This is a genomic window from Streptomyces sp. CBMA156 (assembly GCF_014596515.1).
GTDB lineage: Bacteria > Actinomycetota > Actinomycetes > Streptomycetales > Streptomycetaceae > Kitasatospora.
In genome coordinates this window covers 1-40,748 of sequence record NZ_MSJQ01000265.1, presented here as the reverse complement: position 1 = coordinate 40,748, position 40,748 = coordinate 1, and the positions used below count along the sequence as shown (strand labels likewise).

The following is a 40,748-nucleotide window of genomic DNA, read 5'->3' as shown; positions in this document are numbered from 1 at the left end:
TCAGGACGTAGTTCTCGTCGAAGAGTTGCAGGGTGCCGATGGTGGAGGTGATGACGCAGAACAGCACCACCGGGCGCAGCTGGGGCAGGATCACGCTGGTGTAGGTGCGGACGGTGCCGGCGCCGTCCAGGGCGGCGGCCAGCCGGACGACCTCGACGGGCGGGCGCAGGACCGCGAGTTCGTTCAGCAGGAGGGTGGCGAGCGCGGGCGGCAGGCCGGTCGCGAGGTCGGCGAGGTCGGGGGTGGAGCGGCCGGCGGCCTGGCGCAGCAGGGTCCGGACGTCGCCGGCCCGGCCGTGCTGCTGGAGGCAGGCGGCGAGGGAGGTCAGCTCGGTCACCGGCGCCGAGCCCCACTCCCAGAGCAGCGTCGCGCTGTCGGCGGCCAGCCCGGCCCGCTCCAGCGCGGAGAGCAGGCCGGGGACGGAGGCGGCCGGGTGGCTCCAGAAGGCGTGGAACACCTCGGCGGCCTCCTCGGCCAGGCCCAGTTCGCGCAGCTCGGCGAGCACGGCGACGGAGTGCTCGGGCGCGGACCCGGCGATGCCGCGGGCGAGTTGGAGGGAGGCGCCGGCCGGGCCGTACCGGGACAGCATCCCGACCAGCAGCGCGGCGTCGGCGGGGGTGAGGCGGGCGGCGGCCGCGTCGATCACCTCGGTGGCCTCGGCGAGGGAGCCGGACCGGTGGAGGGCGGTGATCCGCTCGGTGAGGGCGCCGATGTCGGGGCGGACGGGCGGCGGCGCGGCCTGCTGCCGGTGTTGCCGTGGTGGTGGTGGCGGTGGCGGCTGGTGCTGCTGCGCCGGCGGCTGCGGGTGCTGCTGCGGTGACGGCTGTTGCTGAGGTGATGGCGGCTGCTGCTGCCGTTGCCTGATCCGGCTCTCCAACTCCTCCAGCTGGTCGCTGAGTTGGAGGCAGCGGGCGCTCAGGCCCTCGCGCAGGGTGCGGGCCTGGGCGAGCTGCCGCAACAGCTCGTCGTCCGGCCGCTGGCGGCCGGGGGCGGCCCGGACGGCCTCGTCCAGTCGTCGTTCGCGCTGACTCGCGTAGCGGCTCGCACGGAGTAACTCGTCCAGTTCTGCGCGGAGTTCGGCGACCTGTTGCTCGCCCTCCGGCTGTCGGCCCGCGGGTTGTGCCGTCGGCCGCATGCGCATGATCGCCCCAACCTGTCCATCCAGACCCTGACTGCGTGACATCCTGGCGTCAGTATGTGGCTGGGGAGTTAAGAGTGCACGACCAGTCGTGTCCGAGTGGTGTCAAGGAGCGCGCAGAGGGCGGTCGTTGCGAGAAGTGCGCCGGTCGCGCTCCGGAGGAGGGTGGCCTCGTAGTAGGGGCCCGGAGCGAGGGTCGCGACGGCCCATCCGGCGGCGGCTCCGGCGAGGGCCGGGAGCAGGAGCGGCGACGCGTCCCTGCGGACCGCCGCGCCGACCACCAGGAGCCCTGCCAGGGCGGCGAGTTCGGGCGTGCCGAAGGTCTGCGCGTACCGGATCGCCAGCGCGGGGACGAGGAACAGCGCGAGGGCCCGGCCGATCGTGCCGGCGAGTGCGGCGGTGTGCGGGCCGGGCGGCCGCGGGGCCCGGGCCGGGACGGCACGGGTGGCGACGAGCACCGCCAGCGCGGCCGCGGCGGACGGGAGACGGTCGCCGATCCGGGCGAGGTTGTAGAGCAGCACGGTGTCGTACAGCACCAGCATCAGCTGGCCGTACGCCCACAGGTCGAGCGCGAAGCGGAACAGGCTGCGGGCGGGCTCGCCGTCGGCTCCGGGTTGTCCGTCGGCTCCGGGCTCGCCGCCGGTCCCGGGCTCGCTCCGGGCCAGCCGGGCGATGAGCGGGGGCGTGAGGCAGGCCGCGAGCCCGCGCAGGACGAGGTCGTCCACGGTGTACGGATTCCGCAGGTGCCACTCCACCGCGCCGAACGCCACCGTGTAGGCGACGGCGGCGAGCGGGATCAGCGGCGAGCGGGCCAGCCGGACGTACAGCGCGCGGTCCAGCCGCCGGACGACGGCGGTGAACGCCAGCAGCACCAGCGGCAGTTCGAGGAAGGCCTGGACCCGGAGCACGGACGGGGCCAGCAGCTCCGGGGCGGGGAAGCGGGCGGCGAGCGGGCCCAGACGCGGGACGTCGAACCACCCGGGCGGCAGGTGGCGGGTGATGAAGGAGACGTCGCCGCCGTGCACCCGGTCCACGTAGACCGCGACGAGGACCTGGTTGAGGAAGACCAGCGCGACGACGGCCGCCAACACCGGCTCCGGGCCGAACACGCGGCCGAACACGCGGCCGGGCCGCCGGGCCGGGGCCTCGCGGCGTAGCACCCTCGGCGCCAGGACCAGGGCGACGGCGGCCGAGGCCACCACCGTCCCGTCCAGCAGCGCGGCGACCGTACTCACGCGGCCAGCCGGGCCCTGGCCTCCATCAGCGCGAAGCCGAGCAGGTTCGACCCGCGCCACTCGGTGGGCTGCTGGGACCGGATGTCGTCGGCGGCGAGCCCGATGCCCCAGATCCGGTCCAGCGGGCTGGCCTCGACCAGGACCCGGTCGCCGGTGCCCAGCAGGTAGCCGCGCAGTGCCTCGTCCTGGCCGAACTTGGCGACGTTGCCCGCCACCACCAGCTCGAAGCGGCCGGCCACCCAGGTCTCGTCGTCGAAGCCCTGGACCAGCCGGCCCAGCTTCTTCGCCTCGGCGGGCGTCCGGGCCGCCAGCACCCGCCGCACGATCTCCTCGTCACCGAACATCCGGGCCTTGCCGGCCATCATCCAGTGCTCGGCGGAGGCGTACGTGACCCCGTCGACGGTGAACTCGCCCGGCCACCACTGGCTCAGGCACTCCTGCCTGGTCCCGCCGCCCTTGCGCTCGGTGTGCCCCCAGAACATCACCCACTTCGGACGCGCCCCGTCGGCCATCGCCGCGGCCAGCTCCTCGCGGCTGCGGACGGCGGCCAGGTCCCCCACGTGCATCTCGCTCATATCGTCATCCTGACACAAAGGGTTCGGGGGCCGCCAACCGTTTGGCGGCCGCCCGGCGGGTCGCTCCGGGGCCGGCCGGCCCTTCGCGGCCGGCTGTCCTCGGTCAGCCCTTCGCGGCCAGTTCCAGGAAGCGGAGGCCGACCCCGGTCACCTCGTCGGCGGTCCAGGAGCGGGCCTGCTCGCCGAGGCTGACCTCGGCCATCGCGAGGCCGGGGGCGGCGTCCTCCCAGTGGGAGACGAACCAGATCCCCTCCTGCTCGGCGAGCGCCAGGTGGGCGGCGTTCAGGGCCTCGGCGGGGTGGGGGAGCCAGAGCTGGAACTCGTGGGTGGGCGGGACCGCCGGGTGGAGGCGGGCACCGGGAAGCGCGGCCAGCGCCGGGGCGAGGGTGGTCGCGGCGTGGCGGACGCAGTCGGGCAGGAGGGGCAGCACGGTGTCCAGGCCGTGGAGGGCGGCGAGGGCGGCCGGCCACTGCTGGAAGAGCTTGCCGCCGTAGCGGTGGCGCCAGGTGCGGGCGTACGCGGTGAGGGCGGCGTCGCCCGCGAGAGCGGCCCCGCTGATGCCGCCGAGGTCCTTGTAGTAGGAGACGTAGACGCTGTCGGCGAGGGCGGCGATCTCGTCGAGCCGCCGGTCGAAGTGGACGGTGGTGTTCCAGAGCCGGGCGCCGTCGAAGTGCACCCGGGCGCCGGCCTCGCGGGCGGCGGCGACGAGGGCGGTCAGCTCCTCCCAGGTGGGGAGGAGGTAGCCGGGGTCGCGCAGCGGGAGTTCGACCGTCAGGGTGCCGAACGGCTCGCCCAGCGCGTGGAGTTCCGCCGGGGTGGGCTGGCGCTGCTCGGTGGTGGGCCACAGGCCGCGCAGGCCGGTGAGCTGGGTGTGGGCGTGCCGCTCGTGCCGCTCGATGTGGCTGAGCGGGTGGAGGGCCACGGCCGGGTTGCCGGTGCGCTCGGCGTGGTGGCGCAGGGCGACCTGCTGGGCCATCGTCCCGGTCGGGAAGAAGACCGCGTCCTCCTTGCCGAGCAGTGCGGCGGTCCGTTCCTCCAGCTGTCGCACCGGCCCGTCGTCGCCGTAGATGTCGGGGACGGCGTCCAGGCCGTCCAGGGCGGCGAGCTGGGTGAGGCGCTCGCGGATGCTGAGGACGCGGTCGCCGGAGAGGAAGCGGGTGGCGGACCTGCGGGCCGCACGGCGTCGGTGGGGCAGGCTCTGATCGTCGGTCATCCGACGATTGTCGAACTCGTGGCGTGCCTGGGCCAACTGCTTTCCGGCCCGGCTGCCGCCCGATCCCGGCTGCCGCCCGGCGGCCCCGGCTCCGGGCCGACTCCTCCGGGTCCTCCGGGTCTCCGACTCCTCCGGGTCCGCCCCGGGCCGTCAGCGGGACCGGTAGTAGGCCTCGACGGGGGTCCGGGCCTCTTCGTACAGGGCCGGGCCCTCCTGCGCCACCACCGGCCAGGCGCCGGACTCCGGGTTGAGCGCGACGAGTTGCTCCGTCGACAGCGCGTACACGACCCGGCCGATGCCGGAGCGGACGATGCCGCCGCCGCACATCCCGCACGGCCGGCAGCTGGTGTACATCGTGGTGCGTGCGGCCGCGTCGGGGTCGAGTTCGCGGGCGGCCCAGCGGGCGAGCTTCAGCTCGGGGTGGGCCGTGATGTCGTCGTCGCGGCGCACGGTGTTGTGGGCCTCGGCGAGGACCCCGCCGTCCGGGCCGGCCAGCAGGGAGCCGTACGGGGCGTCTCCCAGGACGACCGCGCGGGCGGCGATGGCGATGGCGCGGCGCAGCAGGGCCTCGTCGGCTTCGGTGATCATGCGGTCCTCCAGTGGGTGGTCAGGGTGGTGAGTGCCTGCCAGGCCTCCCGCGGCCGCCGGGTGTCCTCCGGATTCCCGTGGTAGGGGTCGAACACGACGGTCCCGGCGCCGAGTTCGCGCAGCTGGTGGAGGTCGTCGAGGACCTGGTCGAGGGTGCCGACTCCGGCGGGCCGGTCGGGGCCTTCGACCGGTGCGGTCGTCAGCCGCAGGGCGATGCGGGGGGCGAACCCCGGCATCGGGTGCTCGCCGAGGACCGACCGCATCCGGGCGAGCGGGAGCCGCAGCGGGTGCCAGGCGTCGCCGAACCGGACCGCCCGCCGGAGTGCCGCCGCGCTGTGGCCGCCGACCCAGACCGGTACCGTCCGGCGGTCGGGCTCACCGGCCCAGACGTCCCGCAGGGTGCCCAGGTACTCGTCGGTCAGCCTGCCGCGCGCGCCGAACGGCACGCCGAGGGCGTCGAACTCCTGGCGTGCCCAGCCGACCCCCACTCCGAGGACGAACCGGCCGTCGCTGAGCCGGCCGAGGGTGCTCGCCATCCGCGCCACCAGCAGCGGGTTCCGGTAGGGCAGGACGAGCACGGTCGTGCCCAGCCGCAGGCCGGGGGCGATCCCGGCCAGCCAGGAGAGCGTGGTGAACGGCTCGTAGAACGGCTCCGGGTACCGCTCGGCCACGTCCGGGGTCACCGCCACGTGGTCCGACACCATGAGGAGGTCGAAGCCGAGGCCCTCCGCGGTCCGGGCCCACTCGCGCAGCACGCCGGGGTCGGTCCCCGGGCCGAAGTTCGGTACGTTGACGCCAAGTTGCATGCTGCGAGGCTATCCCCGCGATCATGGCGGACGGAATGGGATCTTCCCCGTCCTGGCCGTTGACCGCCGTGGTTCTCCCGGTAGATTCGTGCCATGGCCGTGAATCTCGACGACATCGACTGGGCGATCATCGAGCAGCTGCAACGGGAGGCCCGCATCTCCCTCAGCGAGCTGGGGCGGCGGGTCTCCCTCAGCCCGTCGGCGACGACGGAGCGGGTGCGGAACCTGGAGTCGTTGGGCGTCATCACCGGCTACCACGCGGTGGTGGACCTGGCGAAGGTCGGCTATCCGGTGCTCGCCGTCGTCCGGCTGAAGTACCCCGGCAACCGTCACGAGCCGCTGCGCCGGCTGCTCGCCGAGCGGCGGGAGATCCTGGAGTGCCTGCGCACCACCGGCGACGACTGCTACGCCCTGAAGGTGGCGGCCGCCTCCATGGAGCACCTGGAGACCCTGGTGGACGAGTTGGCGGGCTTCGGCAGCACCACCACCAGCGTCGTCTACAGCCGGACGCTGCCGCTGCGCGGGCCCGGCCGGCCCTGATGTGCGTGGGCGAAGGTGCTCCCTCGATCGGGGGAGGCCGGCCGCTCTCCGCGCGACCAGACTGGCGGGCGTGACCAGGGAGATTCCTTGCTCCCCACGTTCCCAACGGAGTTGAACCGTGCGCCGTCCGAAGATCCGCCACATGGCACTCGCCCTCTCGCTCTCGACCGCCGCGGCCGTCGGGGCCGGCGGGGCGCTGACACCGTCCACCGCATCGGCCGCGGCCTCACCGGACGTGGTGCAGCAGGGGCTGAACGCGCTGGTGCGGACGGACGGGGTGCCCGCCGCGCTCGCGACCGTCCGGGACGGGCGGGGCCGGACCCGTGAGTACACCGCAGGGGTCGGGGACCTGGCCACCCGCGCCGCGGTCCCCGCCGACGGACAGGTGCGGATCGGCAGCAACACCAAGACCTTCACCGCCGTCGTCGTGCTCCAGCTGGTGGGGGAGGGGAAGATCGACCTCGACGCCTCGGTCGACACCTACCTCCCCGGGCTGGTCCGCGGGGAGGGCATCGACGGGCACGGCATCACCGTCCGGCAGCTCCTCCAGCACACCAGCGGACTGCCCGACTACGAGGGGCTGCTGGACGAAGCCTCCCTGCGCCAGCGGTACTTCGAGCCCCGGGAGCTGCTGGACATGACCCTCGGGGGGAAGCCGGTCTTCGCCCCCGGCGAGAAGTTCGGCTACAGCAGCACCAACTACGTGCTGGCGGGCCTGATCGTCCAGCGGGTCACCGGGCGGCCGCTCGCCGAGGAGATCGACCGGCGGATCGTCCGGCGCATCGGGCTGCGGCACACCTACTTCCCGGCCGCGGGGGACCGGACCATCCGGGAGGCCCATCCCAAGGGCTACCGCAAGGACTCCGCCGACGGGCCGCTGACCGACTTCACGGAGATGGACCCCTCGGCGGGCTGGGCGGCCGGACAGATGATCTCCACCAACGCGGACCTCAACCGCTTCTTCACCGAACTGCTGACCCCGGGCCGCCTGCTGCCGGAGGCCCAACTCGCCCAGATGCGCACCACCGTGCCGATCGGGGACAGCGGCGCCGGCTCCGGACTGGGCATCCTCAGCCGGCCGCTGACCTGCGGCGGGGTCTACTGGGGGCACGGCGGCGACATCCCGGGCTACGAGACCCGGGGCGGCGTCACCGAGGACGGGCGGGCGGTCAACATCACGGTGACCACCATTCCGACCGACTACGCCGTCACCGAGCGGCTCGAAGGAGTCGTGGACGCCGCCCTGTGCCGCTGACCGGGCCGCTGACCGGACGTCCGGCCGTGGGCTGACCGGACCGCTGGTCGGTGCGTTGATCGGTGCGTTGGTCGGTGCGCTGATCGTCGGCCGCTTCGCTGGACCGGGTGGTCAGGAGCGGCGGCTGTTCCCCTCGTCACCCATGACGGCGTTCCCGTGGTGGACGGAGATGCTGGAGTACGTCGCCCGCATGCGCGCGGCGTGGGCGGTGCGCTGCTGCTCGATCAGGATTCCCTCGGCGTCGTCGAACTGGTGCCGCCGCGCCCGTTCCCGGAGCACCAGGTAGGTGGTGGCGCCGATGACGGTGCCGACGAGTACGAGCAGGAACACCGTGACGAGAACCATGACGTCACCCTTCCCCCGGTTCGAGTGCGTCCCCCTCTTATCTCACAGTTGCTCTGTGATGTCACCAGCTCGCTGAGGGCCGACGGGTCGGTGGTCCTCGGGGCGTCGCGGGCACACCGGGCGTCGCGGGCATGACTTTCGACAGATCCGGTGCGCCGGCGGTCCTCGTAGGGTCGTGGGCATGCGGATGAGTGGGGTGGCGCTGCCGGTGGCGGCGTCCGTGTGTGTCGGGCTGGGTGTCACGAGCCTGTGGTGGGCTCTGCCGGCGATCGGGTTCTCCTTCCTGGCCGGGCTGCGGACGGACCGGGTGCGGCCGGCAGCGGTGGTGTTCGCCGTCCTGGTCGGGGGCGGGGTGCTGGTGGTCGGGTCGGTGCCCTCCTGGATCGTCCTCGGCCTGCGGTTCGTCGCGCTCGCCGTGAGCGCCGGGATGGGCCCGTGGCTGCTGGGCCGGTTCTGGTGGCAGTCGCAGGAACTCGTCCGTGCCGGGTGGGAGCGGGCCGAGCGGCTGGAGCGCGAGCAGCAACTGGTTGCCGAGCAGGCCCGGCTGCGGGAACGGGCCCGGATCGCCCAGGACATGCACGACGCCCTCGGCCACGACCTCAGCCTGATCGCGCTGCGTGCCGGGGCACTCAAGCTCGCCCCCGACCTGGCCCCGCCCCACCGCGAGGCCGTCCAGGAGATCAGGGCGGGTGCGGCCGCCGCCGTCGAGCGGCTCGGCGAGGTGATCGGCATACTGCGTGACGGGGACGAGAGCGGCAGCGCCCGCGGGGCCCACGGGCCGGCGGACTCGGACATCCCGCAGCTGCTCGCCGAGGCGGCCGCCGCCGGCCTGGACGTCCGCTCGGAGATCCTCGGAGAGCCGGGCGGGCTGCCGCGCGCCACCGAGCACGCCGCGTACCGGGTGGTGCAGGAGGCGCTGACCAACGCAGCGAAGCACGCCCCGCGGGCTCCCGTCACCGTGGAGGTGACGTACTCGGCCGAGGGCGCTCGGGCCAGGGTGGCCAACGGCCCCGCGCCTGTGTCCGCATCCGTGTCCGCATCCGTGTCCGTGCTTCGGCCCACGCCCGCCGGCCCCGGCGCGGCGCCGTCGGCACCGGCGTCAACCCCGCGCGGCGCAACGCCCACCGGAACGTTCACCGGCAGCTCCACGTCGGCCGCCGGAGCGCCCACCCCCACGTCTGCCGCACCGTCCGTCGGCGGTCGCGGTCTGGTCGGGCTGACCGAGCGGGTCCGGCTCGCGGGCGGCACCTTCACCCACGGGGCCCGCCCGGACGGCGGGTTCGAGGTCACGGCGGACCTGCCACGCCGCGCCGCCGGGCCTGTCCCGCCGCCGCCCGCCGCCCCGCCGTCGCCGGTGCGCGAGCTGCGCCGGGCACGGCGGAAGGTGGGCCGGACGCTGGCCGCCGTGGTGCTCGTCCCGCTGACGACGGCCGTGCTGCTGACCGTGGCGCTGCGAGTATGGACGTTCTACGTGGTCGGCCTGTCGGTGCTGGACCCGGAGGTCTACGCCTCCCTCCAGGTCGGGCAGGACCAGGCCTCGGTCGAGCGCCTGCTGCCGGGCCACCGGTTGCCGTACCGTCCGCCGAGCGGGCCGTCGACGCCCGCGCCGCCGTCGGGGGAGGGGATCTCGTGCACCCACTACGCCATCACCGCCGAGCTCTTCGTGGACCGGGCCGGCGACGCCTACCGGCTCTGCTTCCGGGACGCCCGGCTGCTCTCGCGTGATGTGCTCCGGTCCTGACGGGCCGGCACTCCCCGCCTCCGCCCTCACCTCAGCCCTCACCTCAGCCCGTACCTCCGTACCGGGCGACCGACAGGAGCCGCCGATGACCACCGCACCGATCCGGGTACTGCTCGCCGACGACGAGCCCATGATCCGCGCGGGCCTGCGCGCGGTGCTCGCGACCGACCCCGGCATCGAGATCGTCGCCGAGACCGGGGACGGCCGGGAGGCCGTCGAGCTGGTCCGGCGCCACCGGCCGGACGTCGCCGTGCTGGACATCCGGATGCCCGGGACGGACGGCATCACGGCCGCCGCCGAGATCCGCCGGACCGGCCTGGCCACCGGAGTACTCATGCTGACCACCTTCGGTGAGGACGACTACATCCTGCGCGCGCTCAGCGGCGGCGCGAACGGGTTCCTGATCAAGTCCGGCGAGCCCGAGGAACTGCTCGCCGGGGTGCACGCGGTGGCGGGAGGGGCGGCCTACCTCTCACCCAAGGTGGCCGCCCGGGTGGTCGCCCACCTGGCCGCCACCGGCGCCGGTGGCCCCGCCGGCCGGCGTGCCGGTGCCAGGGAACAGGTGGCCGCCCTGACCGCCAGGGAGCGGGACGTACTGACCCTGATCGCCGCAGGGCTGTCCAACGGCCAGATCGCCCGCCGACTGGGGGTGGTGGAAGGCACCGTGAAGGCCCATGTGAGCTCCGTCCTGGCGCGGCTCGGCGTGGCCAACCGGGCGGCCGCCGCCGTTCTCGCCCACGAGGCCGGGCTGACCCTCGGCGCGACCTGCGCGGGCGGCCCACGGGACTGAGACGGCCGGGGGCGTGGTCGTCTGCGGGGCCGTGGTCACGCCGGAGCCCCCGCCCGAGCCCGGAGCCGGGGCCCCGCCCGAGCCCGAGCCCGAGCCCGAGCCCGAGCCCGAGCCCGAGCCCGGGGCCGACGGTATCGGTGGTGCCGACAACAGCTTCCCGAGCACGGGCGCCCCGGTCAGGGCCGTCACGGCGCCGGTGGCCACCGGCCGCAGGGTGAGGACCACGGCCGCCGTGACGGTGCCGCCGAGCGCGGCGCCGGCCAGCACGTCGTGCGGGTAGTGCACCCCGGCCGCCACCCGCAGCGCCGCCGTGGCACCGCCGACGAGTACGGCCGGCAGCGCCCAGCGCGGGCGCAGCAGCACCAGCCCCGTCGCCAGCGCGACGGCCAGGGTGGCGTGGTTGCTGGGGAACGACCAGTCGCCCGGCGGCGGGCACTCGGCGGTGGCCGTGGCCGGCAGCCCGGTCAGGGCCCGGCAGGGTCGCTCCTCGTCGAGGACCACCTTCAGCACCTCGCTCGCCCCGTAGGCCAGCACGGTGCCGAGCCCGACCAACGCCACCCCCGCGACCACCCCGGCGGCCCGCCGGGCCCGGGCCGTCCACCAGCAGAGCACCAGCAGGAGCCCCAGCACCAGCAGCCCGACCTCGGTGGCCGGCTCCAGCAGCGAGGCCATCGCGTCCGGAGCGTCGCCGACGGCCTCCGCCACCCGCCGGTAGCCGTCGGCCGACCACCCGGACAGCACGCGGACCGGCCCCGCCCCGCCCCCGCCACCCCGCTCCGGCGCCAGCCAGGCCACCACCCCGGCCCCCGCGTAGAGCAGGGCCACGGCGAGGGCGGGCCTGCCCCTGCCCGACGCCCCGCTCGCCCCGGTCGTTCCGGCCGCTCTCCCGGGCCCGGTGGCATCGCTCGGGCGGGCCGTCCTGGAATTCCTGTCCGTGTACGTCATGGTCTGGACGGTAGAAGCCGAGGAGCCCTTTCCACCCGACCCGAAAGTCAGGTAACGACCATGACGATGGTCAGGGTTGACACGGCGACACAGGCCGCGCGGGTACCCTGCGCCCATGTCCGCCCGCAACGCGCTGACCTTTCCCACCCGCCACTCCGGCGACCCCGGCCGGGTCGCCCTGATCGTCCCCGGCACCGGCTACTCGCCCGCCAGGCCGCTGCTGCACTTCGCCCGGTCCGTCCTCCTCGGGCACGGCTGGACGGTCCAGGAACTGTGGTGGCAACTCCCCGAAGAATTCGTCGAGTTCGCGATGGGCGACCGGATCGCCTGGGTCGAGCGGCAGGTTACCGGGGCCGTCGACGCCGAGCGCGGCGCGTGCCGCCTGCTCGTCGGCAAGTCCCTCGCCTCCTTCGCGAGCGCCGTCACCGCGGACCGGAACCTCCCGGCGGCCTGGCTGACCCCGGTCCTGACCGTCGACCACGTGGCCCGCGCCCTCCACCGCACCGAGGCCCCGACCCTCCTGGTCGGCGGCGGCGCCGACCGGCTGTGGGACCGCCCGACCGCCCACGCGACCGGCCACGAGGTCCTCGAACTGCCCGGTGCCGACCACGGCCTCGAACATCCCGGCGACCCCCTCGGCTCGGTCGACGCGCTGCGGCAGGTCGTCGCCCGGCTGGACGGCTTCGTCGCCTCCCTGGCCGCCCACCGGGTCGGCCCCTTCGGCGCCGAGGTGCCACCGCCCGACGGGCGGCGACCCGGGTACCTGCCCGGGCGGTAGTCCTCGGAGGCCCTCCGAGGTCTTCGGCGGTCGTGAGGCCCCGCTCGGCTGTGGTCCGGCCGACCCGCCCCCGACCGGCCACGCAGCTCGTGTCCGCCTACCGGAAGCCGGTCGGCAGGTCGGTCGGCGATCCGGGCATGACCACCGGCAGGTCCCGCCCTTCCGCGGCGCCGGCCAGGCGCTCGTCACACGGGTGGATCAGCGGTCCTCCTCGCCCCGCATGGCGAGCAGGGCGTCGGCGGCAGGCCCGAGCCCGGCCGCGGCCCCGGGGAGCGTCCAGTCGGCCAGGCCGGTCGCGGTGGCGGCGTTCTCCGGGGCGATGGTGCCGTCACGGAGGAGGTCCTCCGATACCCGCTGTTCGGTGTCTGTCAACTCGCGGGTGTGCCGCTGGAGTTGGCGGAAGTGGGTGCCGGCTGTCATGCGACGCACGGTAGGGCGGGCCGTGCGGCGATGACGAGGAACGTGCGCCGATTTCACACGAAGGAGTACTGCCCGGCCCTCACTCCCGCCCCGGGAACCCGTGCCGCCGTCCGCCGACGGTCACGGCCAGCGCGGCGGCCAGCAGGACGAGGGCGGACCAGGGCAGCGCGGTCGGCCCGGCGTGGTCGAGGAGCAGGCCGCCGGCCATCCCGGCCACGGCGATGCCGAGGTTCCAGCAGGTGACGAGGAGCGACTGGGCGATGTCCCCGGCCGGGCCGGACGCGTCGGCGACGGCGGTCTGGAGGAGGGTGGCGGCGCCGCCGAAGCCGAGGCCCCAGACCGCGGCGGCGACGTAGACGGGCAGGCCCGTCCTGCCGAGCAGGGCGGCGGCGATGACCAGTGCCGCGACGGCGAGGAGGACGCAGGAGGCGATGGTCAGGGTGCGCAGGTGCCGGTCGATGAGGGCGCCGGTGCCGAGGACGCTCACCAGCGAGGACAGCCCGATGACGAGCAGGACGACGTCCGTTCGGCCGTCGAGTCCCAGCGGTTCGAGCAGTGCGGCGACGTACGTGTAGAGGATGTTGTGGGCGAGCACGAAGGTCGCCGTGACGGCCAGGACGGTGGCCACGCCCGGAATCCGCAGCACCTGCCGCACGGGGGTGCGGGCCTGGCCCTCGCGCCCGGGCAGCTCCGGCAGTGCGAGCAGCATCCAGCCGGTCAGCGCCACGGCGATCGCGCTCATCAGCCCGAAGGTGGCCCGCCAGCCCATCAGGCCGGCCAGCAGGGTGCCGGCGGGCACGCCCACTGACAGGGCGACCGTCGAGCCGGTCATGGCGACGGCCATCGCCCGTCCGCGCTGCTCCGGTGTGACGATGCCCCGGGCGTACCCGGCGAGCAGGGCCCAGAGCAGCCCGGCGACCAGGCCGGCCGCGAACCGGGCGGCCATGGTGAGCGGGTAGCTCGGTGAGAGCGCGGTGACGGCGTTGGCCGCCGCGAAGCCGCCGACGGCGACCAGCAGCAGGCGCTTGCGCGGCAGGCGTCCGGTCACGGCGGTCAGCGGGATGGCGGCCGCGATGGAGCCGACCGCGTAGAGGGTGACGGACTGTCCGGCGGCGGACTGGCCGACGCCGAGGTCCGCGCTCATGGCGGGCAGCACCCCGGCGGGCAGGGCCTCGGTCATGATCGTGACGAATCCGCCGGTACTCATGGCCAGCAGCGCGGGCCAGGGCAGCCGGGGCGCGGGGGCCACCGGCGGGCCGGGGGTGCGGAGTTCGGAAGTGGGGAGCTCAGGAGTGGGCATGGGCCCGATCGTCTATCGTTGACATCCATGTCAAGGTCCAGCCGGGAAGCTCCGGCCCGGGGTGAGGGTGGTCACACATGCGCATCGGCGAACTCGCCGGACTGACCGAGACCACCCCGCGCCTGCTGCGCTACTACGAGCAGCAGGGGCTGATCACGCCGCGCCGCGAGGCCAACGGCTACCGCGCGTACGACGAGTACCTCGTGGACCGGGTCCTGCAGATCCGAGGGCTGCTGGACGCGGGACTGCCGACCCGGATCATCAAGCAGGTCCTGCCCTGCCTCGACACCCCTCGGACGATCCACTTCGTCGACGCCACACCGGAGATGCTCGCCACCCTGGAGTCCGAGACGGACCGGATGACCAGCCGGATCCAGTGTCTGACGCGCAACCGGGACGCCATCCGGGAGTACCTGGACGTGGTCAAGAGCCTTTCCGACCCGGCCGTCCGACCCGCCGCTTGACCTTGTCACCGGTGTCACGGTTGGACGCTACGGTCATGACCGACTCCGCGATCCACCACACCGCCTTCGGCGAGGGCACCCCGATCGTCCTGATCCACGGCTACACCCTCGACCACCGCGTGCTGCTCCCGCTCGAACCCGCCTTCGCCGGCCGTCCCGGCTGGCGGCGCCTCTACCTCGACCTCCCCGGTCACGGCACCAGCCCCCGGCTGCCGGGCCCCGCCTCGGCAACCACCCTGACCGAGGCCGTTCTCGGCTGGATCGGGGCCACGGTCGGCCGGGAGCCCTTCGCCGTGGTCGGGCAGTCCTTCGGCGGACAGCTGGCCAGGGCGGTGACCGCGCGGTTCGGCGAGCAGGTGCTGGGCTCGGCGCTGCTGGTTCCGGTGGTGCGCTGGGGCGCCGACCGGGCCCTGCCCGAGGAGACCGTGGCCGAACGTGACGAGGAACTCGTCGCCCGGCTCCCGGCCGCAGACCGCGAGCTGTTCCGGTACGTCATGGCCCGTCAGACCGAGGAGAGCCGGGAGCTCTTCGAGCGGTACGTCCGGCCGGGCTGGCAGGCGCACGACCGGGCGGCCGCCGCCGAGCTCGAAGCCGACTTCCTGCTGCCGCGCTGGCCCGAGCACGGCGCCCCGCAGCACCGCGGCCACCACCTCCTGGTCACCACCCGGCAGGACGCCCTGGTCGGCTGGCGCGACCAGCTCGCCCTGCTCGACCACTACCCCCGGATGGCCGCCAGCGTCCTCGACGGCGCCGGCCACAACCCCCAGGTGGAGGCCGCCGAAGCCGTCCACGCCCCGTTCGGCGCCTGGCTCGACCGGCTCGACCGCTGAGGACCGGTACCGCGAACGCCGACGCCCTCGCGGCCACCGGAAGTACCGGTGGCCGCGAGGCCGTTCGCCGCCGTCGGAGCCCGAGAGCCCGGAGCCCGCGGGCCCGGATCAGCCGATGGAACGGGGGAGGCGGGTGGTCAGGTACAGGATGGTGAAGGAGCCGAGGAGCTGGATGCCCAGGCAGAGCACGAGGGCGCGGTCCAGGCCGAGGCTCGGGGAGAGCGAGAGGTAGAGGGTGCCGAGGGTGGCGACGCCGAGGGCGAGGCTGGACTGCTGGCCGGTGGCCAGGACGCCGCTGCCGACGCCGGCCCGGGCGGCGGGCACCTTGGCGAGGACGACCCGGAACAGCGGGGTGCCGATCAGGCCCTGCCCGATGCCCGCGAGGGCGACGCCCGGGGCCATCCGCAGCGGGGAGAAGTGGGCCCAGTCGGCCGTGACGGTCAGGGCCAGGGTGGCGAGGCCGGCGGCCTGCACGACGGCGCCGGCGCTGAGCACCCGGCTGCCCCATCGGCTGATCAGCCGCGGTCCCGCGAGCGAGGCGGAGAAGTAGCCGACCGCCATCGGGACGAGGGCCCAGCCGGCCGCGACCGGGCCGAGGTGGAGGCCCTGCTGGAGGGCGACCGCGATGACGAACATGAAGCCGCCGAAGCCCGCGAAGTAGGGGAGCGCGATGCCGAGACCGCGCCGCATCTCGGGGATGCGCAGCAGGGACGGCGGCACCAACGGGGTGTCCCCGCGCCGTTCGGCGCGGCGCTCGACGACGCCGAAGGCGACGGCGAGGACCGGGAACAGGGCCAGCAGCACCCAGGACCAGAGCGGCCAGCCGGCGGCGCGGCCCTCCATCAGCGGGATGAGCAGGGAGACCAGCGCGGCGGTGAGCAGGACGGTGCCGGGGACGTCGATCCGGGCGGCCCGGGGGGCCTTGCTCTCCGGGACGTAGCGGACCGCGAGCACCACGGCGAGCAGCGCGAACGGCACGTTCAGCAGGAACACCGAGCGCCAGCCGGTGCCGAACAGGTCGGCGGCGACCAGCATTCCGCCGAGCACCTGCCCGATCACCACCGAGATGCCGCCGACCGCGCCGTAGACGCTGAGCGCGCGGCCGCGCCTGGCGCCCTCGGTGGCGGCGGTGATGGTGCCGAGCACCTGCGGGATCAGCAGCGCGGCCGAGGCGCCCTGGGCGGCCCTGGCGGCGACCAGGGACCACGCGCCGGGGGCGAGGCCGCAGGCCAGCGAGGTGAGGGCGAAGGCGGCGGCGCCGACGACGAAGAGCCGGCGCCGGCCGTAGGTGTCGCCGAGGCGTCCGCCGAGGACGAGCAGCACGGCGAAGGCGATGCCGTAGCCGGCGGCGACCAGTTCGAGGACGGCGGGCCCGGCGGCCAGGTCGTGGTCGATGGTGGGCAGGGCGACGTTGACGATGAAGAAGTCGAGCATCGGGAGGAAGGCGCCGAGCAGGACGGTGACCAGCCCGGCGGTGCCGAGGGTGGCGGCCGCGGATCCGGCGGGGCCGGGGGCGGCGGTGCGGTCGGCCGCGGTGCCAGGGGTGGCGGCGGTGCGGCTCGATGAGGGGGCGACGGCGAGTGGTTGGGTCACCGGTCCTACGATCCGCCGCTCCGTACCCTGGTACCAGAGTGTGGTTATCCGGGTATAAGAAGTGCCTGGCAACGGGCTGGCAGCTGTCGCATGCTGGGGAGCATGAGCCTCGCCACACGCCCCGCGCAAGCCCGTCCGGCCGCCGACGCCGTGCACCGGACCACCCCCGGCGACGCCCGCCGGCACGAGCTGGGCGCCTTCCTGCGCAGCCGCCGCGAGCGCATCGCGCCCGAGCAGGTGGGCCTGCCGATGACCGGCCGCCGCCGGACGCCGGGGCTGCGCCGGGAGGAGGTCGCGCAGCTCGCCGCGGTCGGGGTGACCTGGTACACGTGGCTGGAGCAGGGGAGGGAAATCCAGGTGTCCACCCAGGTGCTGGACGCGGTGGCCAGGGCGCTGCTGCTGGACCCGAGCGAGCGCGCCCACCTGTTCACCCTGGCCGGCGCGGACGACCCGGCGCCGGTGAAGGAGTGCCCCTCGGTGACCCCGGGCGTGCGGCTGCTGCTGGAGCAGTTGGCGCCGTACCCGGCGGTGGTGCTCAACTCCCGCTACGACGTGCTGGCGTCCAACGCCCAGTACACCTCGATCGTCGGCGACCTCGGTGAACTGGCACCCGAGGACCGCAACCTGATCTGGATGGCGTTCACGCCCTCGCAGTTCCGCGAGGTGCTGGTCGACTACCGCACCGAGCGCCTCGGGATGGTGGCCCGGTTCCGCTCGGCGATGGCCGACCACAGCTCGGAGCCGGCCTGGAAGGCACTGCTGGCCCGGCTGCTCAAGGCCTCGCCGGACTTCGCGGAGACCTGGCAGCGGCACGACGTGATGCGGCCCGGGAACGGCATCAAGCGGTTCCGGGTGCCCGGTGTCGGACTGCTGCGCTGCGAGTACACCAACTTCTGGCTCAGCCCGCGGCAGGGGAGCCGGATGATCACGTACACCCCGCTGGACGACGAGACCCGCGCGCTGATGGACGAGCTGCCCACGAGGGGCTGACTCAGCCCCGCACCGCGGCGTCCCGCCCGAGCCGCAGGCACACCACCGCGAGCGGCAGCTCGATGCAGAAGGCCATCACCAGGGCCGCGAGCATCGCGGGGCCCGGTCCCGCGCAGGCTATGTCGGCCAGCGCGTCCCCGGTGAGCAGCAGGGCCACCGCCGCGCCGGCCCACAGCGCGGCGGCACTGCGCCGGCGCAGCAGCGCGTCCAGCGAGAGCAGGGCCGCGAACTCCGTGAGGTCGAGCACGACCCACGGGGTCTCGTGGCAGACGGCGAGGACCGCCAGCCAGGGCAGCAGCGCGACCGCCGCCAGGACCGGCACCCGGGCGAAGCGCGCGGGCAGGACGTACGGGGAAGCGGCGCGAGGGGCGAGGACGGCGGTGCTCATGCCGCACCCCGGACCCGACGCGCCCGGCCGGGAGCGGGCCACCGGCCCCGGCCCTGCTCCCGCACCCGCTCCAGCGGCAGCCGCTCGGCCGTCCCGCCGGCCGGGTGTTCGACCCGCACCGCGTCGAACGGGCCCTCGGCCCAGGAGACCCAGAACCGCCCGGCGACCGTGACCACCTCGGCCGACGCCCGTACCCGGCGGAACGGCCGCCGCCCGGTGAACACCACCGAGGGCGCCGCGCCGTCGGCCGCCAGCCGGCCCCAGGCGAGCACGTGCCTGGCCCGCCCGGCGGACGGGCAGTGCCGCGCCCCGCGCAGCAGCTGCGGAGTGAGCCGGGAGGCGACCAGGACGTCGGTCAACTCGCCGTGCTGGTACAGCTCCAGCGCGGCCCGGCCGCGCCCGGACCCGACGACCCGGACCGACCAGGGGCCGGCCCCGGTGGGCAGCGACCCCTCCGGTCCCGACGCCCGTGCCGGCGGCGCCAGAGCCGCCGACATCGCGGACTCTGACGCCGCGGGCGCCTCCGCCTCCGCCCCCGACCGGAGCGCGGCCCCGGAATCACCCCCGTGGCTCCCGGGGCCGGGCCGCCCGTGCGGCGGAGTGGCGGAGTGCGATGCAGTGCTCGTCATGCCCTCAAGCCTTCCGTTCCGACCCCCTTCCTGTCGGTGGTGCCCCACACCGAATCGGGGGTGTAGCTAGATACACCCCCACTGGGAACCCCCCTTCATGGCGGCCCGTGATCACCGGGCCCTACGCTGTCCGGCATGCCCTCCACCACGTTGCGCCGAGCGTTCGTCAGGAGCCTCCGGCGCCCACCGTGGTCGCCCGAGGTCTGGCGGGACATCCGCTTCACGGCCGCCGGAACGCCGATGGCGCTGCCGGTCTGGCTGGCCGTCACCGATCCGCGACTGCTCTTCCCCGCGCTCGCCGCCGTCCTGCTCTGCTCCCGCCCGCTGACCGCCGTCCAGCGCGGCCGGCTGCGCGCCCTGTACGGGGTGGAGGTGCCGCCGCTGCGGCCGCCGGCGGGACGCCAGGTGCTGTTGCTGGGGGTGACCTGGCGTCAGGCCCTCTACCACCTGGTGGCCGGACCCCTGCTGGCGGCGGGCGCGCTGGTGGTGCTGTACGCCTGGGCCGCCGCCGTGGTGCTGGCCACCGTGTACGGCTGGGTCTGGCTGATGCCCGCGGGGACGGACGTGCGCACCGGCCTGGCGGGGGAGGACGTCCTGTTCACCCTCGCCGGGGTGCTGCTGCTGGCCGTGCTGCCCTGGCCGGGGACGCAGCTGGCCCGGCTGGAGGTGTGGGCGGCGCGCCGGCTGCTCGGCCCCGACCGGGTGGAGGCGCTGGAGCGGCGGGTCGAGGAGATCGCCGAGAGCCGGGCCGGGCTGGTGGACGAGGTGGACGCCGAGCGCCGCCGGATCGAGCGCGACCTGCACGACGGCGCCCAGCAGCGGCTCACCTCCCTCGCGATGAACCTGGGCCTGGCCCGGCGCACCCTCAAGGACGTGCCGCCCGAGGCGATGCAGGTGATCGTCGACGCCCACGAGGCGGCCCAGGCGGCCATCGACGAGCTGCGCGACCTGGTCCGCGGCCTGCACCCCGCCGTCCTGGAGGACCGCGGCCTGGACGCGGCGCTGTCCGGTGTCGCCGCCCGCGCGCCGCTGCCGGTGCGGCTGGACGTCGACCTCTCCGAGCCGGTCGCCCCGACCGTCGAGGCGGTCGCCTACTTCACCGTCTCCGAGGCGCTCACCAACGTGGCCAAGCACGCCAGGGCCAACCGGGTCGACCTCTCGGTACGGGCGGCCGGCGGGCGGCTGCGGCTGGTCATCAGCGACGACGGCGTGGGCGGCGCGGACCCGGCGCGCGGCACCGGGCTCACCGGCCTGCGCAAGCGCGCCGCCTCGGTCGACGGCACGCTGTCCGTTCTCAGCCCCCTCGGGGGGCCCACCACCATCACCGTGGAGTTGCCGTGCGTGCTGTGATCGCCGAGGACTCGGTCCTGCTGAGGGTCGGCCTGGTCAAGGTCCTGGAGGCGGTGGACTTCGAGGTCGTGGCGGCCGTCGGGGACGCCGAGGAACTGCTGGCCGCCGTCGAGGAGCACCGCCCGCAGGTGGTGGTCGCCGACGTCCGGATGCCTCCCGGCTTCAGCGACGAGGGGGTGAAGGCGGCGATGGTGATCCGCCGGCAGTGGCCGGACACGGCCGTCCTGCTGCTCTCCCAGTTCGTGGAGGAGCGCTACGCCGCGGACCTGCTGGCGACCAACACCAGGGGGGTCGGCTACCTGCTCAAGCAGCGGGTGGCCAACGTGGACGACTTCCTGGAGGCGCTCCAGCGGGTCGCGGCGGGCGGCACCGCGCTGGACCCCGAGGTGGTCGCCCAGCTGCTGCTGCGCCGGCACCGGGACCCGCTGGAGAAGCTGACCCCGCGCGAGCGCGACGTGCTCGCCCTGATGGCGGAGGGCCGCTCCAACGCGGCCATCGCCGGCTCGCTGGTGGTCGGCGACAGCGCGGTGGCCAAGCACATCAACTCGATTTTCACCAAGCTCGACCTGCCGCCGGCCGAGGACAGTCACCGCCGGGTGATGGCCGTGCTGCGCTTCCTGGAGGTCGGGTAGCGGTGAGTGGGGTGAAGGCCTGGCGGGTCGTCGGGGCGGCCGTGATCGTCCTGGTCATGACCGGCGGCGCACTGCAGACCTGGGCGATGGCGGTGCAGCAGCGCACCAGCAGCAGCCGGCCGTACGACAAGGCGATCCGCGGGGTCCGGCTGGAGACCGGCAACGCCTCGGTCCGGGTGCGGGCCGGCCGGGAGGGCCACGTGGTGGTCCACCAGAGCCTGGACTGGCTGGTGCGCAAGCCGGTGGTGTCCGTCACCATCGTCGACGGGGTGCTCACCGTCGCCATGCGCTGCCGCAGGGTGCTGCCGTTCGCGGACTTCGGCTGCGGCGCCGAGATCGAGCTGGAGGTACCGGCCGCGACCGAGGTGTCCGGATCGGTGGGCTCCGGCTCCGTCCGGGTGGAGGGGCTGAGCGGGAACGTGCGGATGGAGCTGACCTCCGGGGAGCTGTTGCTGTCGGACACCTCGGGGGACGTGACCGTGGGCGTCACCTCCGGGCAGGTGCGGGGCGGCAACCTGAGCGCCCGGCGGGTGACGGTCCGGGCGAACTCGGGCTCGGTGTCGCTGAACTTCGCCAAGGCCCCGGCCGTGGTGGACGCCGCGGCCACGTCCGGTTCGGTGGAGATGACCGTGCCGAAGGACAGCCGGTACGCCTTCACCAGCGAGACCGGCAGCGGGCACGGCGGGATCGACCCGCTGCTCGCGGACCCCGGGAGCCCGAACCGGATGCACGTCGCGGTCACCTCCGGGTCGATCTCGGTCAACCCGTCGATGTCGGTGGAGCCGTCGGAGCCGGTGGAACCGCCGGAGCCGCCGTCCCATCCGGATCCGACGTTCGCGGAGCCGCCGTCCCACCCGGATCCGACGTTCCCGCCGCGGTCGGCCCCGTAGCCGGGGCCTCCCGGCGCAACGCGGAGGCCGCTCACCCGGGTGGGGGACAATGGAGAGTCCCGTCCCCACCACCCGAGGTCAGCCGCGCATGACAGCCACGCCCGCACCCACCGCGTCGGACACCGAGTTCGCGCCGCTCGACATCGGCCCGATCCAGGTGTGGCCGCCCGTCGTGCTGGCGCCGATGGCCGGCATCACCAACGCGCCGTTCCGCACCCTGTGCCGTGAGCAGAGCGGCGGCAAGGGCCTGTACGTCTCGGAGATGATCACCACCCGGGCGCTGGTCGAGCGCAACGCCAAGACCATGCAGCTGATCAGGTTCGACCCGAGCGAGAAGCCGCGCTCGATCCAGCTGTACGGGGTGGACCCGGAGACCGTCGGCAAGGCCGCCCGGATGATCTCGGAGGAGGGCCTGGCCGACCACATCGACCTCAACTTCGGCTGCCCGGTCCCCAAGGTCACCCGCAAGGGCGGCGGCTCGGCGCTGCCGTACAAGCGCAACCTGCTGCGCGAGATCCTGCGCGAGGCCGTCGCCAACGCGGGCGACCTGCCGGTGACCATGAAGATGCGCAAGGGCATCGACGACGACCACCTCACCTACCTGGACGCCGGCCGGATCGGCGCGGAGGAGGGCGTGGCCGCGATCGCCCTGCACGGGCGCACCGCCGCCCAGCACTACGGCGGGACGGCCGACTGGTCGGCGATCGCCCGGCTGCGGGAGTCCGTCCCGGCGCACATCCCGGTGCTGGGCAACGGGGACATCTGGTCGGCCGACGACGCGCTGCGGATGATGCGCGAGACCGGCTGCAACGGTGTGGTGGTGGGCCGCGGCTGCCTGGGCCGGCCGTGGCTGTTCAAGGACCTGGTCGCGATCTTCGAGGGCGACGTGGACTACGCCCGCCCCGACTTCGGCTACGTGGCCGCGGCGATGGTGCGCCACGCGCAGCTGCTCGGCGAGTGGATCGGGGACGAGACGCGCGGCGTGATCGACTTCCGCAAGCACGTCGCCTGGTACACCAAGGGCTTCTCGGTCGGCTCCGAGCTGCGGGTGCGGCTCGCCGGCTCCTCCTCGTTGGCCGAACTGGCCGAAACCCTCGCCCAGGTGGAGCAGTCCCAGGCCTGGCCGGCCGGTGCGGACGGCCCGCGCGGGCGGACCAGCGGCAACAACCGGGTGGTTCTGCCCGAGCACTGGTTGGACGATCCGTATGACTGCGCCCGGCCGGGCGTGGACGCCGAATCGGACACCTCCGGCGGATGATCTGGCCGAAGTGTAGAAAACGACCCTCCAGGGCCGTCTGCCACTAAGGCCCAGCCCTCTTGTCCATTTTGGACAAGAGGGCTCCTTTTCGTCGTCCGAACATCACGGAGCGGGCACGTTTCCGGACACAGTGCGACGATCGGCGGAGGTGTTCTACGTCCGACCCGTGGGATGCGCTGGTGACGCTTGCCACATACGGTGGAGGCTGACGGCCGGTCGGTGGACGAAATGGACAGGTCGACCGTGAATCGCTTCCCGAAGCCGACCGCCCGTCGATCGGGCGATCCGGGTGCAGGAAATCAAGCCGGGGCAACGCGACGGAACCGCGGTCGCTACCGTGCGTCCTGATCGTGCGACGTTCGGGTTGGCTGTGTTCAAGAACTGAACGCTTACTAGCGTCAGGCGGACGATTTCACCACAGGGATGAACGCCTTTATGTGCATTCGATCTAACGGGTTACCGCCTGGTACGAGCCTCGGGTGGCCTATTCAGGGCAGAGAAGTGCCTTCGAAATGGGTATGTTCTCCGGCGTCAGGGCAACCGCGTACGAGGAGACCGACCCGTGCCGTCCCAGCAGAAGTTTGTTTACTCCTTCACTGAAGGAAACAAGGAGCTCAAGGATCTTCTCGGCGGCAAGGGCGCGAACCTGGCCGAGATGACCAACCTGGGTCTCCCCGTTCCTCCCGGGTTCACCATCACCACCGAGGCCTGCAAGGTCTTCCTGGAGACCGGCAGCGAGCCCACCTCCCTCCACGAGGAGATCAGCGCCCACCTGGACGCCCTCGAACAGGAGATGGGCAAGAAGCTCGGCCAGGCCGACAACCCCCTCCTGGTCTCGGTGCGCTCCGGCGCGAAGTTCTCCATGCCCGGCATGATGGACACCGTCCTCAACATCGGCCTCTCGGACGCCTCGGTGGCCGGCCTCGTCGCCCAGTCCGGCAACGAGCGCTTCGCCTGGGACTCCTACCGCCGCCTGGTCCAGATGTTCGGCAAGACCGTGCTGGGCGTCGACGGCGAACTGTTCGAGGAGGCCCTGGACGAGGCCAAGCACGCCAAGGGCACCACCGACGACCTGGCCCTGGACGCCGCCGACCTCAGGGAACTGGTCGAGGTGTTCAAGGGCATCGTCGAGCGCGAGACCGGCCGGGCCTTCCCGCAGGACCCGCGCGTCCAGATGGACCTCGCGATCCACGCCGTCTTCCACTCCTGGAACGGCGACCGCGCCCGGCTGTACCGCCGCCAGGAGCGCATCCCGAACGACCTGGGCACCGCGGTCAACGTCTGCACCATGGTCTTCGGCAACCTCGGCGAGGACTCCGGCACCGGCGTCGCCTTCACCCGCGACCCGTCCACCGGCACCCAGGGCGTCTACGGCGACTACCTGTCCAACGCCCAGGGCGAGGACGTCGTCGCCGGCATCCGCAACACCCTGCCGCTGGCCGAGCTGGAGAAGCTCGACAAGAAGTCGTACGACGAGCTGATGGCGATCATGCAGAAGCTCGAGAACCACTACCTCGACCTCTGCGACATCGAGTTCACCATCGAGCGCGGCAAGCTCTGGATGCTCCAGACCCGGGTCGGCAAGCGCACCGCCGCGGCCGCCTTCCGGATCGCCGTCCAGCTGGTCGACCAGGGCCTGATCGACCTGGACGAGGCCCTGATGCGGGTCACCGGCGGCCAGCTCTCGCAGCTGATGTTCCCCCGGTTCGCCCCCAACACCGAGTCGCGGCAGATCGCCTGGGGCCTCGCCGCCTCGCCGGGCGCCGCGATCGGCAAGGTCGTCTTCGACTCGTACACCGCCGTCAAGTGGTCCCGCTCGGGCGAGAAGGTCATCCTGGTCCGCCGCGAGACCAACCCCGACGACCTGGACGGCATGATCGCCGCCGAGGGCATCCTGACCTCGCGCGGCGGCAAGACCTCGCACGCGGCCGTGGTCGCCCGCGGCATGGGCAAGACCTGCGTCTGCGGCGCCGAGGAGCTGGAGGTCGACACCAAGGCCCGCCGCTTCACCACCGCCGACGGCCAGGTGATCCACGAGGGCGACCTCGTCTCGATCGACGGCGCCACCGGCAAGGTCTACCTCGGTGAGGTCCCCGTCCTGCCGTCCCCCGTGGTCGAGTACTTCGAGGGCACCCTGCACGCCGGCGCCGACGTCCAGGGCGGACTGGTCCAGGCCGTGCACCGGCTGATGTCGCACGCCGACGGCCGCCGCCGGCTGGCCGTGCGCGCCAACGCCGACAACGCCGAGGACGGCGGGCGCGCCCGCCGCTACGGCGCCCAGGGCATCGGCCTGTGCCGCACCGAGCACATGTTCCTCGGCGAGGAGCGCCGCAAGGAGGTCGAGCACCTGATCCTCGCGGACAACGACAAGGACCGCGAGCTCGCCCTCTCCACCCTGCTGCCGCTCCAGAAGAGCGACTTCCTGGAGCTGTTCCAGGCGATGGACGGCCTGCCGGTCACCGTCCGGCTGCTCGACCCGCCGCTGCACGAGTTCCTGCCGGACATCACCGAGCTGTCGGTGCGCGTCGCCCTCGCCGAGGCCCGCAAGGACCCGAACGAGAACGACCTGCGCCTGCTCCAGGCGGTGCACAAGCTGCACGAGCAGAACCCGATGCTCGGCCTGCGCGGCGTCCGTCTCGGCCTGGTCATCCCCGGCCTGTTCGGCATGCAGGTCCGGGCCATCGCCGAGGCCGCCGCCGAGCGGAAGCTGGCCGGCGGGGACCCGCGCCCCGAGGTGATGATCCCGCTGGTCGGCACCGTCCAGGAACTGGAGCTGGTCCGCGACGAGTGCGAGCGGGTGCTCGCCGAGGTCGCCCAGTCCACCGGCGTCCACCTGGACATCAAGCTCGGCACCATGATCGAGCTGCCGCGCGCCGCGGTGACCGCCGGGCAGATCGCCGAGGCCGCCGAGTTCTTCTCCTTCGGCACCAACGACCTCACCCAGACGGTCTGGGGCTTCTCCCGGGACGACGTGGAGGCCTCGTTCTTCACCGCCTACCTGGAGAAGGGCATCTTCGGGGTCTCCCCGTTCGAGACCATCGACCGCGACGGCGTCGGCTCGCTGGTCAAGCACGCCGTCGAGGCCGGCCGGGCCACCCGCCCCGACCTCAAGCTCGGCGTCTGCGGCGAGCACGGCGGCGACCCGGACTCGGTCCACTTCTTCCACGAGGTGGGGCTGGACTACGTCTCCTGCTCCCCCTTCCGGATCCCGGTGGCGCGCCTGGAGGCCGGCCGCGCCGCCATCGAGACGGCGGGCAGCGACTCGCGCTGAGGAGGGTAGGCATCCCCTCCGCACGCGCGGGCACGACTGACCGCTCTCCCTCCCGTCGGGAGGGCGTACACCGGAGCTCGGCGCAGGAGAACCGGCGTACGTGACACGGCCGGGCGGGGACGGACAACGGCGTCCGTCCCCGCCCGGCCGTACAGCTGTGTGCGGCCCCGGGCACCGGCCGGTGTGGCGGCGGCCACGTGTGTAGCTTGCCCGGTGCGGCCCGGCCGCCTGCCAAGCTGGACCGCATGACCAACCGCAGAAACCCGCTCGTCGCCGTGGCCGTGCTGATCCTGGCGCTGCTGGCCGGGGCCGGGTACCTCCTCACCGACACGGGGAGCAGTCACCCCAAGGCCGCCGCGAGCCCCACGGCGGCCGCCACCGCCGGTGCTTCGACGTCCGGGTCCGCGGCTCCCAAGCCCTCGGCCCCCAAGCCGAGCCCGCCCGCCGGGGGCGTCGGCACCGCCCCCGCCCCGGCCGGCACCTGGGTCCCGACCGACCCGGCCATGGCCGACGTCTGCCGCACCAAGCTCCCCAGCCAGGCCGTGGAGACCCTCACCCTGATCGCCAAGGGCGGGCCGTACCCCTACAACCGCGACGGCATCGTCTTCGAGAACCGGGAGAGCCGCCTGCCCAGGAAGGGCGGCGACTACTACCACGAGTACACCGTCGTCACCCCGGGCTCCAACGACCGGGGCACCCGCCGCGTCGTGACCGGCACCTCGGGCGAGCAGTACTGGTCCGCCGACCACTACGCCACCTTCCAGGAGATCGACTCCCGCTGCTGACCGGCGCCGCAGGGGGGAGCACCCCCCTCACCGGGCCCGGCGCCAGGTGATGCGGGGGTGCGGGGCGTGCGGGCCGGTGGTGACCAGGGCGGTCAGTTCGTGGAGGACCGGCGCCGGGTCGCGGCGGAGCTGGGCCGGGGTGGTGCGGACCACCGGGAGGCCGGCGGCGGTGAGCCGGTTGGCACGGGCCAGGCCGCGTTCGTGGTCGGCTGGGCGCAGGTGCCAGGAGCGGGAGTCGATCTCCAGGGCCACGCAGGCGTGCGGCCAGTAGGCGTCCGGGACGGCGAGGAAGCGGCCGTCCAGGAAGAGCACCGGGTTCCACAGCGGCTCCGGCAGGCCCGCGTGGGCCAGCAGCTCGCGGGCCTCGCCCTCCACCACCGACCGCACCCCGGCCGTCAGGTCCTCCACCACCCGGGCCACCCGGGGCAGCCCGAGCGCACCCGGCCTGGACAGCAACTGGTCGAGCAGCTCGCCGAGTTCGCAGTGCCGTCGCTGGACGGCCTCCGCGCACAGCGCCCGGAACCGGCGCTCCCCGGTCTCCCTCGGGGCGAGATCGGCCAGCGCCCGGGCGACGGTGGTGCTCCACAGCCCGTCGGCCCGTTCGAAGCCGCTCGGCATCGCCCCGGAGGCCCGGTGGATCCGGACGAACTCCCGGTCGACGACGCGCCGTTGGCCGGGGATCAGGATGTCGACGGAGCGCAGGTCGGCCGGGTGCCCGGCGCTCGGCAGCCCGGCCTGGGCCAGGACCGCGAATCCGGTCAGCAGCACCTCCCCGATCCTGGGGTCCCGCCCCTTGGGGGTCGCGTACGCCAGGGCGGCCCGCAGCTTCTGGTGGATCGTCAGTCTTCCGCTCTGGAGGCAGATCACCCGGGGCAGCACCTGCTGCCAGGGCCCGCCCGGCCGCAGCCGGTGGGCGATGGTGCCGGAGGGCACCCCGAGGCGGCGCAGCTGCGCCCGGGTGGCGATGTGCTGCTGGTCGGCGCCGAGCAGGGCGACCGGGTCGAGGGGATTCGCGCGGATCATGCCCCGGTGCCTGCCCGTCGCGTTCGGAGGTATGCGAAACATCCCCCGTCGGTGGGGACGGCGCCCGCGGAGGTTGACGGACCGACAGGCGAGCCGCTGAGCTGGGGGCATATGACCACACCAGTTCTGCACACCGGCCCCGCGGCGGACGCACTCGACGGCCTCTCCGTGGGCGACGCACTCGGCGCCCAGTTCTTCGTCCCGGAAACCGCCCGGGCCCACCTCGCCGCCCGCACCGAACCGTCCGGCCCCTGGCCGTGGACCGACGACACCGAGATGGCCTGCTCGGTGTACGCCGCCCACAGCGAGCGCGGCGCGATCGACGGCTTCGACCTCACCTACGCCTTTGCCCTCCGCCACGACTTCGACCGCGGCTACGGCCCGGCCGCCAACCGGCTGCTCCGGCTGATCCGCGAGGGCGGCGACGCCGGGCGGCTGGCCGCCGAACTCTTCGACGGCCAGGGCTCGTACGGCAACGGCGCCGCGATGCGGGTCGCCCCGCTCGGCGCCGCGTACGCCGCGGACCCGGAGGCCGTGGTGCGCCCCGCCGCCGACACCGCCCTGATCACCCACACCCACCCGCAGGCCGTGGACGGCGCGATCGCGGTCGCGGTGGCGGCCGCGTACGCCGTGCGGGCGCGCACCCGGCCGGTGACTCCGGAGCGCTTCCTGGAGTCGGTGGCCGACCTCACCCCGGACGGCCCGGTCAGGGACGGCCTGGCCGAGGCCCGCGAGCTGCTCGCCCAGCCGGACTTCCGGGTCGCCGCGCAGGTGCTCGGCAACGGCAGCCGCACGTCCGCGGCCGACACCGTCCCGTACGCGCTGTGGTGCGCCGCCAGGAACCTGGCCGACTACCGCACCGCCCTCTGGGAGGCGATCGCGGCCGGCGGCGACATGGACACCGTCGCCGCCATCACCGGCGGAGTGGTCGCCGCCCACACCGGCACCGGAGGCATCCCGCGCGCCTGGCTGGCCGCCCGGGAGCCGCTGCCCGGGTGGACGTTCCCCGAGCCGGGCGGTGTCCGCGCGGGCGGCGAACCGCACCTGGCACCGATCAGCCTGCCCCGCCCGTACCCGGTGCCCGACCTGGTCTGGTCGGACGGCCGGTGGGAGCGGATCAGGCGCGGTCTGGGGCCCCGGGAGGCGGACGGGCGCTGGGTCTCGTACACCTCCGGGGGCGTCCTGCACCTGCACCGCGGCACGGACGGCCGGGAGATCTGGCGCGTCCGGGTGGGCCGGGTGAAGGGCGGCTGGCGGCCGGTGTCGGCCCTGGTCGAGGCCGACCCCGGACACCTCCGGGGCCGGGACGACCACGGCCTCCTGCGGGACGCCCTGGAGGCGGCGGAACCAGGCCGCGACGCGCGGGGGTACGGCCTCAGGCCGTGATCATCAGCTGCCCGGCGCCGCTGCCGCCCTGTCTAAGGCACTCCTGGTTGATCGCCGGATCCGGGGCGCTCGGCGAGGTGGCGGCGGCGATCCGCAGCTCGATGATGTCCCGGACGGCCGGCCACTCGTCGCCGAGGATCGAGTAGAACGCGGTGGAGCGCACCACCCCGTCCAGCCCGCGCGAGTGCGCCCGGCGGACGCCCTCGGAGGTCGCGCCGAGCCGCTCGATGGCGGTGCGCGAGCGCAGGTTGCGGGCGTCCGCGCGCAGCGAGACGCGCTGCACGCCCCAGGTCTCGAAGGCGTGGCGCAGCATCAGCAGCTTGGCCTCGGTGTTGATGCCGGTGCCCTGGGCGCGCGGCGAGAGCCAGGTGTTGCCGATCTCGGCCGCGTCGGGGACGGCCGTGGCCGGATCGCCGAACGGGACCCCGGGCACCGGCGGCCACACCAGCGGCCCCTGCCAGTAGTCGAGTTCCAGGAACCGGGTGGAGCCGACCACCCGGCCGTCGGCGACGTTCACCGTCGCGAACGACAGTGACCGGCCCGCCGCCTGTTCCGCGAGCGCCCGCGCGACGTAGTCGCGGGCGGCTTCCAGGCCGTGCGGAACGGGGGTGAAGGCGTAAGTCGTACGGTCCTCGGCGCCGGCCTGGGCGATGGCCTCGGCATGGCGCGCGGCGAGGGGCTCCAGCCGCACGGTGCGGCCGGTGAGGATGACAGGTACGGGCACGGAACCTTCGGTCCTTCATCGGTCGGAGGGTGCCTCCCGGGCCGGGGTACGGCACGGGGTGCGCTGGTCTGGGTACGCCTGGGCCCGGGTCCGTGCGCCGGGCACCCGCGCACGCCGGAGGTCCGGTCGGACGGGGTGGGGGCGACGGCCCGGAACGGGCGGCGCGGGGTGCCGGAACGGACACGGGTCCTCGGACCGGTCCGGCAGGAGCAGCGAGGGGACAGTGTGCGTCCGCGAAATGGCCGAAGAGGAAACGAGAGCGCGAAGGGAAGCGGGCGGCCAGGTGAAGGCAAGATGCGTCGTGGGTGACTGGCCGAGCACCGGACCGGGACGTGGCCGACGGCGTTACGGACGACGTGACGACGACGCGACGATGCGAGGCAGCGAGAGGACGATACCCGCCAGAAGGCGGTGCGTCACCTCGCGGCGCGCCCATGGCCGCGCGGGTCCTTCGCGGGCCCTCCGGACGGGTCCCTTCCGGGGCCGTGACCAGGGGCTCTTCCCCCGGGTGCGATCATGGTCCGGAGCGGTCGGCCGAGGCCGTCGGGCGAGTCCCCCGGGGGTTGTCGGGGGAGCCGCCGGACGCTCCCGGGACGGTTCCCCGGCGAGTCCTCCGCAGGACGGGGGACCGGGGCGGGAATTCCGGCGGGGCCCGGCACGCTGGACTGGACGAGGAGCCGGTCGACCGGGACGAGCAGAGAACGGGGTTGGGTGCGCGGTGCGTGACTTCCAGGCGCTGTACGAGCTGGATCAGCAGGGCGTGGCCGCCGTGGCCGCGGCCAACGAGCAGTTGCGCGACACCGGTGCCGGCCTGGTGCTGCTCCAGCACTTCGAGGGCTTCATGGACGCCGGGGAGGCCGGCGGCCAGGTGGTGGACCACCTGCTGGAGACGGGATCGCCGCAGGTGGTGGCCCGCTTCGACCACGACCGTCTGGTGGACTACCGGGCCCGCCGCCCGGCGATGGTCTTCGACCACGACCGCTGGGCCTCCTACGACCCGCCGGAGATTCTGCTCCAGCTCGTCCACGACGCCGCCGGCGCGCCGTTCCTGCTGCTCAGCGGCCCCGAGCCGGACGTCGAGTGGGAGCGTTTCGCGGGTGCCGTCCGCGAGTTGGCGGAACGGTTCGAGGTCAGGCTCGCGGTCGACTTCCACGGCATCCCGATGGGCGTGCCGCACACCCGTCCGGTCGGTCTGACGCCGCACGGCAACCGGCTGGACCTCGCCCCCGGCTACCCGCAGTGGTTCGAGCAGGCACAGGTCCCCGGCAGCGCCCAGGCGCTGGTGGAGTACCGGCTGGCCGAGGCCGGGCGCGACGTCCTGGGCTTCGCCGTGCACGTCCCGCACTACGTCGCCCGCTCCGCCTACCCGGCGGCGGCGGTGCAGATCCTGGAGGCGGTGCAGTCCGCCACCGGGCTGGTGCTGCCCGGCACCCCGCTGCGCGAGCGGGTCTCCGAGGTCTACGCCGACATCGAGGAGCAGCTGGCCCAAGGGGACGGCGAGTTGCGCTCGGCGATCCGCGGCATGGAGGGCCAGTACGACGCTGTGGCGGGCGCGGAGAGCCGGGAGAGCCTGCTGGCCGAGCCGGTGGACCTGCCCTCGGCGGACGAACTGGGGCGGCGCTTCGAGCAGTTCCTGGCCGAGCACGAGCGCGGCGCGGAGTAGCGCGGGCACGGCGCGCGGCGGGGCGGGTACGGCGCGCGCACGGCGCCGGCGGGCTCCGGGCGCCGGGCGCCGGGGGCGGATTCCGGCCGGTTCGGGCCCGCGGGGGGACGACTTCGCCGGGGCGGGAGTCATCGGCCACGGCCGTTCGTTGGCCCTGGGGCTGCCCGGGGGACGGGCCGCCGTGAGGAGCCGACCGTGACTCGTTTCCCCGGGGGGAGACCATGCCGAGGACCGTACGTCCGACCTTCGCCCTGACCGCCGCGACGGCGGCGCTGCTGCTGGCCGGGTGCACCGGCGGAGGGGGTTCGGACAGCAAGGGGACAACCGGTTTCGGGGGCGCGGTGCCCGACCGCGCGCAGGCCGGTGCGACCGCGTCGCCGACCCCCACCCCACCGCCCACCGGCCCGTACGTCGCACTCGGCGACTCGTACACCGCGGGGATGAAGCTCCCCCCGCAGGCCGGCGGGCCGGACGGCTGCTACCGCTCGGGGGCCAACTACCCGTCCCTGGTGGCCAAGGGGCTCTCGATCGCCGCCGGTCAGTTCAAGGACGTCAGCTGCTCCGGTGCCCGCACCGAGGACCTGACCGGCCCGCAGAAGGTGCCGGGCGGAACCAACCCGGCCCAGCTGGACGCCCTGACCGCGGACACCCGGCTGGTCACCCTGGGCATCGGCGGCAACGACGCGGGCTTCATGGAGGTCGTGACCGAGTGCGCCAAGGACAACCTGGTGGACATCCTCAAGGGCGTGATCACCGACGGCGGCGACCGGGCCGGCAAGTCGCCCTGCCGTGACCACTACGCCTCCGGCAACGGCACCGACGAGGTCCAGCGCAAGGTGGACGCGGCCGGCGACCGGCTCGGCCAGGTGCTCCAGGACGTCGGGAAGCGCTCCCCGAAGGCCAGGGTGTACGTGATCGGGTATCCGGGTCTGCTCCCGGCCGACCCGGCGAGCTGCCTGCCGGTGCTCGGCAAGACGGTGGCCGTCTCCGACCTGGGCTTCCTGGTGGAGAAGGAGCAGCAGCTCAACGGCATGCTCAGGAAGCGCGCGGAGGCGGCCGGCGCGGTGTTCGTCGACCTCGCCGGGCCCTCGGCCGGGCACGACATGTGCGCGGGGGAGGACAAGCGCTGGGTCGAGCCGCCGCTCCCGGCCAGGGGGCTGGTGCCGATCCACCCCAACGCCAGGGGGCAGGAGGCGATGGCCGGCGTGGTCCAGAAGGCGATCAAGGGCTGAGGGCCGGTCCAAGGCTGAGGACCGATCCAGGGCCGAGGACGCCCGGGGTTCCGGGCTCCGGGGCGTGACGTACGGGCTGCGCCGTCCGGGTGGGGCCGGCTCATCGCGGCGGGCACCCGCCCGCCCCGCACCGTTCACGCCCCGGCCCGCGCGCCTTCGTGCGCGGCACACCCCGCGTGTCGGGGGCGCGGCGTACCGTGAGGGGCATATGGATGACACCACGCACCGCCTCGCCGCCCCGATCCCGTACGACCACGCCGCCGAGGCCCGCTGGGTCCCCGAACCCGACAAGCGCCCCGGCCGTACGGCCTTCCAGCGCGACCGCGCCCGGGTGCTGCACTCGGCGGCGCTGCGCAGGCTGGCCGGCACCACCCAGGTGGTCGCCCCGATGCGCAGTGACTTCCCCCGCACCCGGCTCACCCACTCCCTCGAATGCGCCCAGGTCGGGCGGGAGTTGGGCGCCGCCCTGGGCTGCGACCCGGATCTCGTGGAGGCCGGCTGCCTGGCCCACGACATCGGCCACCCGCCCTTCGGCCACACCGGCGAGGAGGCCCTCGACCAGGCCGCCGAGGCCTGCGGCGGCTTCGAGGGCAACGCCCAGTCGCTGCGCATCCTGACCAGGCTCGAACCCAAGCGCTTCGCGCCCCAGGAGGAGCAGCCCGCCGCCAGGCTCGCCCCCTGGCCGGGCCGCAGCGTCGGCCTCAACCTGACCAGGGCCGCCCTCGACGCCGCCACCAAGTACCCGTGGCCCAAGGGCGCCCACCCCACCGACCCGTCCTCGCCCAAGTACGGCGTCTACGCCGACGACCTGCCGGTCTTCCGCTGGCTCCGGGCCGGTTCCCCGGCCGGGCGCAAGTGCTTCGAGGCCACCGTGATGGACTGGGCCGACGACGTGGCCTACTCCACCCACGACGTCGAGGACGGCCTCCAGGCCGGTCACATCGAGCCGGCCGCCCTGCGCGCCCCCGGCGAGCGCGCCGGGCTCTTCAAGGTCGCCGAACGCTACGCCCCGGACGCGGAACCGGAGGAGCTGGCCGCCGCCCTGGACCGGCTGCTCACCCAGGAGTGGTGGCCCCGCTCGTACGAAGGCACCGCGCGCGCCCGGGCCGGGCTCAAGGACCTCACCAGCCAGCTGATCGGCCGCTTCTGCCTGGCCGCCGAGCAGGCCACCCGGGCCCGCTACGGCCCCGGCCGGCTCACCCGCTACGCCGCCGAGCTGGTGGTGCCGAGGGACGTCCGGCTGGAGTGCGCGGTGCTCAAGGCGGTCGCCGTCCGCTACGTGATGCAGCGCGACGAGCAGGCCCAGCTGCGGGCCCGCCAGCGGATCGTGATCGCCGAGCTGGCGTACGTCCTCACCCAGCGCGCCCCCGAGGGGCTGGACCCGGTGTTCGCCGCCATGTACCGCGAGGCCGAGGACGACCGCGCCGCGCTGCGTACGGTCGTCGACCAGATCGCCACCCTGACGGACGCCTCGGCCCTGGCCCTGCACGCCAGGCTCGTCGGCGCCGCCTGGGCGTGACCGGTGCGGGGGCGCGGGGGCCGACGGACCCGGCTCCCCGCCGGAAGGCCCGGCCGCACCAGTAGACTTCCGGGGTGGCCGGGCGGATCAGGGACGAAGACGTACAGGCGGTGCGCAGCGCACTGCCGATCGACGCGGTGGTCGGCGACTACGTACAGCTGACCAACGGTGGCGGTGGCGAGTACAAGGGCGTCTGCCCCTTCCACGACGAGAAGTCCGCCTCCTTCTACGTGAACCCCGCCAAGGGTGTCTTCCACTGCTTCGGCTGCCAGGAGAACGGCGACACCATCGCCTTCCTGATGAAGATCGAGCACTTCACCTTCGCCGAGGCCGTCGAGCGGATGGCCGCCCAGGCCGGCATCACCCTGCGCTACGAGGAGGGCGGCTACAACCCCCGCCACCAGCAGGGCGAGCGCACCCGCCTGGTCGAGGCGCACAAGGTGGCGGCCGCCTGGTACCAGGAGCAGCTGGCCTCGGCGGAGGGGGAGATCGGCCGCCGCTTCCTCGGCGAGCGCGGCTTCGACGAGGAGGCCGCGAAGACCTTCGGCGTCGGCTACGCCCCCGCGGGGTGGGAGCACCTGGTCCGGTACCTGCGCGGCAAGGGCTTCACCGACAAGGAGATCCTGCTCGGCGGCCTCGCCTCGCAGGGCCAGCGCGGCGGCCTGATCGACCGCTTCCGGGGCCGGCTGGTCTGGCCGATCCGGGACATCGCCGGCGAGGTGATCGGCTTCGGCGCCCGCCGCCTGCGCGAGGATGACAACGGCCCGAAGTACCTCAACACCCCCGAGACGCCGATCTACAAGAAGTCCCACGTGCTGTACGGCATCGACCTGGCGAAGAAGGAGATCGCCAAGTCGGGCCGCGCGGTGGTGGTCGAGGGCTACACCGACGTGATGGCCTGCCACCTGGCCGGGGTCACCTCGGCGGTGGCCACCTGCGGCACCGCCTTCGCCGAGGACCACATCAAGATCATCCGCCGGCTGCTGATGGACACCTCGCAGTACCGGGGCGAGACCGTCTTCACCTTCGACGGCGACGCGGCCGGCCAGAAGGCGGCGCTGCGCGCCTTCGAGGACGACCAGAAGTTCGCCGCCAAGACCTCCATCGCGGTCAGCCCCGGCGGCATGGACCCGTGCGAGCTGCGCCTGGCCCAGGGCGACGAGGCGGTCAAGCATCTGATCGACAACCCGGTCCCGCTGTTCGAGTTCGCGCTGACCTCGGCGGTGGCCCGGCACCGGGTGGACACCCCGGAGGGGCGCTCGGCGGCACTGGAGGAGGCGGCCCCGATCGTCGCCAAGATCAAGGACCGCTCGATCCAGCACGAGTACGCGGTCCGGCTGGCCGGCATGCTCGGCATCCTGGACGAGCAGTTCGTCGTCCGCCGGATCTCCCAGCTGGCCCGCTGGGACCGCGAGCGCCAGCAGAACCCGCGCGGAGCCGCCCAGCGCCGCCCCGAGCCCGCCCAGCCGCAGAGCCCCGCGCAGCCCGCCTTCCGGCTCAACCCGCGCGACCCGGCCCAGTTCGTCGAGCGCGAGCTGCTCAAGCTGGCGCTCCAGCACCCCGACCTGGTCAGCCCGGCCTTCGACCACTACGGCGAGGACGAGTTCCCGACCCCGCCGTACACCGCCGTCCGGCAGGCCGTCGCCAAGGCGGGCGGAGCCGCGTACGGGGCGACCCTGCCCGACTTCACCAGCGCGGTGCGCGAGGCGGCCCCGGACGACCGGGTGCGCTCGCTGGTCACCGAGCTGACCGTCGAACCGGTGCGCTCGCGCCGCAAGGTGGACGCGATCTACGCGGGCGAGTTCCTGGTCAAGCTGCGGCTGCTGGCGGTGGAGCGGCGGATCACCGAGGTCCGCGGGTACCTCCAGCGGCTCGGGCCCCGGGCCGAGGCCGAGCAGCAGCACGCGGTGCAGACCGAGCTGTGGCAGCTCCAGCAGTACGGGCAGCAGTTGCGCAGTGGTGGTGCGGCGGCGCTGTAGTACCGGCCGCACCACCGGCCGTGCAGAAAGTCGGCGCACGAGTCTCGGCCACGGAGTGTGGCGTACCGCACACTGGAAGGCGTCCCACCTCCGTACAGCGCGGGTCCGCCAGAGTCGCGCCCGCCCCGAGGGGATGCCCGTGGAGCAAGGCCTCGTCGCAGCGACCACCACCAGTACGGGAGCGAACCCCGCCGGTCCGGCGGGCCGGCAGCAGGCCGGGGAGCAGGAGACCCACCACGCCCGGGCCGGGACGGCGCCGCCGGACGGCGCGAGGGCTCCCGCCCGGGGCCTGCCGGAGGGCCACCCGGAGAGCCCCGAGCCCGATCCCGAAGCGCGGGCCGAAGCGCAGGCCGAGGAGGAGGACCAGGAGGAGCGCCGCGCGCCCGCCGACGACACCGGCCCGGCCGCCGACCTGCTGCGCCAGTACCTGCGCGAGATCGGCCGGATCCGCCTGCTCACCGCCGAGGAGGAGGTCGAGCTGGCCCGCCGGGTGGAGGCCGGCATCTTCGCCGAGGAGCGGCTGAACGGCGACCCGCCGCCGCCCGACCCGTCGGCCGGCGAGCTGGACACCCTGGTGGTGCGGGGCCGGATCGCCAAGCGCCGGCTGATCGAGGCGAACCTGCGCCTGGTCGTCTCCGTCGCCAAGCGCTACGTCGGCCGCGGGCTGACCCTGCTGGACCTGGTCCAGGAGGGCAACCTGGGCCTGATCCGAGCGGTGGAGAAGTTCGACTACACCCGGGGCTTCAAGTTCTCCACGTACGCGACCTGGTGGATCCGGCAGTCGATGAGCCGGGCCCTGGCCGACCAGGCCCGGACGATCAGGGTGCCGGTGCACGTGGTCGAGCTGATCAACCGGGTGGTCAGGGTGCAGCGCGGCCTGCTCCAGGAGCGCGGCCTGGAACCCACGGCGGCCGAGGTCGCCGCCGTCCTGGAGCTCACCGAGGAACGGGTGCGCGAACTGCTCAGGCTGGCCCAGGAGCCGATCTCGCTGCACACCCCGGTCGGCGAGGAGGAGGACGTCGCGCTGGGGGACCTGATCGAGGACGCCGACGCCGCCTCACCCGCCGAGTCCGCGGCCTTCCTGCTGCTGCGCCTGCACCTGGACGCCGTCCTGGCCACCCTGGGCGAGCGGGAGCGGCAGGTCGTCCAGCTCCGCTACGGGCTGGACGACGGCCGCCCGCGCACGCTGGAGGAGATCGGCGCGGTGTTCGGCGTGACGCGGGAGCGGATCCGCCAGATCGAGTCGAAGACCCTGGTCAAGCTCCGCGACCACGCGTACGCCGAGCAGCTTCGCGGCTACCTCGACTAGCGGTTCCGGGCCGGCCGCGGCTAGGACGGATCCGCCGGGCCGACCGGTGCCGGCGGGGCGGTCCCGGCCGGCGTGGCGACGGGGTCGGTCGGTGTCGCGACGGGGTCGGCCGGGGCCGGGGTCGTGGGTGCGCCCGCGCCGGCGCCCGGCGGGGGAGAGGCGGGCCCGATCGGGATCGGGGTGGAGGCCACCACCGAGGCGAGGCCGGAGACCACCGCCGTGCAGTCGTGGCCGGCCGGCTGGTACCCGCAGACCTGGAAGGTGACGGCCGGGTCCGCCGCGTTCAGCATCGGCGAGTAGTTGTCGTAGCCCCAGTGGATGAGCGCCGTCTCGCTGTCACCGCTGCCGTCGGTGATCGTCGCGTAGTCCTTCGGCTGGCCCTCGGTGATGGCCGCCCAGGCGGCCTGGCAGGTCCGGCTGTACCGGAGGTAGACGACCACCTTGCCGATCACCTGGGTCTGCAGGGTCCTGGCGTCCTTGCCGCAGCCGGTGGTCTTGGGGTCCTTGTGCGCGCAGCCGACGGCCTGGCAGTCCGGTCCTGTCCTGGCCCCGGCGGTACCGCCGGCCTCGGCGGAGGGCGACCCGGCAGCCGGTGCGCCGACCGCCGCGGCCTGCCCGTCGTGCCGGCTGAGCCGCAGGCCGGTCAGGACCAGCAGCAGTGCCAGGACGGCGGCGACGGAGACCAGCGCCGCCGGGCGCCGCCACCAGCCGGCGGGGGCGGGTCCGGGCTCCTGTCCGGTCACCAGCGCCTCGTCGGCGGCCGGCTTCTCGGTGGTCGGCTCCTCCGACCCCGAGGGTCCGTCAGCGACGGCCTCGGCAGGGGCTTCGGCTGTGACGGCGGGCCCGGCCTCCGCCCCGGCCACTGCCTCCGGCCCCGCCACCGCCTGCCGCCACAGCGCCCGCAGCGCGGCCCCGTCGCAGTCCACCGCACCGACCAGCGCGTCCAGCGCCTGCTCGGTGACGATCCGTTTGCCGTTGAGCCAGCGCTCCCAGGACGCCCGGCTGTAGTGCGTCCTGGCGGCCAGCTCGGACAGTGACAGTCCGGCGGCGTCCTTGATGGCCCGGAGCTCCTGCGCCAGGCGTCTGGCGGGCTCGGACAGCTCCTCGGGCAGCTGCTTCCAGGCGGAACCCAATACGGCGCTCCAAATTCGCGAAACGGGACGTGGGGCGGGTGACCGGCTGGGTCCCGGCCCGGGCCGTTCGGCGTTTCCGCTTCTCCAACCTCACCGGCCCGGCGTCCCAAATCCCAGGTCACGGCGCTGAGACGGACGGAAGTGTCTCACAACCCCCGGAGACGCTCGACCGTGCACGTCGCCGTCGTGCACAGTTCTCTGGCCGGTGCGGTCCGGCCGTCGGCGAACCGTTCGGACACCGATCGACGACCCGTCATCGGTCCGCACCCGGTCCCGGTTCCCCCACCGGTCCCGGACAGCCTCGCGGGGGGAGGCTGCCCGGGACCGTCCGGGATGCTCCGGTGGGGAGGGCGCTTCGCTGCGCCCTCCCCACCGTGACGTTCCGCCGTGTGGACGATCAGTGGTGGAAGCCGGACCTGGCCGGCACCCCGAGCTCCTTGAGCGGGACGGGCTGGCGCCGCAGCTCGGGCAGCAGCCGGTCGAGGTCGGCCAGCAGGAGGTCGGCGAGGTCCCGGGAGAAGCCGTTGCGGCAGACCACCCGGAGCACCGACAGGTCCTCCCGGTTCGCCGGGAACCGGTACGCGGGCACCTGCCAGCCGCGCTCGCGCAGCCGCCGTGAGACGTCGAACACGTCGAAGGGGAGGTCCCCTTCGGTGGTGAACGCGAACACCGGGAGCTGGTCGCCCCGGGTCAGCAGCCGGAAGCAGTCCAGTTTCCCGATCTGCCCGGCCAGGTAGGTGGCGACCTCGCGGCAGGCGCCCTGGACGGCCCGGAAGCCCTCCCGGCCGAGCCGCAGGAAGACGAAGTACTGGGCCACCACCTCGGCGCCGGGCCGGGAGAAGTTGAGCGCGAAGGTCGGCATCTCGCCGCCGAGGTAGTTGACCCGGAAGACCAGTTCCTCGGGCAGCGCCTCCTTGTCGCGCCAGAGCGCCCAGCCCACGCCCGGGTACACCAGCCCGTACTTGTGGCCCGAGGTGTTGATCGAGGCCACCCGGGGCAGCCGGAAGTCCCAGACCAGCCCGGGGTCGAGGAAGGGCGCCACCATGCCGCCGGAGGCGCCGTCCACGTGTACCGGGACGTCGATGCCGGTGCGCTCCTGGAAGGCGTCCAGGGCCGCGCAGATCTCCGGGACCGGTTCGTACGAGCCGTCGAAGGTGGAGCCGAGCACGCCGACCACGCCGATGGTGTTCTCGTCGCACAGCGCGACCGCCCGCTCGGCGTCCAGGTGGAAGCGGGTGCCCTCCATCGGGGCGGTGCGGGCCTCGACCTCCCAGAAGTTGCAGAACTTCTCCCAGCACACCTGCACGTTGACGCCCATCACCAGGTTGGGCCTGGCCCCGGCGGCGTAGCGGTCGGCGTTGCGGCGCGTCCAGCGGCGCTTGAGCGCCATGCCGGCCAGCATGCACGCCTCGCTGGAGCCGGTGGTGGAGCAGCCGACCGCGGCGTCCGGGTCGGGGGCGTGCCAGAGGTCGGCGAGGATCGCCACGCAGCGCCGCTCCAGCTCGGCGGTCTGCGGGTACTCGTCCTTGTCGATCATGTTCTTGTCCAGGCACTCGGTCATCAGCCGGGTGGCCTGGGCCTCCATCGAGGTGGTGACGAAGGTCGCCAGGTTGAGCTTCGCGTTGCCGTCCAGCATCAGCTCGTCGTGGATCAGCTGGTACGCGGTGTCGGCCGCGACCGGCCCCTCGCCGAGCCGGTGCAGCGGCGGGGCCAGCTTCATCGCGCCCAGCGGGTCGGCGGCGCTCGGGTACGGGCCGATGCTCAGCCGGCGGTCGCCGCCGGCCCCCTTGTGCAGCGCCATGGCGTCCTGCCGCCCTTCGCGTCGGTGGCCGTGTCCCGTCCCACGCTGCCACCGGGCGCCGGGTGACGCATCCGCGCCGGCCGGCGGCCGGCACCCCGACCCCGGATCAGGCCGCCGTCTCCGGGTGGACCTGGTCGCGGGCGGCCCGGTACTGCTGACGCACCGCCGAGCCGATCGCCAGGTCCTGCTCCCCGTCCGGTTCCACGGTCTCGGCGTCCGGCAGCTCCCAC

Annotated in this window: 36 protein-coding genes and 2 pseudogenes; 21 read left to right on the top strand and 17 right to left on the bottom strand. The window is 74.1% G+C overall.

Translation table 11 applies throughout. From position 1 onward, the window contains the following. The 6 genes and pseudogenes from BU198_RS42390 to BU198_RS22365 form a co-directional block, all read right to left on the bottom strand. Nucleotides 1-1,141, bottom strand: a pseudogene (locus tag BU198_RS42390) (hypothetical protein); the annotation flags it as partial. Between the two features lie 68 nt (nucleotides 1,142-1,209). Then, a complete protein-coding gene (locus BU198_RS22385; protein ID WP_188298640.1) occupies nucleotides 1,210-2,373 on the bottom strand; it encodes a hypothetical protein in 1,164 nt (387 codons plus the stop codon). Next, nucleotides 2,370-2,948 carry an NADAR family protein gene (locus tag BU198_RS22380; protein WP_188298639.1) on the bottom strand — a complete coding sequence of 193 codons (579 nt, stop codon included), beginning with the start codon at nucleotides 2,946-2,948 and terminating at the stop codon, nucleotides 2,370-2,372. The genes BU198_RS22385 and BU198_RS22380 overlap by 4 nt, the downstream gene beginning before the upstream one ends. Before the next feature lie 103 nt (nucleotides 2,949-3,051). Continuing rightward, entirely contained in the window at nucleotides 3,052-4,161 is a 1,110-nt protein-coding gene (locus tag BU198_RS22375) for a threonine aldolase family protein (protein ID WP_188298638.1), read from the bottom strand. Nucleotides 4,162-4,311: 150 nt separating this feature from the next. Beyond that, a complete protein-coding gene (locus BU198_RS22370) occupies nucleotides 4,312-4,749 on the bottom strand; it encodes a nucleoside deaminase (protein ID WP_188298637.1) in 438 nt (145 codons plus the stop codon). Further along, a complete protein-coding gene (locus BU198_RS22365; RefSeq protein ID WP_188298636.1) occupies nucleotides 4,746-5,555 on the bottom strand; it encodes an LLM class flavin-dependent oxidoreductase in 810 nt (269 codons plus the stop codon). Before BU198_RS22365 ends, BU198_RS22370 begins: the two co-directional genes overlap by 4 nt. Nucleotides 5,556-5,648: 93 nt before the next feature. Between BU198_RS22365 and BU198_RS22360 the strand changes: the two genes are divergently transcribed. Both BU198_RS22360 and BU198_RS22355 read left to right on the top strand, forming a co-directional pair. Beyond that, the gene (locus BU198_RS22360; protein WP_188298635.1) at nucleotides 5,649-6,095 is read left to right on the top strand and encodes an Lrp/AsnC family transcriptional regulator; all 447 of its coding nucleotides are present in this window, start codon (nucleotides 5,649-5,651) and stop codon (nucleotides 6,093-6,095) included. 142 nt (nucleotides 6,096-6,237) lie between these two features. Then, nucleotides 6,238-7,350, top strand: a complete 1,113-nt coding sequence (locus BU198_RS22355; RefSeq protein WP_188298644.1) for a serine hydrolase domain-containing protein — start codon at nucleotides 6,238-6,240, stop codon at nucleotides 7,348-7,350. 111 nt (nucleotides 7,351-7,461) lie between these two features. Here BU198_RS22355 and BU198_RS22350 read toward each other — a convergent pair whose 3' ends face one another. Beyond that, nucleotides 7,462-7,695 carry a hypothetical protein gene (locus BU198_RS22350; protein WP_188298634.1) on the bottom strand — a complete coding sequence of 78 codons (234 nt, stop codon included), beginning with the start codon at nucleotides 7,693-7,695 and terminating at the stop codon, nucleotides 7,462-7,464. Nucleotides 7,696-7,876: 181 nt separating this feature from the next. On the opposite strand from BU198_RS22350, the gene BU198_RS22345 reads away from it, so the two are divergent. Together BU198_RS22345 and BU198_RS22340 are read left to right on the top strand one after the other, a co-directional pair. Further along, nucleotides 7,877-9,436, top strand: coding sequence for a sensor histidine kinase (locus BU198_RS22345; RefSeq protein ID WP_223244774.1), 1,560 nt, complete (start codon nucleotides 7,877-7,879; stop codon nucleotides 9,434-9,436). Between the two features lie 85 nt (nucleotides 9,437-9,521). Continuing rightward, nucleotides 9,522-10,226: a response regulator gene (locus BU198_RS22340; protein WP_188298633.1), complete on the top strand. Its 705-nt coding sequence runs from the start codon at nucleotides 9,522-9,524 to the stop codon at nucleotides 10,224-10,226. Between the two features lie 276 nt (nucleotides 10,227-10,502). On the opposite strand, the pseudogene BU198_RS43880 reads toward BU198_RS22340, so the two are convergent. After that, nucleotides 10,503-10,727 (bottom strand): annotated as a pseudogene (locus BU198_RS43880) (phosphatase PAP2 family protein); the annotation flags it as partial. A 34-nt stretch (nucleotides 10,728-10,761) separates the two neighbouring features. On the opposite strand from BU198_RS43880, the gene BU198_RS43875 reads away from it, so the two are divergent. Then, nucleotides 10,762-10,941, top strand: coding sequence for a hypothetical protein (locus BU198_RS43875; RefSeq protein ID WP_317620263.1), 180 nt, complete (start codon nucleotides 10,762-10,764; stop codon nucleotides 10,939-10,941). 345 nt (nucleotides 10,942-11,286) lie between these two features. Then, the gene (locus BU198_RS22330; RefSeq protein WP_188298632.1) at nucleotides 11,287-11,949 is read left to right on the top strand and encodes an alpha/beta hydrolase; all 663 of its coding nucleotides are present in this window, start codon (nucleotides 11,287-11,289) and stop codon (nucleotides 11,947-11,949) included. A gap of 198 nt (nucleotides 11,950-12,147) precedes the next feature. Here the strand turns inward: BU198_RS22330 and BU198_RS22325 are convergent, their stop codons facing one another. Then, nucleotides 12,148-12,369 carry a hypothetical protein gene (locus tag BU198_RS22325; RefSeq protein ID WP_188298631.1) on the bottom strand — a complete coding sequence of 74 codons (222 nt, stop codon included), beginning with the start codon at nucleotides 12,367-12,369 and terminating at the stop codon, nucleotides 12,148-12,150. 79 nt (nucleotides 12,370-12,448) lie between these two features. Next, nucleotides 12,449-13,669, bottom strand: a complete 1,221-nt coding sequence (locus BU198_RS22320; protein ID WP_188298630.1) for an MFS transporter — start codon at nucleotides 13,667-13,669, stop codon at nucleotides 12,449-12,451. A gap of 77 nt (nucleotides 13,670-13,746) precedes the next feature. Between BU198_RS22320 and BU198_RS22315 the strand changes: the two genes are divergently transcribed. Both BU198_RS22315 and BU198_RS22310 read left to right on the top strand, forming a co-directional pair. Then, nucleotides 13,747-14,133: a MerR family transcriptional regulator gene (locus BU198_RS22315; protein WP_188298629.1), complete on the top strand. Its 387-nt coding sequence runs from the start codon at nucleotides 13,747-13,749 to the stop codon at nucleotides 14,131-14,133. Nucleotides 14,134-14,168: 35 nt separating this feature from the next. Next, on the top strand, nucleotides 14,169-14,963 hold the full coding sequence (locus BU198_RS22310) for an alpha/beta fold hydrolase (protein ID WP_188298628.1): 795 nt from the start codon (nucleotides 14,169-14,171) through the stop codon (nucleotides 14,961-14,963). A 108-nt stretch (nucleotides 14,964-15,071) separates the two neighbouring features. On the opposite strand, the gene BU198_RS22305 is transcribed toward BU198_RS22310, so the two are convergent. Beyond that, complete coding sequence (locus tag BU198_RS22305) at nucleotides 15,072-16,556, bottom strand: MFS transporter (protein WP_317620262.1); 1,485 nt, start codon at nucleotides 16,554-16,556, stop codon at nucleotides 15,072-15,074. A 102-nt stretch (nucleotides 16,557-16,658) separates the two neighbouring features. On the opposite strand from BU198_RS22305, the gene BU198_RS22300 reads away from it, so the two are divergent. After that, on the top strand, nucleotides 16,659-17,546 hold the full coding sequence (locus BU198_RS22300; RefSeq protein ID WP_188298627.1) for a helix-turn-helix transcriptional regulator: 888 nt from the start codon (nucleotides 16,659-16,661) through the stop codon (nucleotides 17,544-17,546). Between the two features lies 1 nt (nucleotide 17,547). Here BU198_RS22300 and BU198_RS22295 read toward each other — a convergent pair whose 3' ends face one another. After that, the gene (locus BU198_RS22295) at nucleotides 17,548-17,934 is read right to left on the bottom strand and encodes a hypothetical protein (RefSeq protein WP_188298626.1); all 387 of its coding nucleotides are present in this window, start codon (nucleotides 17,932-17,934) and stop codon (nucleotides 17,548-17,550) included. After that, entirely contained in the window at nucleotides 17,931-18,431 is a 501-nt protein-coding gene (locus BU198_RS22290) for a hypothetical protein (protein WP_188298625.1), read from the bottom strand. Before BU198_RS22290 ends, BU198_RS22295 begins: the two co-directional genes overlap by 4 nt. 267 nt (nucleotides 18,432-18,698) lie before the next feature. On the opposite strand from BU198_RS22290, the gene BU198_RS22285 reads away from it, so the two are divergent. From BU198_RS22285 to BU198_RS22260, 6 genes are all read left to right on the top strand, one after another. Continuing rightward, nucleotides 18,699-19,913: a sensor histidine kinase gene (locus tag BU198_RS22285; protein WP_188298624.1), complete on the top strand. Its 1,215-nt coding sequence runs from the start codon at nucleotides 18,699-18,701 to the stop codon at nucleotides 19,911-19,913. Next, on the top strand, nucleotides 19,901-20,545 hold the full coding sequence (locus tag BU198_RS22280; RefSeq protein WP_317620261.1) for a response regulator transcription factor: 645 nt from the start codon (nucleotides 19,901-19,903) through the stop codon (nucleotides 20,543-20,545). The genes BU198_RS22285 and BU198_RS22280 overlap by 13 nt, the downstream gene beginning before the upstream one ends. Before the next feature lie 2 nt (nucleotides 20,546-20,547). Further along, nucleotides 20,548-21,435: a DUF4097 family beta strand repeat-containing protein gene (locus BU198_RS43870; RefSeq protein ID WP_188298623.1), complete on the top strand. Its 888-nt coding sequence runs from the start codon at nucleotides 20,548-20,550 to the stop codon at nucleotides 21,433-21,435. 88 nt (nucleotides 21,436-21,523) lie between these two features. Then, nucleotides 21,524-22,693 carry a tRNA dihydrouridine synthase DusB gene (dusB, locus tag BU198_RS22270; RefSeq protein ID WP_188298622.1) on the top strand — a complete coding sequence of 390 codons (1,170 nt, stop codon included), beginning with the start codon at nucleotides 21,524-21,526 and terminating at the stop codon, nucleotides 22,691-22,693. 562 nt (nucleotides 22,694-23,255) lie between these two features. Continuing rightward, entirely contained in the window at nucleotides 23,256-25,964 is a 2,709-nt protein-coding gene (ppdK, locus tag BU198_RS22265) for a pyruvate, phosphate dikinase (protein WP_188298621.1), read from the top strand. 245 nt (nucleotides 25,965-26,209) lie between these two features. Continuing rightward, a complete protein-coding gene (locus tag BU198_RS22260) occupies nucleotides 26,210-26,749 on the top strand; it encodes a ribonuclease (protein ID WP_188298620.1) in 540 nt (179 codons plus the stop codon). Nucleotides 26,750-26,776: 27 nt separating this feature from the next. Here BU198_RS22260 and BU198_RS22255 read toward each other — a convergent pair whose 3' ends face one another. Continuing rightward, nucleotides 26,777-27,772 (bottom strand): hypothetical protein, encoded by a 996-nt coding sequence (locus BU198_RS22255; RefSeq protein WP_188298619.1) that lies wholly within the window; start codon nucleotides 27,770-27,772, stop codon nucleotides 26,777-26,779. 111 nt (nucleotides 27,773-27,883) lie between these two features. Between BU198_RS22255 and BU198_RS22250 the strand changes: the two genes are divergently transcribed. Then, nucleotides 27,884-29,158 carry an ADP-ribosylglycohydrolase family protein gene (locus BU198_RS22250; protein WP_188298618.1) on the top strand — a complete coding sequence of 425 codons (1,275 nt, stop codon included), beginning with the start codon at nucleotides 27,884-27,886 and terminating at the stop codon, nucleotides 29,156-29,158. On the opposite strand, the gene BU198_RS22245 is transcribed toward BU198_RS22250, so the two are convergent. Beyond that, nucleotides 29,148-29,882, bottom strand: a complete 735-nt coding sequence (locus tag BU198_RS22245) for a GNAT family N-acetyltransferase (protein WP_188298617.1) — start codon at nucleotides 29,880-29,882, stop codon at nucleotides 29,148-29,150. The two genes, BU198_RS22250 and BU198_RS22245, sit on opposite strands and share 11 nt — an antisense overlap. A gap of 718 nt (nucleotides 29,883-30,600) precedes the next feature. Between BU198_RS22245 and BU198_RS22240 the strand changes: the two genes are divergently transcribed. The 5 genes from BU198_RS22240 to BU198_RS22220 all read left to right on the top strand — a co-directional run bounded on the left by BU198_RS22240 (nucleotide 30,601) and on the right by BU198_RS22220 (nucleotide 37,584). Further along, on the top strand, nucleotides 30,601-31,545 hold the full coding sequence (locus tag BU198_RS22240; protein WP_188298616.1) for a PAC2 family protein: 945 nt from the start codon (nucleotides 30,601-30,603) through the stop codon (nucleotides 31,543-31,545). A gap of 221 nt (nucleotides 31,546-31,766) precedes the next feature. Further along, nucleotides 31,767-32,777: an SGNH/GDSL hydrolase family protein gene (locus BU198_RS22235; RefSeq protein WP_188298615.1), complete on the top strand. Its 1,011-nt coding sequence runs from the start codon at nucleotides 31,767-31,769 to the stop codon at nucleotides 32,775-32,777. A gap of 208 nt (nucleotides 32,778-32,985) precedes the next feature. After that, the gene (locus BU198_RS22230; protein WP_188298614.1) at nucleotides 32,986-34,296 is read left to right on the top strand and encodes a deoxyguanosinetriphosphate triphosphohydrolase; all 1,311 of its coding nucleotides are present in this window, start codon (nucleotides 32,986-32,988) and stop codon (nucleotides 34,294-34,296) included. 74 nt (nucleotides 34,297-34,370) lie between these two features. Further along, nucleotides 34,371-36,275, top strand: coding sequence for a DNA primase (gene dnaG / locus BU198_RS22225; protein ID WP_188298613.1), 1,905 nt, complete (start codon nucleotides 34,371-34,373; stop codon nucleotides 36,273-36,275). Nucleotides 36,276-36,408: 133 nt separating this feature from the next. After that, nucleotides 36,409-37,584 (top strand): RNA polymerase sigma factor, encoded by a 1,176-nt coding sequence (locus tag BU198_RS22220; RefSeq protein ID WP_188298612.1) that lies wholly within the window; start codon nucleotides 36,409-36,411, stop codon nucleotides 37,582-37,584. A 20-nt stretch (nucleotides 37,585-37,604) separates the two neighbouring features. On the opposite strand, the gene BU198_RS22215 is transcribed toward BU198_RS22220, so the two are convergent. After that, nucleotides 37,605-38,717 (bottom strand): XRE family transcriptional regulator, encoded by a 1,113-nt coding sequence (locus tag BU198_RS22215; protein WP_188298611.1) that lies wholly within the window; start codon nucleotides 38,715-38,717, stop codon nucleotides 37,605-37,607. 397 nt (nucleotides 38,718-39,114) lie between these two features. Further along, a complete protein-coding gene (locus tag BU198_RS22210; protein ID WP_188298243.1) occupies nucleotides 39,115-40,518 on the bottom strand; it encodes a glutamate decarboxylase in 1,404 nt (467 codons plus the stop codon). Between the last annotated feature and the right edge of the window lie 230 nt (nucleotides 40,519-40,748).

Coding starts and splice junctions, on each gene's coding strand:
- BU198_RS22380 (WP_188298639.1), bottom strand. CDS start 2,948: ATGAGCGAGATGCACGTGGGGGACCTGGCCGCCGTCCGCAGCCGCGAG.
- BU198_RS22375 (WP_188298638.1), bottom strand. CDS start 4,161: ATGACCGACGATCAGAGCCTGCCCCACCGACGCCGTGCGGCCCGCAGG.
- BU198_RS22370 (WP_188298637.1), bottom strand. CDS start 4,749: ATGATCACCGAAGCCGACGAGGCCCTGCTGCGCCGCGCCATCGCCATC.
- BU198_RS22365 (WP_188298636.1), bottom strand. CDS start 5,555: ATGCAACTTGGCGTCAACGTACCGAACTTCGGCCCGGGGACCGACCCC.
- BU198_RS22360 (WP_188298635.1), top strand. CDS start 5,649: ATGGCCGTGAATCTCGACGACATCGACTGGGCGATCATCGAGCAGCTG.
- BU198_RS22355 (WP_188298644.1), top strand. CDS start 6,238: ATGGCACTCGCCCTCTCGCTCTCGACCGCCGCGGCCGTCGGGGCCGGC.
- BU198_RS22350 (WP_188298634.1), bottom strand. CDS start 7,695: ATGGTTCTCGTCACGGTGTTCCTGCTCGTACTCGTCGGCACCGTCATC.
- BU198_RS22345 (WP_223244774.1), top strand. CDS start 7,877: ATGCGGATGAGTGGGGTGGCGCTGCCGGTGGCGGCGTCCGTGTGTGTC.
- BU198_RS22340 (WP_188298633.1), top strand. CDS start 9,522: ATGACCACCGCACCGATCCGGGTACTGCTCGCCGACGACGAGCCCATG.
- BU198_RS22330 (WP_188298632.1), top strand. CDS start 11,287: ATGTCCGCCCGCAACGCGCTGACCTTTCCCACCCGCCACTCCGGCGAC.
- BU198_RS22325 (WP_188298631.1), bottom strand. CDS start 12,369: ATGACAGCCGGCACCCACTTCCGCCAACTCCAGCGGCACACCCGCGAG.
- BU198_RS22320 (WP_188298630.1), bottom strand. CDS start 13,669: ATGCCCACTCCTGAGCTCCCCACTTCCGAACTCCGCACCCCCGGCCCG.
- BU198_RS22315 (WP_188298629.1), top strand. CDS start 13,747: ATGCGCATCGGCGAACTCGCCGGACTGACCGAGACCACCCCGCGCCTG.
- BU198_RS22310 (WP_188298628.1), top strand. CDS start 14,169: ATGACCGACTCCGCGATCCACCACACCGCCTTCGGCGAGGGCACCCCG.
- BU198_RS22300 (WP_188298627.1), top strand. CDS start 16,659: ATGAGCCTCGCCACACGCCCCGCGCAAGCCCGTCCGGCCGCCGACGCC.
- BU198_RS22295 (WP_188298626.1), bottom strand. CDS start 17,934: ATGAGCACCGCCGTCCTCGCCCCTCGCGCCGCTTCCCCGTACGTCCTG.
- BU198_RS22290 (WP_188298625.1), bottom strand. CDS start 18,431: ATGTCGGCGGCTCTGGCGCCGCCGGCACGGGCGTCGGGACCGGAGGGG.
- BU198_RS22285 (WP_188298624.1), top strand. CDS start 18,699: ATGCCCTCCACCACGTTGCGCCGAGCGTTCGTCAGGAGCCTCCGGCGC.
- dusB (WP_188298622.1), top strand. CDS start 21,524: ATGACAGCCACGCCCGCACCCACCGCGTCGGACACCGAGTTCGCGCCG.
- BU198_RS22260 (WP_188298620.1), top strand. CDS start 26,210: ATGACCAACCGCAGAAACCCGCTCGTCGCCGTGGCCGTGCTGATCCTG.
- BU198_RS22255 (WP_188298619.1), bottom strand. CDS start 27,772: ATGATCCGCGCGAATCCCCTCGACCCGGTCGCCCTGCTCGGCGCCGAC.
- BU198_RS22250 (WP_188298618.1), top strand. CDS start 27,884: ATGACCACACCAGTTCTGCACACCGGCCCCGCGGCGGACGCACTCGAC.
- BU198_RS22235 (WP_188298615.1), top strand. CDS start 31,767: ATGCCGAGGACCGTACGTCCGACCTTCGCCCTGACCGCCGCGACGGCG.
- BU198_RS22230 (WP_188298614.1), top strand. CDS start 32,986: ATGGATGACACCACGCACCGCCTCGCCGCCCCGATCCCGTACGACCAC.
- BU198_RS22220 (WP_188298612.1), top strand. CDS start 36,409: ATGCCCGTGGAGCAAGGCCTCGTCGCAGCGACCACCACCAGTACGGGA.
- BU198_RS22210 (WP_188298243.1), bottom strand. CDS start 40,518: ATGGCGCTGCACAAGGGGGCCGGCGGCGACCGCCGGCTGAGCATCGGC.